The organism is Xanthomonas sp. 3075 (genome assembly GCF_014197275.1).
Classification (GTDB): domain Bacteria; phylum Pseudomonadota; class Gammaproteobacteria; order Xanthomonadales; family Xanthomonadaceae; genus Xanthomonas; species Xanthomonas campestris_B.
Map to the genome: position 1 here is coordinate 1 of NZ_JACIFI010000017.1, position 57671 is coordinate 57671.

The 57671-nt window shown below is 64.6% G+C and carries 50 protein-coding genes, 1 other RNA gene and 1 pseudogene (1 of these 52 running past the window's edge); 29 read left to right on the forward strand and 23 right to left on the reverse strand.

Going from position 1 to position 57671, the window contains the following annotated elements; all coding sequences use genetic code 11:
• The 4 genes from GGR62_RS15585 to xerD all read right to left on the reverse strand — a co-directional run.
• The coding region (locus GGR62_RS15585; RefSeq protein WP_184408769.1) for a transposase at positions 1-106 on the reverse strand (106 nt) is incomplete at its 3' end.
• A gap of 203 nt (positions 107-309) precedes the next feature.
• Positions 310-4356: a phosphoribosylformylglycinamidine synthase gene (gene purL / locus GGR62_RS15590; RefSeq protein ID WP_184408770.1), complete on the reverse strand. Its 4047-nt coding sequence runs from the start codon at positions 4354-4356 to the stop codon at positions 310-312.
• Positions 4357-4764: 408 nt separating this feature from the next.
• A complete protein-coding gene (locus GGR62_RS15595; RefSeq protein WP_184408771.1) occupies positions 4765-5568 on the reverse strand; it encodes a DsbC family protein in 804 nt (267 codons plus the stop codon).
• A 363-nt stretch (positions 5569-5931) separates the two neighbouring features.
• Positions 5932-6903, reverse strand: coding sequence for a site-specific tyrosine recombinase XerD (xerD, locus tag GGR62_RS15600; RefSeq protein WP_184408772.1), 972 nt, complete (start codon positions 6901-6903; stop codon positions 5932-5934).
• Between the two features lie 173 nt (positions 6904-7076).
• On the opposite strand from xerD, the gene GGR62_RS15605 reads away from it, so the two are divergent.
• Entirely contained in the window at positions 7077-7544 is a 468-nt protein-coding gene (locus GGR62_RS15605) for an RDD family protein (RefSeq protein WP_184408773.1), read from the forward strand.
• Between the two features lie 99 nt (positions 7545-7643).
• Here the strand turns inward: GGR62_RS15605 and GGR62_RS15610 are convergent, their stop codons facing one another.
• The 3 genes from GGR62_RS15610 to lptF are packed head-to-tail and all read right to left on the reverse strand — an operon-like array spanning position 7644 to position 10182.
• Complete coding sequence (locus GGR62_RS15610; RefSeq protein WP_184408774.1) at positions 7644-7991, reverse strand: hypothetical protein; 348 nt, start codon at positions 7989-7991, stop codon at positions 7644-7646.
• 5 nt (positions 7992-7996) lie between these two features.
• Entirely contained in the window at positions 7997-9103 is a 1107-nt protein-coding gene (gene lptG / locus GGR62_RS15615) for an LPS export ABC transporter permease LptG (RefSeq protein WP_184408775.1), read from the reverse strand.
• Positions 9100-10182, reverse strand: coding sequence for an LPS export ABC transporter permease LptF (gene lptF / locus GGR62_RS15620; RefSeq protein WP_184408776.1), 1083 nt, complete (start codon positions 10180-10182; stop codon positions 9100-9102). The genes lptG and lptF overlap by 4 nt, the downstream gene beginning before the upstream one ends.
• Positions 10183-10289: 107 nt before the next feature.
• Here lptF and GGR62_RS15625 point away from each other — a divergent pair, with 107 nt between their 5' ends.
• The 4 genes from GGR62_RS15625 to GGR62_RS15640 all read left to right on the forward strand — a co-directional run bounded on the left by GGR62_RS15625 (position 10290) and on the right by GGR62_RS15640 (position 15623).
• Complete coding sequence (locus GGR62_RS15625) at positions 10290-11762, forward strand: leucyl aminopeptidase (protein ID WP_184408777.1); 1473 nt, start codon at positions 10290-10292, stop codon at positions 11760-11762.
• Positions 11762-12133, forward strand: a complete 372-nt coding sequence (locus GGR62_RS15630) for a hypothetical protein (RefSeq protein WP_184408778.1) — start codon at positions 11762-11764, stop codon at positions 12131-12133. Before GGR62_RS15625 ends, GGR62_RS15630 begins: the two co-directional genes overlap by 1 nt.
• Positions 12133-12558, forward strand: coding sequence for a DNA polymerase III subunit chi (locus GGR62_RS15635; RefSeq protein ID WP_184408779.1), 426 nt, complete (start codon positions 12133-12135; stop codon positions 12556-12558). Before GGR62_RS15630 ends, GGR62_RS15635 begins: the two co-directional genes overlap by 1 nt.
• A gap of 101 nt (positions 12559-12659) precedes the next feature.
• A complete protein-coding gene (locus GGR62_RS15640) occupies positions 12660-15623 on the forward strand; it encodes a valine--tRNA ligase (RefSeq protein ID WP_184408780.1) in 2964 nt (987 codons plus the stop codon).
• A gap of 94 nt (positions 15624-15717) precedes the next feature.
• Here GGR62_RS15640 and GGR62_RS15645 read toward each other — a convergent pair whose 3' ends face one another.
• Complete coding sequence (locus GGR62_RS15645; RefSeq protein ID WP_184408781.1) at positions 15718-16851, reverse strand: pectate lyase; 1134 nt, start codon at positions 16849-16851, stop codon at positions 15718-15720.
• A gap of 230 nt (positions 16852-17081) precedes the next feature.
• Here GGR62_RS15645 and GGR62_RS15650 point away from each other — a divergent pair, with 230 nt between their 5' ends.
• On the forward strand, positions 17082-17516 hold the full coding sequence (locus tag GGR62_RS15650) for a hypothetical protein (protein WP_184408782.1): 435 nt from the start codon (positions 17082-17084) through the stop codon (positions 17514-17516).
• Between the two features lie 230 nt (positions 17517-17746).
• Here GGR62_RS15650 and GGR62_RS15655 read toward each other — a convergent pair.
• The 4 genes and pseudogenes from GGR62_RS15655 to pssA form a co-directional block, all read right to left on the reverse strand.
• A pseudogene (locus tag GGR62_RS15655) lies at positions 17747-17899 on the reverse strand (ribosomal-protein-alanine N-acetyltransferase); the annotation flags it as partial.
• A gap of 24 nt (positions 17900-17923) precedes the next feature.
• A complete protein-coding gene (gene rimI / locus GGR62_RS15660) occupies positions 17924-18406 on the reverse strand; it encodes a ribosomal protein S18-alanine N-acetyltransferase (RefSeq protein WP_184408783.1) in 483 nt (160 codons plus the stop codon).
• The gene (locus tag GGR62_RS15665; RefSeq protein ID WP_184408784.1) at positions 18403-18873 is read right to left on the reverse strand and encodes an alanine acetyltransferase; all 471 of its coding nucleotides are present in this window, start codon (positions 18871-18873) and stop codon (positions 18403-18405) included. The genes rimI and GGR62_RS15665 overlap by 4 nt, the downstream gene beginning before the upstream one ends.
• Positions 18870-19643, reverse strand: coding sequence for a CDP-diacylglycerol--serine O-phosphatidyltransferase (gene pssA, locus GGR62_RS15670; protein WP_184408785.1), 774 nt, complete (start codon positions 19641-19643; stop codon positions 18870-18872). The genes GGR62_RS15665 and pssA overlap by 4 nt, the downstream gene beginning before the upstream one ends.
• Before the next feature lie 126 nt (positions 19644-19769).
• On the opposite strand from pssA, the gene GGR62_RS15675 reads away from it, so the two are divergent.
• The 3 genes from GGR62_RS15675 (at position 19770) to GGR62_RS15685 (ending at position 22619) form a co-directional block, all read left to right on the forward strand.
• Positions 19770-20171, forward strand: coding sequence for a DUF4124 domain-containing protein (locus tag GGR62_RS15675; protein WP_184408786.1), 402 nt, complete (start codon positions 19770-19772; stop codon positions 20169-20171).
• Positions 20172-20320: 149 nt separating this feature from the next.
• The gene (locus GGR62_RS15680; protein WP_184408787.1) at positions 20321-22015 is read left to right on the forward strand and encodes a proline--tRNA ligase; all 1695 of its coding nucleotides are present in this window, start codon (positions 20321-20323) and stop codon (positions 22013-22015) included.
• Between the two features lie 145 nt (positions 22016-22160).
• Positions 22161-22619 (forward strand): H-NS histone family protein, encoded by a 459-nt coding sequence (locus GGR62_RS15685; RefSeq protein ID WP_184408788.1) that lies wholly within the window; start codon positions 22161-22163, stop codon positions 22617-22619.
• 59 nt (positions 22620-22678) lie between these two features.
• Here GGR62_RS15685 and GGR62_RS15690 read toward each other — a convergent pair whose 3' ends face one another.
• Entirely contained in the window at positions 22679-23938 is a 1260-nt protein-coding gene (locus GGR62_RS15690) for a threonine/serine exporter family protein (RefSeq protein WP_184408789.1), read from the reverse strand.
• Between the two features lie 166 nt (positions 23939-24104).
• On the opposite strand from GGR62_RS15690, the gene GGR62_RS15695 reads away from it, so the two are divergent.
• The 4 genes from GGR62_RS15695 (at position 24105) to GGR62_RS15710 (ending at position 27709) form a co-directional block, all read left to right on the forward strand.
• A complete protein-coding gene (locus GGR62_RS15695) occupies positions 24105-25217 on the forward strand; it encodes an ABC transporter permease (protein ID WP_184408790.1) in 1113 nt (370 codons plus the stop codon).
• 85 nt (positions 25218-25302) lie between these two features.
• A complete protein-coding gene (locus GGR62_RS15700; RefSeq protein WP_184408791.1) occupies positions 25303-26139 on the forward strand; it encodes an ABC transporter ATP-binding protein in 837 nt (278 codons plus the stop codon).
• 2 nt (positions 26140-26141) lie between these two features.
• Complete coding sequence (locus tag GGR62_RS15705) at positions 26142-27068, forward strand: MlaD family protein (protein ID WP_184408792.1); 927 nt, start codon at positions 26142-26144, stop codon at positions 27066-27068.
• Positions 27065-27709 (forward strand): ABC-type transport auxiliary lipoprotein family protein, encoded by a 645-nt coding sequence (locus GGR62_RS15710; protein WP_184408793.1) that lies wholly within the window; start codon positions 27065-27067, stop codon positions 27707-27709. Before GGR62_RS15705 ends, GGR62_RS15710 begins: the two co-directional genes overlap by 4 nt.
• A gap of 22 nt (positions 27710-27731) precedes the next feature.
• Here GGR62_RS15710 and GGR62_RS15715 read toward each other — a convergent pair.
• A non-coding RNA gene (locus tag GGR62_RS15715) (sX9 sRNA) lies at positions 27732-27808 on the reverse strand.
• Between the two features lie 452 nt (positions 27809-28260).
• Complete coding sequence (locus tag GGR62_RS15720) at positions 28261-28860, reverse strand: alpha-ketoglutarate-dependent dioxygenase AlkB (protein WP_184408794.1); 600 nt, start codon at positions 28858-28860, stop codon at positions 28261-28263.
• Between the two features lie 125 nt (positions 28861-28985).
• On the opposite strand from GGR62_RS15720, the gene GGR62_RS15725 reads away from it, so the two are divergent.
• Both GGR62_RS15725 and GGR62_RS15730 read left to right on the forward strand, forming a co-directional pair.
• Positions 28986-30635, forward strand: a complete 1650-nt coding sequence (locus GGR62_RS15725; protein ID WP_184408795.1) for an electron transfer flavoprotein-ubiquinone oxidoreductase — start codon at positions 28986-28988, stop codon at positions 30633-30635.
• Between the two features lie 64 nt (positions 30636-30699).
• The gene (locus GGR62_RS15730; RefSeq protein WP_326520268.1) at positions 30700-33480 is read left to right on the forward strand and encodes a rhamnan synthesis F family protein; all 2781 of its coding nucleotides are present in this window, start codon (positions 30700-30702) and stop codon (positions 33478-33480) included.
• Positions 33481-33503: 23 nt separating this feature from the next.
• On the opposite strand, the gene GGR62_RS15735 is transcribed toward GGR62_RS15730, so the two are convergent.
• Together GGR62_RS15735 and GGR62_RS15740 are read right to left on the reverse strand one after the other, a co-directional pair.
• Positions 33504-34142, reverse strand: coding sequence for a CoA transferase subunit B (locus GGR62_RS15735; protein ID WP_184408797.1), 639 nt, complete (start codon positions 34140-34142; stop codon positions 33504-33506).
• On the reverse strand, positions 34142-34873 hold the full coding sequence (locus GGR62_RS15740; RefSeq protein ID WP_184408798.1) for a CoA transferase subunit A: 732 nt from the start codon (positions 34871-34873) through the stop codon (positions 34142-34144). Before GGR62_RS15740 ends, GGR62_RS15735 begins: the two co-directional genes overlap by 1 nt.
• A gap of 135 nt (positions 34874-35008) precedes the next feature.
• Between GGR62_RS15740 and GGR62_RS15745 the strand changes: the two genes are divergently transcribed.
• Positions 35009-36355: a phosphomannomutase gene (locus GGR62_RS15745; protein ID WP_184408799.1), complete on the forward strand. Its 1347-nt coding sequence runs from the start codon at positions 35009-35011 to the stop codon at positions 36353-36355.
• 48 nt (positions 36356-36403) lie between these two features.
• Positions 36404-37807 (forward strand): mannose-1-phosphate guanylyltransferase/mannose-6-phosphate isomerase, encoded by a 1404-nt coding sequence (locus GGR62_RS15750; protein ID WP_184408800.1) that lies wholly within the window; start codon positions 36404-36406, stop codon positions 37805-37807.
• Between the two features lie 117 nt (positions 37808-37924).
• Here the strand turns inward: GGR62_RS15750 and rfbD are convergent, their stop codons facing one another.
• Genes rfbD through rfbB form a run of 4 tightly spaced genes read right to left on the reverse strand, consistent with a single transcriptional unit; the run spans position 37925 to position 41383 of the window.
• Positions 37925-38833 (reverse strand): dTDP-4-dehydrorhamnose reductase, encoded by a 909-nt coding sequence (rfbD, locus tag GGR62_RS15755; protein WP_184408801.1) that lies wholly within the window; start codon positions 38831-38833, stop codon positions 37925-37927.
• Positions 38830-39387 carry a dTDP-4-dehydrorhamnose 3,5-epimerase gene (gene rfbC / locus GGR62_RS15760; protein WP_184408802.1) on the reverse strand — a complete coding sequence of 186 codons (558 nt, stop codon included), beginning with the start codon at positions 39385-39387 and terminating at the stop codon, positions 38830-38832. The genes rfbD and rfbC overlap by 4 nt, the downstream gene beginning before the upstream one ends.
• Positions 39384-40271, reverse strand: a complete 888-nt coding sequence (gene rfbA, locus GGR62_RS15765; RefSeq protein ID WP_184408803.1) for a glucose-1-phosphate thymidylyltransferase RfbA — start codon at positions 40269-40271, stop codon at positions 39384-39386. Before rfbA ends, rfbC begins: the two co-directional genes overlap by 4 nt.
• A 56-nt stretch (positions 40272-40327) precedes the next feature.
• Positions 40328-41383 carry a dTDP-glucose 4,6-dehydratase gene (gene rfbB, locus GGR62_RS15770; RefSeq protein ID WP_184408804.1) on the reverse strand — a complete coding sequence of 352 codons (1056 nt, stop codon included), beginning with the start codon at positions 41381-41383 and terminating at the stop codon, positions 40328-40330.
• 230 nt (positions 41384-41613) lie between these two features.
• On the opposite strand from rfbB, the gene GGR62_RS15775 reads away from it, so the two are divergent.
• The 12 genes from GGR62_RS15775 (at position 41614) to GGR62_RS15840 (ending at position 56009) form a co-directional block, all read left to right on the forward strand.
• Positions 41614-42360 (forward strand): electron transfer flavoprotein subunit beta/FixA family protein, encoded by a 747-nt coding sequence (locus GGR62_RS15775; protein ID WP_184408805.1) that lies wholly within the window; start codon positions 41614-41616, stop codon positions 42358-42360.
• Between the two features lie 94 nt (positions 42361-42454).
• On the forward strand, positions 42455-43399 hold the full coding sequence (locus GGR62_RS15780; protein ID WP_184408806.1) for an electron transfer flavoprotein subunit alpha/FixB family protein: 945 nt from the start codon (positions 42455-42457) through the stop codon (positions 43397-43399).
• 15 nt (positions 43400-43414) lie between these two features.
• Positions 43415-44410, forward strand: a complete 996-nt coding sequence (locus GGR62_RS15785) for a lysylphosphatidylglycerol synthase transmembrane domain-containing protein (RefSeq protein WP_184408807.1) — start codon at positions 43415-43417, stop codon at positions 44408-44410.
• Between the two features lie 95 nt (positions 44411-44505).
• The gene (locus GGR62_RS15790) at positions 44506-45894 is read left to right on the forward strand and encodes a UbiA family prenyltransferase (protein WP_184408843.1); all 1389 of its coding nucleotides are present in this window, start codon (positions 44506-44508) and stop codon (positions 45892-45894) included.
• Entirely contained in the window at positions 45894-47195 is a 1302-nt protein-coding gene (locus GGR62_RS20960) for an FAD-binding oxidoreductase (RefSeq protein ID WP_221229270.1), read from the forward strand. Before GGR62_RS15790 ends, GGR62_RS20960 begins: the two co-directional genes overlap by 1 nt.
• A 2-nt stretch (positions 47196-47197) precedes the next feature.
• On the forward strand, positions 47198-47926 hold the full coding sequence (locus GGR62_RS15805) for an SDR family oxidoreductase (protein ID WP_184408808.1): 729 nt from the start codon (positions 47198-47200) through the stop codon (positions 47924-47926).
• 1 nt (position 47927) lies between these two features.
• The gene (locus tag GGR62_RS15810; RefSeq protein ID WP_184408809.1) at positions 47928-48872 is read left to right on the forward strand and encodes an NAD-dependent epimerase/dehydratase family protein; all 945 of its coding nucleotides are present in this window, start codon (positions 47928-47930) and stop codon (positions 48870-48872) included.
• 14 nt (positions 48873-48886) lie between these two features.
• On the forward strand, positions 48887-50137 hold the full coding sequence (locus GGR62_RS15815) for a hypothetical protein (RefSeq protein ID WP_184408810.1): 1251 nt from the start codon (positions 48887-48889) through the stop codon (positions 50135-50137).
• Positions 50138-50368: 231 nt separating this feature from the next.
• Positions 50369-52588: a hypothetical protein gene (locus GGR62_RS21305; RefSeq protein ID WP_260306166.1), complete on the forward strand. Its 2220-nt coding sequence runs from the start codon at positions 50369-50371 to the stop codon at positions 52586-52588.
• 309 nt (positions 52589-52897) lie between these two features.
• A complete protein-coding gene (locus tag GGR62_RS15830) occupies positions 52898-54202 on the forward strand; it encodes an NAD(P)/FAD-dependent oxidoreductase (RefSeq protein WP_184408811.1) in 1305 nt (434 codons plus the stop codon).
• Positions 54199-54600, forward strand: a complete 402-nt coding sequence (locus GGR62_RS15835; RefSeq protein ID WP_184408812.1) for a GtrA family protein — start codon at positions 54199-54201, stop codon at positions 54598-54600. Before GGR62_RS15830 ends, GGR62_RS15835 begins: the two co-directional genes overlap by 4 nt.
• Complete coding sequence (locus GGR62_RS15840) at positions 54597-56009, forward strand: hypothetical protein (protein WP_260306167.1); 1413 nt, start codon at positions 54597-54599, stop codon at positions 56007-56009. The genes GGR62_RS15835 and GGR62_RS15840 overlap by 4 nt, the downstream gene beginning before the upstream one ends.
• Positions 56010-56053: 44 nt before the next feature.
• Here the strand turns inward: GGR62_RS15840 and GGR62_RS15845 are convergent, their stop codons facing one another.
• Together GGR62_RS15845 and GGR62_RS15850 are read right to left on the reverse strand one after the other, a co-directional pair.
• The gene (locus tag GGR62_RS15845; RefSeq protein WP_184408813.1) at positions 56054-56596 is read right to left on the reverse strand and encodes a hypothetical protein; all 543 of its coding nucleotides are present in this window, start codon (positions 56594-56596) and stop codon (positions 56054-56056) included.
• Positions 56593-57671: the final stretch of a glycosyltransferase family 2 protein gene (locus GGR62_RS15850; RefSeq protein WP_184408814.1), read on the reverse strand. 1246 nt of this gene lie beyond the right edge of the window; 1079 of the gene's 2325 nt are visible here — the last part of the coding sequence; its start codon lies beyond the right edge, outside the window; its stop codon occupies positions 56593-56595. The genes GGR62_RS15845 and GGR62_RS15850 overlap by 4 nt, the downstream gene beginning before the upstream one ends.

The following is a 57671-nucleotide window of genomic DNA, read 5'->3' on the forward strand; positions in this document are numbered from 1 at the left end:
CCGGGCTGAAGCCATGCCGACGGCACAACTCCGCCACGGCCATGCCCGCGTCGGCCTGCTTGATAAACCCGATGATCTGCTCGGTGCTGAATCTGCTCTTCTTCATGTCCGTCCTCTTGGGGGCACGGACTTTATAGCTTCAGCTGGTACGGCTCAGTGGGGGCAGGTCAGTGCAGCGCTCGAACAAGCGCGCACTGGCGTAGACACAAAAAACGACAACAGCGAAAACGACAGTGGCCGTGTGCATCGCTGCACACGGCCACCGGGTTTTTCACTGCCGCCAGACGGGATCAGGCGCGCACTACTGCATCAACCGCACCACACGCGCGCATTGCGGAACATGCGCAACCACGGCGAGTCCTCACCCCAGTCGGCCGGGTGCCAACTCAGGTTCGCCGTGCGCGGGGTGCGCTCGGGATGCGGCATCAGGATGGTGGCGCGTCCATCGGTGCTGGTCAGCCCGGTGATGCCGTCCGGCGAGCCGTTCGGATTGAGCGGGTAGTGCGATGCAACCGCACCATCGCCATCGATGAAGCGCAAGGCCACCCGCACAGCGGCCTGGTCCACCACGGAGTCGAACTCGGCACGGCCTTCGCCGTGCGCCACCGCCACCGGAATACGCGAGCCAGCCATGCCACGCAGGAAGATCGACGGCGACTCCACCACTTCCAGCAACGCAGTGCGCGCTTCGAACTGCTCGCTGCGATTGCGCAAAAAGCGCGGCCAATGCTCGGCGCCGGGAATGATGTCCTTGAGCTGGCTGAGCATCTGGCAGCCGTTGCACACGCCCAGCGCGAACGTATCGCTACGGGCGAAGAACGCGGCGAACGCATCGCGCAAGGCCGACCGCTCCAGGATCGAGGTGGCCCAACCACGGCCGGCACCCAGCACGTCGCCGTAGCTGAAACCGCCGCAGGCCGCGAAGCCGGAGAACTGCGCCAGATCCACACGTCCTTCGATCAGGTCACTCATGTGCACGTCGAACGCACGGAAACCGGCGCGCTCGAAGTTGTAGGCCATCTCGATCTGCCCGTTGACGCCCTGCTCGCGCAGGATCGCCACCTTGGGCCGCGCACCGGTCGCCACGAACGGCGCGGCCACGTCTTCGGACGGATCGAACACCAGCTTCGGACGCAGTCCCGGCGCCTGGAAGTCGCGCGCCAGCGCGCGCTCTTCGTCGGCGCTATCCGGGTTGTCGCGCAGTTTCTGCATGGCGTGGCTCACCGACCACCAGGCATCGAACAATTCTTCCCAACGCCACTCGGCCAGCACCCGGCCCTGCTCGCTCACGCGGATGCGCGGCGCGCCGGTGGGGCGTGCGATGCGCTGCGCGCATTCGGTCAAGGCATGCCGCTCGACCAGATCGGCGAACGCAGCGCGATCCTCGCTGGCGATCTGCACCACCGCGCCCAGTTCTTCGTTGAACAGACTACGGAACGCGTCGTCGCCCCACGCATCCAGCGTGATATCCAGCCCCTGCCGCGAGGCGAACGCCATCTCGCACAGCGCCGCGAACGCACCGCCATCGCTGCGATCGTGATACGCCAGCAACAAACCGCTCTCGCGCGCAGCACGGATCAACTCGAAGAAACTACGCAGCCGCTGCGCATCGTCCAGATCCGGCACTTCGCCGCCGAACGCCGGCAACGCCGCATCGTCGGCATACACCTGCGCCAGCACCGAGCCACCCAGACGCTGCTTGCCGCCCCCCAGGCCGATCAACCACAGCTCGCTTTCTTCATCGCTGCGCAGCAACGGCGTCAACTGCGTCCGCACATCGCCGACAGGCGCGAACGCACTGATGATCAGCGAGACAGGTGAAACGCTTTTCAGCGTTTCACCGGGAATGGGGAGTCGGGAATCGGGAATGGTAAAAGCGGAGGGCTGTGGCGTTTCACCATTCCCGATTCGCGATTCCCGATTCCCGGCAGGCCACTGCGCCTGCATCGACAGCGAGTCCTTGCCCACCGGCACGCTCAGTTCGAGTGCCGGGCACAGTTCCATGCCGATCGCACGCACGGCGTCGTACAGCAAGGCGTCTTCGCCGGCGTGACCGGCGGCGGCCATCCAGTTGGCCGACAGCTTGATGCTGTCCAGCGTCTGCACCGGGGCCGCGCACAGGTTGGTGATCGCCTCGCCCACTGCCATCCGGGACGACGCGGCTGCGTTCAACAACGCCAGCGGGGTGCGCTCGCCGATCGACATCGCTTCGCCGGCAAAGGTATCGAAACCGGCCAGGGTGATCGCGCAATCGGCCAGCGGCAGCTGCCACGGCCCGATCATCTGCTCGCGCGCGGTCAAACCGCCCACGCTGCGGTCGCCGATGGTGACCAGAAAGCTCTTCGATGCAACCGTGGGATGCGCCAGCACGCGCAACCCGGCCTGCTGCAACTCCAGCGTGGCGGTCTGCAACACCGGCCACTGCGGCGCCGGCGGATGCACTGCATCGCGATGCATCTTCGGCGCCTTGCCGAAGAGGACATCCATCGGCAGATCGATCGGGAGCGGGGAATCGGGAGTGGGGAATAGGGAATGGGCAGAAGCGGCATCGGCAGCCGGCAACGCGCCGTTGCGAATCCCGAATCCCGAATCTCCAATCCCGGAGTCGAAGACTCCATACCCAACCACCAGCCGCTCCTCGGCCGTGGCCACGCCCACTGCCGCAAACGGGCAGCGCTCGCGCGCGCAAATCGCGGCGAATTCGTCCAGGCGTGCCTGCGGCACGCCCAGCACATAACGTTCCTGCGATTCGTTGCACCACAGTTCCAGCGGCGACAGCGACGGGTCGTCGCTGAGCACCCGGCCCAGGTCGATGATGCCGCCCACGCCGGAGTCGTGCAGCAATTCGGGAATGGCGTTGGACAGCCCGCCCGCACCCACGTCGTGGAACCAGCGGATTGGGTTGTCGATGCCCAGTGCCACGCAGCGGTCGATGACCTCCTGGCAGCGGCGCTCCATCTCCGGGTTTTCGCGCTGCACGCTGGCGAAATCCAGCGCCTCGGCGCTGTCGCCGGCCGCCACCGAACTGGCCGCACCACCGCCCAGGCCGATCAGCATCGCCGGGCCGCCCAGCACGATCACCGCATCGCCCGGCTGCAGGCGCAGCTTTTCGACCTGATTGCGATCGATTGCGCCCAGGCCGCCGGCCAGCATGATCGGCTTGTCGTAGGCGCGGGTCAGACCCGGGCCTTCGGCCAGTTCGAAACTGCGGAAATAACCGAGCAGGTTCGGCCGGCCGAATTCGTTGTTGAATGCGGCGCCGCCCAGCGGGCCGTCGAGCATGATGTCCAGCGCCGGGGCCATGCGCGGGTTCAGCGCGCGCGGCGCTTCCCACGGCTGTGGCAGGGTCGGGATGCGCAGGTGCGACACCGTGAAACCGGTCAGTCCGGCCTTGGGCTTGCCGCCGCGCCCGGTGGCGCCTTCGTCGCGGATCTCGCCGCCGGCACCGGTGGCCGCGCCGGGAAATGGCGCGATCGCAGTGGGGTGGTTATGCGTTTCCACCTTGATCGCAAACGCCGACGGCAACACTGCCTCGCTGCGGTATTCGCCGCTGGCCGGATCCGGGCGATAGCGCGCGGCCGGCACGCCTTCCACCACTGCCGCGTTGTCGCTGTAGGCCGACAAGGTGTGCTGCGGGGTCTGCTGGTGGGTGTGCTTGATCATGCGGAACAGCGAGCGTTCCTGCTCCTTGCCGTCGATGGTCCAGCTGGCGTTGAAGATCTTGTGCCGGCAGTGCTCGGAGTTGGCCTGGGCAAACATCATCAGTTCGACGTCGGCCGGGTCGCGGCCCAGCTCGGCGAAGCGCTCGCGCAGATAGTCGATCTCGTCCTGCGCCAGGGCCAGGCCCAGGTCGCGGTTGGCCTGTTCCAGCGCCGCCAGCGGCACGCGCTGCAGCTGGCCGGGATCGGGCACATTGAACAGCGCCTCGGCGGCGGCGGCCGAACCGAGCAGCGACTGCGTCATCGGGTCGTGCAGCAGCTTGGCCACGGCCGCCTGCTCGGCGGCATCCTGTGGCCAGCCGGCCAGGTCGATACGGGTGCCACGCTCCACGCGCTGGATCGGCTGCCCGGCCCCGCGCACCAGCTCGGTGGCCTTGCTCGACCACGGCGACAGCGTGCCCAGACGCGGCACCACATAGCGCGAGGAGGCGTCTTCGGCGCGCGGCGCGGGCGCCGCTTCGGCCTGCAGGATCCGCTGCAAGGTAGCCTGGTCGGGCGCTTGCCCGGCCTCGGCGCGTATGAAGTACACGTGCCAGGCGCCAGTGATGCGCAGCGCGGGAACGAGGGTTTGCAGGCGGGTTTCGAGCCGAGCGCGGCGGAACGGCGAAAGGGCGGAAGCGCCCTCGAGGACCATCATGTCCGGGGAACCGTGTCAGAAACGGGGCTGCAGATTGTAACGGAGCGGATGCATCGGCGCCGGACCCGGCGTGGGTCGGCTGCCGATCTGTCGGGTGATGCGTCGCACCGCCTTGCCTGGATGCGGCGCGTTCCGGCCCGATGCGGCAACGGCCAAGGGCGGATGGCGATGCCATCGGGGATTCTCGCGCGCAGCTGCCGCCGGCCCGGATACCAACGCGGTAGCGACCCACGCAGCGCCGACCAACGCCGGTCCGCCGCCGCTCTCACAGCACACAACCGACACCGTCAGCCCACCCCTGAAACGCAAGAGGCCGGAATGCATGCGCATCCCGGCCTCTTGATCGATCACGCCGACCGTCGCAGCGGCCGGCGTCAAAGCAGCATCACAGCGCCGCTGCCGGAGACCTCAGCGGCTACCGCCGGCCGTGGTGACGGCGCGCTTTTCCAGCGCCTCGCGCAGCTGCGCCGGCGGCAGGTAGCCACCGAGCTGGGTGCCGTCCGGCGCAAAGATCGCCGGGGTGCCGTTGACGCCCAGACGCTGGCCCAGGGTGTATTCCATCGACACCGGGTTCTTGCAGTCCTTGGCGTTCACCGGCTGCCCGGATTTGGCCGCCGTCAGGGCCTGCTTGCGGTCGGCGGCGCACCACACCGCGACCATCTCCTTGTGGTCCTGGCTGCCCAGGCCCATGCGCGGAAACGCCAGGTATTCCACCGCGATTCCCTGCTTGTTGAGTTCGCCGATCTCGCTGTGCAGCTTGCGGCAGTAACCGCATTCCACGTCGGTGAAGACCGTCACGGTGTACTTGGGATTTGCCGGCGCGAACACGATGCGGTCGGCCTTGGGAACGGTCTCCAGCTGCTTGCGGCGATAGGCCAGCAAGCCCGGGCTGGCGGCGAACTGCTTGTTCTGGATATCGAACGGCTGCGCCTGAATCAGGTAACGGCCGTCGTCGCTGACGTACAGCACCTGCCCGCCCACCACGACCTCGCGGAAGCCGGGAAACGGCGCGGCGCCGATGTAATCGGGCTTGAAGTCCGGGTCCAACGCCTTGAGTGCAGTACTCACGCGCTGATCCACATTGCCGGCGGCAGCGGGGGCAGCGGCGCCGGCTGGCTTGGCGCCGGCGGTGCTTGCCGCAGGCTGCGAGGATTGTGCGCAGGCGGTAAGGCTGATCGCGCCCAGCAGCGCGGCGATGGCAAGACGATACATTCACGCATCCAGTGGAATGGGGTGCATGGATTCTCGCACAGCGCGCATGAAGCCTGGCCGCCGCTTGCTGCTCGGCGGGAATGCAGGCCGGTTGCATGCGTGCCGCAGGGGTGACGGGGGTCCGCAGGCTGGCCGGCGCGCACGCGCAACCCACGCTGCAGGCGGCTCGACACCCACCCATCGCCTGATCGGCACCGCTGCGGTCACGTTCCCGATCCAGTAAGACCGGATGCGCCACTGCGCGCCGTGCATCGCCGTCCCACCCATGGCAGGCCCCGTCGGCGGCCCGATGCAGGGCCGCAACAGACATCCCCGCGCTCCGCTGCGCCACACGCGCATGCCGTCCCGCTGTCCCGCAGCCGCCTACCCGCGCGGATGATGGGCGGCGTGCAGCTTCTGCAGATGCTGGCGCGCGACCAACGTGTAGATCTGCGTGGTCGACAGCGAGCTGTGACCCAGCAGCATCTGCAGCGCGCGCAGGTCCGCGCCGTGGTTGAGCAGATGCGTGGCGAAGCTGTGGCGCAACCCGTGCGGGCTGACCGTGGCCGGATCGATCCCGGCCAGTGCTGCGTAGCGTTTGACCAGCGCCCAGAACTGCTGGCGACTGGGCGGCTGCCGCGCCGCATCGATGAACAACGGCACCTGCCCATCCACTGCGGCCACCGGCTTGTGATCGGCCAGCAGCGGGCGCGCATCGCGCAGATAGCATTCCAGCCAATGCTGGGATTCCTCGCCCAACGGCACCAGCCGATCCTTGCTGCCCTTGCCGGTCACCCGCAACACGCCCTGACGCAGATTGACCCCCACCGCCGGCAGATTCACCAGCTCGCTGACCCGCAGGCCGGCGGCATACATCAACTCCAGCATGGCGCGGTCGCGCAGGCCCAATGGCGTGGCGATGTCGGGCGCGGCCAGCAGCGCCTCGATCTGGCTCTCGGTCAGCGCCTTGGGCAGCGAACGTGGCAGATGGGGCGGATCGATCAGCGCCGTCGGGTCGTCGCTGCGCACTCCATCGCGCAGGCACACCCCGTAGAACGCGCGCAGCGTCGACAGCAGCCGGGCGGTACTGCGCGGCGAGTAGCGCGCGTTGGCGCGCCATTCCAGATAATCGAACAGCGCCGCACGATCGACCCCCAGCAAGCCGCCACCGGCCCCATCGCGCCAGCGTGCCAGGCCTTCGAGATCGCGCCGATAACTGTCCAGCGTCTGTCGTGTCACCCCCTGCTCGGCCCAGAAACGGTCCAGAAACCGCTCGATGGCAGCGGCATCGGCGGCCTGCAGCGGCGGGAGCTGCTGGGCGAGTTGACGGCGTTCGGCGGGATTGCTGGCAGACATCGCCACAGCATAGAACGTGCTGCGTGCGTTGCGATGCCGCCGCCGCAGCGCTGCGCGCACGCCTCGACGCTCCACGCGTCGCCAACCCTGCCGGATATCCACAGGCGCCAACCGCGCAGGCCGCTGACGCAGCGCGGCGTTGCGTTGCAAGGCACGCCCGCTATGCTCGCGGCATGACCTCGATCTCCGCGCCCCGTCCCCCGCGCGCGCCTGCCCTGGTGGGCTGGCGGCTGCTGGCGATGTGCTACGACCTCTGGCCGGTCGTGGCGCTCTGGATGCTGATCTCCACCGCGTTCACGCTGGGATTCACGCTTGCCGGGCACCCGGCGCGCGAAAACATCGCCCCCTTCAGTGGCTGGCAATGGCTGTTGTGGCTGTGTTGCTGGATCGCCGCCGGGGTGTACGCCACCGTCAGCTGGCGTCGCGGTGGTCAGACCCTGGGCATGCGCCCGTGGCGACTGCGCCTGATCGGCCCGCAGGCCTCATGGCGTGCGCTGTGGATCCGCTACGCCGTCGGCACCTTGTCGCTGGCGCTGGGCGGGCTGGGATTCTGGTGGGCGTGGCTGGATCGCGACCGGCTGGCGTGGCACGACCGCGCAAGCGGGACCAGGCTGCAACGCAGCTCTAAACCGGCGCCCTGACTGGCGATGACGCCGCGACACGCCAGGGCACGCGGTGTGCCGGCACGACGCCGCAACCGTCCCGTCCACTTGATCTGTTCGACCCAACGCACTCAGCGCTCAGCGCCGATCCTCGTCCCGGGTCGCCGCATCCTGCCCGGCCGATGCACCCTGCCCTGACCGGCCACGGGCTCTGAAAAATTCATCCAGCGCCCAACCGAACAGATACAGCATCACGAACGCTTGTGTCGCAAGCCACGCATACGCCACCCCGTAGGGCAACCAGTCGAACAGAGGCCCAAGACCTGACGACGCGGCTAACACCATCTGCGGCAAAACCGGCAATTGCTCCCACACGAGCCGGCTTTTGTCATTGACATGCGGAGCATGCGCCAACCGCTGGCACTGCACGATCAGCACCGCGTAGGGCACGCACATTGCCAGCCCGACCCAGCTAAACCGTCGCATGGCGCTTAGCTGCTGCGCCGCCGGAACAGCCACGCCGATACCCCAAGCATCACCATCGGCGGCAGCGCATAGGCGATGCGGTAATCCAGCTTGAGCGCGCCGGCCATCCGGCCGAAGAACAGCTGCAACAGCCAGAAGCCCAACGCGAACAGGATGCCCAGAAACAGGCGCTTGCCCAACCCGCCGCTACGCAACGAACCGAACGAAAACGGAATCGCCGCCATGCACAGCGCCAGCACGTTGACCGGATAGAACCAGCGGCTCCAGTACTGATCTTCGTAATCGCGCGCATCCAGGCCGTTGCGGCGCCGGTACTCGATGCTCTGTTCCAGATCGCGTGCGGACAGATTGCGCGGTTTGGCCAAGCCGGCGGCCAGCGCCGCCGGACTGAGCTGCGATTGCCACGGCAACTCGGGGAAGGTTTCGCGCTGCACCGCGCGTTCCTGGAACGTGTCGCGACGCACCTGGCGCAGCGTCCAGACGCCATCGCGATTCTCGGCCAGGGATGCATAGGTCAGCTGCTGCAGGCGGCCATCGGCAGCGAGCTGATACAGCCGCACGTCATGCAGATCCAGCGCAGTGCCGCCGCCATCGAGCAGCTTCTCTTCGCCGCTCAGCGCATTGAGGAAGGTGTTGCCTTCACGCGCCCACAGGCCCGAGTAGCGCGCCGCCGCCATGTTGCTGTTGAAGCGGGCGCTGGCCTTGAGCGAGTCGGCCTGGTTCTGCGCCCAGGGGCCCACGGTCTCGCCGCTGATCACCATGCCGGCGGTCAGCAGCGCCATTGCCGCGACCACCGAGGCCGACATACGCTTGCGCGACACGCCCAGCGCGCGCAACGCGGTCAATTCGGAGGTGGCGGCCAACTGGCCCAGGCCCATCAGCGCGCCGATCACCGCGGCGGTGGGAAACATGGTGTACGCCCGGCGCGGCACGGTGTAGGCCACATAGGCCACCGCATGGCCGAAGCTGTAGCTGCCCTGGCCGATGCTCTTGGCCTCGCTGGCAAACGCGTTGATCAGGTCCAGACCCAGCAACACCGCCCAGGTCAGCAGCACGGTGAACAACACCACGCGACCGACATACAGGTCGTGCACCCGCGGCAGCAGCCTCATGCGCCCGCCCTCGGTCGACGCACGCGGCCATCGCGCGCATACGCCCAGATCGCCACCGCCAGCAGCGGCAGCGTCAGCCACCACAGCCCGAGCGCGGCCGGGGTCTTGCCGTTGGCGATCCACTGGGTGCCGACGATCATCAGATTGGTGCCCACCATGTAGGCCAGGAAGGCCAGCATGATCCGGCCGTAGCGCTGCTGGCGTGGCGCACTGCGTGACAGCGGCAGGGTCAGCAGCGCAAACGCCAGGGCCAGCAACGGCGGCGCCAGGCGTTCATGCAGCTGCGCCCGCGCAGCGGGGCGCTCATCGGACAGCAGTTGGGTGGTCCACATCACTTCCGGATCGTTGGCATCGTGCACCTGGCTGCGGTCGGGCAAGGCCACATCGTTGCTGGCGAACTTCATCAAGCGGTAATCCAGGGTGTCGCCGGCAGCCGGCCCCTCGATGCGGTAACCGTCCTCCAGGCGCAGGTAGCGGTCGGCCTTGCCTTCGAAGAACATCGCGCCGCGGTCGGCGGTGACCACATCGATGCGGTCGTCCTTCTGGCGCTGCATGAACACCTTGCCCAGGCCCTTGCCATTGGCCGAGATCGTGGTCAGGTAGACCACGCCGCCACCGGACAGCGGGGTGAACTTGCCCGATTCCAGGCCGGCCATCAGCACGCTGCGGTTGGCGTCTTCCAGCATGGTCTCGGCGGTGCGGCTGGCCCACGGACCCAGCCACAGCGAGCACAGCCCGATGACGATCACCACCGGCACCACCAGTATCAGCATCGGCCGCAACATGCGCTTGGGACCCACGCCAATGGCGGTAATGACCGCCATTTCTGAATCCCGGTACAGCCGCGCCAGCGCCAGCAGCAGGCCGAGCATCAACGCCAGCGGCAGGATGATCGGCAGGTAGGCCACAAATTGCAGACCCACCTGAGACAGCAGCAAGCGAGCTGGGATGCGGCCGTCGGCGATATTGCCGAGGATATCCACCAGCACACCGCCCACGCTGACGACCAGCAGCACGATCAAGGTGGCCAGGAAGCTCTGGGTGAAATCGCTAAGCAGGTATCGATCGAGCTTCGGCATGGGGTGGGCTTGTTTTAAACTCTCGGATTCGTTCGCGGCGTCGCCAGCCTAGTCAGGTTGGCGTAAACAGTCCGCGATTGTACGGATTTGCCTACGGAATCTGATCAATGGCCCTGCAATTCACCCTGAACCAAGACGCGCCGGCAAGCGCCCACGTCGACTGCATCGTGGTTGGCGTATTCGCCGACAAGACCCTGTCGCCCGCCGCACAGGCGCTGGACAGCGCCAGCCAGGGCCGCCTGACGGCCCTGGTGGCACGCGGCGACGTGGCTGCCAAGACCGGCAGCACCACCCTGGTCCACGACCTGCCCGGCGTGACCGCCCCGCGCGTGCTGGTGGTCGGCCTGGGCGAGCCCGGCAAGTTCGGCGTGGCGCCCTACCTCAAGGCGATCGGCGATGCGACCCGCGCGCTGAAGACCGGCGCGGTCGGCACCGCCCTGCTCACCCTGACAGAACTCACCGTCAAGGCCCGCGACGCGGCCTGGAATATCCGCCAGGCAGTCATCGTCAGCGACCATGCGGCCTATCGCTACACCGCCACCCTGGGCAAGAAGAAGGTGGACGAGACCGGCCTGACCACCCTGGCGATCGCCGGCGACGACGCCCGCGCGCTGGCCGTGGGCGTGGCCACCGCCGAGGGCGTGGAGTTCGCCCGCGAGCTGGGCAACCTGCCGCCGAACTACTGCACCCCGGCCTACCTGGCCGACACTGCGGCCGCATTCGCCGGCAAGTACGCCGGTGCCGAAGCCGAGATCCTGGATGAGGCGCAGATGGAGTCGCTGGGCATGGGCTCGCTGCTGTCGGTGGCGCGCGGCTCGGCCAACCGCCCGCGGCTGATCGTGCTGAAGTGGAACGGCGGCGGCGATGCGCGCCCGTATGTGCTGGTGGGCAAGGGCATCACCTTCGATACCGGCGGCGTCAATCTCAAGACGCAGGGCGGCATCGAGGAAATGAAGTACGACATGTGCGGTGGCGCCAACGTCATCGGCACCTTCGTGGCCACGGTCAAGGCCGAACTGCCGATCAACCTGGTGGTGGTGGTGCCGGCGGTGGAAAACGCCATCGACGGCAATGCCTATCGTCCCTCGGACGTCATCACCAGCATGTCCGGCAAGACCATCGAGGTCGGCAATACCGACGCCGAAGGCCGCCTGATCCTGTGCGATGCGCTGACCTACGCCGAGCGCTTCAACCCCGAAGCACTGGTGGACGTGGCCACGCTGACCGGCGCCTGCATGGTGGCGCTGGGCCACCAGACCGCCGGCCTGATGAGCAAGCACGACGACCTGGCCAACGAGCTGCTGGCCGCTGGCGAACACGTGTTCGACCGCGCCTGGCGTCTGCCGCTGTGGGACGAATACCAAGGCCTGCTCGATTCCACCTTCGCCGACGTCTACAACATCGGCGGCCGCTGGGGTGGCGCGATCACCGCCGGCTGCTTCCTGTCGCGCTTCACCGAAAACCAGCGCTGGGCGCATCTGGACATCGCCGGCGTGGCCAGCGACGAAGGCAAGCGCGGCATGGCCACCGGTCGCCCGGTGGGGTTGTTGACGCAGTGGCTGCTGGATCGCGCCGCCTGATGTCGCCACGCGCTGCACTGGCCCTGATCGCTGGCTTTTCCGTCGCGAACGGAGCAGCCAGCGCGGTGCCGGGCTGGACCAGCCCCGGCATCGACCTGCTATGGGTCGTTGTGCAGCTTGCGCTGTTGTTCGTTTGGCTGGCGGCCGACAGCCGCCGGCTCGGCTACCGCCGGCCGGCCTGGATGAATATCGGCATCGTGGCGTTAGCCGTGTTGTTCCTGCCGGTATACCTGTACCGTTCGCGCCCGCCCGGGCGCCGCCTGCGCGCGTTTGGTGGCCTGCTGCTGGCCGTGCTCGGCTTTGCCGCCCTGTTTATAGCCGCCGGCCTGACCACCGAATTCGTGCTCTCCTCCCGCTTTGTGACCGCCTGATGCCCCGCGCCGACTTCTATCTGATCGCCAAACCGCGCTTCCTCAACGAACCGCTGCGGCTGGTCTGCGAGCTGGCGCGCAAGGCCAACGACGCCAACCTGTCTACGCTGATCCTGGCGCGCGATGCTGCGCAGGCCGAAGCGCTGGACGACCTGCTGTGGGCGTTCGACGACGAGGCCTACATCCCGCACCAGATCGCCGGCACCGACGAGGAAGACGAGCTGGCGCCGGTGCTGATCGCCTCGCCCGAGTTCGACGCCCCCTCGCGCCCGCTGGTGATCAACCTGCGCGACGACCCCTACCTGGGCGCCTGCGACCGCGTGCTGGAAGTCGTACCCGCCGACCCCGCCGCCCGCGAACCGCTGCGCGAACGCTGGAAGCAGTACAAGGCCCTGGGCCTGGAACTGGCCAAGTACGACATGTGAATCGGGAATGGGGAATCGAGAATCGACTGCCCCGTAGACCTTCACCTTTCAATGCACCCGCTTTCCCCATTCCCTATTCCCGACTCCCCATTCCGCGCCTTATGACCACCCTCGCCTCCAGCTACGACCCCTCTTCCTTCGAATCGCGTCTGTACGCGCAGTGGGAGGCGGCCGGTTACTTCGTGCCGTCCGGCAAGGGCGAGCCCTACACCGTGCTGCTGCCGCCGCCGAACGTGACCGGCACGCTGCACATGGGCCATGCGTTCCAGCAGACGCTGATGGATGCGCTGGTGCGCTATCACCGCATGCGCGGTTTCGACACGCTGTGGCAGGTGGGCACCGACCACGCCGGCATCGCCACCGAGATGGTGGTGTCGCGCAATCTGGCGCTGGAAGGCAACGGTGAAACGCGCGACTCGCTCGGGCGCGAGGGGTTCATCGCCAAGGTGTGGGACTGGAAGGCCGACTCCGGCGACACCATCGAGCGCCAGATGCGCCGCCTGGGCACCTCCAGCGACTGGTCGCGCAGCACCTTCACCATGGACCCGCAGCCGTCGGCCGCGGTCAACGAAGCGTTCGTGCGTTGGTACGAGCAAGGGCTGATCTATCGCGGACAGCGGCTGGTCAACTGGGACCCGGTGCTGAAGACCGCCATCTCCGATCTGGAAGTGGAAAGCATCGAGGAAGACGGCTTTTTGTGGTCGATCCGCTACCCGCTGGCCGATGGCGTGACCTACGAGCACGTCGAGCACGATGCCGACGGCGTCGAGACGCTGCGCGAGATCCGCGATTATCTGGTGGTGGCCACCACGCGTCCGGAAACCATGCTGGGCGACACCGCCGTGATGGTGCACCCGGACGATGCGCGCTACGCCACGCTGCACAACGAACGCATCGTGCTGCCGCTGACCGGCCGGCAAGTGCCGGTGATCACCGACGATTACGTCGATCGCGCCTTCGGCACCGGCGTGGTCAAGGTCACGCCTGCGCATGATTTCAACGATTACGCGGTAGGTGTGCGGCATGGTTTGCAGTTGATCAACATTCTCACCCCTGATGCCAAGATAAGTTCCAGCCCCATAGCATCGCGTATGGCAGATTTCTATGCAGCAGGTAATGGGCCTACCGATTCAAGCGGTAACTACAGCCAGCTATTTGGGAAGGAAGCCAACTATCGGCACTATCCGAATCCCGGCAATGTTGAAATTCCTGCTAAATATCACGGCCTAGATCGCTACGAGGCCCGCAAGCTGGTGCTCTCGGACCTCGAAGACCTGGGCGTACTAGTGGAAACCAAGCCGCACAAACTGCAGGTCCCACGCGGCGACCGCACCGGCCAGGTGATCGAGCCCTATCTCACCGACCAGTGGTTCGTCAAAATGGACGCGCTGGCCAAGCGTGGCCTGGAGCTGGTGGAAAGCGGCCAGATCAAGTTCGTGCCGCCGAACTGGATCAACACCTATCGCCACTGGATGGAGAACATCCAGGATTGGTGCATCAGCCGTCAGCTGTGGTGGGGGCATCGCATCCCGGCGTGGTTCGACGAGGCAGGCAAGTGCTATGTCGGCCATGACGAAGTCGAGGTGCGTGCGAAGCACGGCCTGGGTGCAGAGATCGCATTGCACCAGGACAGCGACGTACTGGAAACCTGGTTTTCCTCGCAACTATGGCCGTTCTCCACGCTCGGCTGGCCGGATGCGGATACGATGGCAGAGCGCGGTTTCGAGCGCTATCTGCCGTCGTCGGTGCTGGTCACCGGCTTCGACATCATCTTCTTCTGGGTGGCGCGCATGATCATGGCCACCGACAGCTTCACCGGCCAGGTGCCGTTCCGCGATGTCTACATCACCGGCCTGATCCGCGATGCGCAGGGCCAGAAGATGTCCAAGTCCAAGGGCAATGTGCTCGACCCGCTGGACATCATCGACGGCATCAGCATCGAGAACCTGGTCGCCAAGCGCACCAACGGGCTGATGCAGCCGCGCATGGCCGAGAAGATCGAAAAAGCCACGCGCAAGGAATTCCCGGACGGCATCATCGCCCACGGTGCCGACGCGCTGCGCTTCACCATCGCCGCACTCGCCACGCATGGCCGCGACATCAAGTTCGACCTGGGCCGCGCCGAGGGCTACAAGAACTTCTGCAACAAGCTGTGGAACGCCACGCGCTTTGTGCTGATGAACACCGAAGGCGCGCGCTTTGCCGGCGTGCCGCAACCGCGCACCGAAGCGGAGAAGTGGATCCTGGCGCGGCTGGACAAGGTCACCGCAGAAACCCACGCGCACTACGCCAACTACCGCTTCGACCTGCTCGCGCAATCGCTGTACGAATTCGCCTGGAATGCATTCTGCGATTGGTTCGTGGAGCTGGCCAAGCCCGCACTCAATGGTCAGGACAGCGAGGCGGCGGCCAGCACCCGCCACACCCTGCTCTATGTGCTGGAGGCCCTGCTGCGTCTGCTGCATCCGCTGACCCCGTTCATCACCGAAGAACTGTGGCAGCAGGTCGCACCACGCCTGGGCATCACCGCCTCCACGATTTCCTTGCAGGCGTTCCCGCAGGCCGGCGATGTCGCTACCGCAGGTTACGCCAGCGCAGAAACCGACGTCGAATGGCTGAAGTCGATGGTGTCGGCATTGCGCCGTGTGCGCAGCGAGCTGAACGTGCCGCCGTCCAAGCAGGTGCGTCTGCTGTTGCAGGCCGGCACTGCCGACGATCGCACCCGCGTGGCGCGTTTCGCCTCGCAACTGGCGTTCCTGCTCAAGCTCGAAGCGATCGATTGGCTCGATGCCGGCCAGGACACACCGCCGTCGGCGGCCGCCATCGTCGGCGAGCTCACCTTGCTGGTGCCGCTGGAAGGCCTGGTGGACATGGATGCCGAACGCACGCGCCTGGACAAGGAAATCAAACGCGTGGAAGGCGAAATCGGCAAGTGCAACGGTAAGCTCGGCAACGCCACCTTCGTGCAGAACGCACCGGCCGTGGTGGTCGAACAGGAACGCGCGCGCTTGAACGACTGGACCATCCAGCTGAGCGGCCTGCGCGAGCAACGCGCCAAGCTCTAGCCCTGGTCGGCAACACGCGGCGCGCCCCACTCACGCACCAACGCACAACGCCCGCATCACTGCGGGCGTTGTGCGTCACTCCCCATCATCCAGCTTAGAGCTTGCCTGCGCCGGCCTTTGCCTTGACGTCTGCAGCCACCTTGTCGGCCGACAGCAGGTTGTAGGTGTAGGGCGGCGTCCAACCGATGTTGGAATTCCAGGAGCACGACAGTGCCTTGCCATTGAGCAACGAGCCCTGGTCGCGATACACGCTGCCGCCGTAGTCGGCCGCGATCTTGTCGCAACTGCTCACGCCGCTGATGTCGAACACGTTGCGCTCGGAGAAGATCTTCGACTCCTTGCCCACACCATGCGCATGCGAGAACGGGTACACCTTATTGCTGGTGCTGCCGACGTGGTAGTTGTTGTACAGATGCACCTGGCCGAAACGCACACGCGGTGCACGCGCGGAAATATTTTCGAACAAGGTGTTGTGGATGGTCACCCTGAGCTTGCCGCTGTCGGTGCTGGATGCGCTGTCGCTGGAGCCGATCAGATTATTCTTCTCGTGCGATTTGAACACCGAGTACGAAATGGTCACGAAGTCGGCGCCCTTCTTGACGTCCATTGCGCCATCGTGATGCTGCTTGGGCCGGCCGTTGGCGGTGCCGTTCTGGTCGTCGGTGCGGCGGCCATCGGTAAAGGTGACATGATCCACCCAGACGTTGGACGCACCTTCCACGGTCAGCCCGTCGTACTCGGAATTCCAGTTGCCGGCGTTGCCGTCATTCGGATCCCAGACAGGCTCCGGATCCCAGGGATTTTCGATGGTCAGGTTGCGGATGATGACGTCATTGGCCTTGACGTAGAAATAGCCCTCGCGAATCTCTGCGTTGTTGGTAATGCCGATCAGCGTGGTCTTGGTGGGAATGTCCAGGCGCGCACGCGACTTCATGTCCGCCGTCTTGGTATAGGGCGTGCCTTCACTGATATCGATGATGCCACTGATCTTGATGATGCGCCCGTTGCTGCCCACGCTAGCCTTCAGCGCGCTCTTCAGCTCGGCGGCATTCTTGACGGTGTAGATATTGGCAGCCGCCGCATTCGACCCACCCTTGGTCCCACCGTTCTGTGTTGCCCAACCAGTTGTCGCAACTTCCATTGCGGAATCGGCGCAGGCAGCGCCAATTACCAGCAACGACCCGACAAACAGCGACGCGGCGGCCGCCGTTGAAAATTTCGGCTTCATCTTGATGTCTCCCTCGAATGGATGCGATGCACCGCGTGGCGGCGCTACCTCGTCTAGCAGATGCGGAACCTGTTTTTTCGTTTATGGAATATCCGGTCCTGCGAGGCGGATACTAGGAGCATCGCAATCGCCTGTATTGAGCCGATGTATCGATGTGCACGCCTAGTCACGCAAACGATTGCAGGACATTCAAGAGAAGACAAAATGCGGTGACGGGGACACGCAGGGACATGACCAAGGACACTGCATCGCAGCATTATCTAAGCCGCAATAAAACCCTATGTATATCGAGAAAATCGGGGGTTTCGCGCGCACCCGCCGGCATTATTCGCGGCGATTTCGCTGCAATGCAGCGCATTTATCCAAAACCCCATTTACGTGACGATTTTTGCTCGTGCGCAAGCGAGATAGAAAAAAACGCGATGGAGATGGCGGAACTATCACCCCTATTGCGGAATCATCATCCCGCACATCCAGGCGGCCGGAATATCCGCAAGCGCAGCGCCAGACCGCAAGCGGACCCGCATTCCGGCATCGATTGCAATGGTGCGGACGCCCTGAGGGCAAAACCACAGACACCCGATTGCGTCGCCAGCGCGGCCAGCTGCAGCACCTGGCCCAATCAAACGGTGCAGACACCGCAATGGTCCGGTCGTCGCCGTTAGCGACACCCAATGGACCGAAAATAGCGCGCGCGGTCGCCACGCCCAGACTCCAACCGCATTGGCCACGAGAGACCCTCTCCATCATCGACACGCCATCGTGGCCTGCACCGCACCATCAATCACACATCACTGCGCCAACTCGCCTTGCCCGGCGGGCGTTGTTGGTGCAGCGGTTCGATGGCGCGCGGCTTCGACGGTGATCGGTGCGGCTGGCGACGTCGCCGCGACGCTCAGGAAAACCCTTCGAAAGACAACTCGATCGCCATCACCAACGCATCCTCGCGCCCGGTGTTGGAGGGGTAGTAGCGCGGGCGCCGACCGATTTCGTTGAACCCTTCGGAGTGATACAGCGCAATTGCCGACGGATTGGACGGGCGCACTTGCGGCTGGCGACGTCGCCGCGACGCTCAGGAAAACCCTTCGAAAGACAACTCGATCGCCATCACCAACGCATCCTCGCGCCCGGTGTTGGAGGGGTAGTAGCGCGGGCGCCGACCGATTTCGTTGAACCCTTCGGAGTGATACAGCGCAATTGCCGACGGATTGGACGGGCGCACTTCCAGAAACGCGCGCCGCGCGCCGCGATCGCAGGCGCCCTTGATCAGGGCGCGCAACAGCAGGCGGCCATGGCCTTGCGATTGCGCTTCCGGGGCGATGCAGACGTTGAGCACATGTGCTTCGTCGGCGGCGATGCTGATCACGCCATAGCCGATCACCTGCCCGCCCTGCTCCATCACCCAACCGGGGTAGCCGGCCTGCAGGCAGTCGCGAAAGATGCTGCGCGTCCATGGAAACGGATAGGCGCGATGTTCGATGTCCATCACCACGTCCAGATCGCTCTCGCGCATGGTGCGCAGCGAGGTGCGCAACGGGGCGTTCAAGGCGCTCACGCCTTGTCGCGGCGGCGCCGGAGCGCGCGCAGTTGCGGCCACAGCGCGCGCTTGGCTGCCGGATTGCCGCGCAGCTCGGCCAATGGCCAGGACGCCATCAAGGCTTGTGTCTCCGGGTCGCCCGGGTTACATCCGGAGGCGCGCAGCAACGCAATCTGCAGGCGATCGGGCATGCCGACCCGGTTACTGCGCCGTTGCGGGGCGGCGGCCTGGGCCGTGTTGACCGTCCGCGGCGGCTCGGCCGGCGCCGCCGGAGCCGTGCGGCGCATCGCCGGCGGCGCGGCTTGAACCGCCGCAGGCTGAGACGCGCGCTCGGCACGTGCCGGCGCCACCGGCGCGTCCTCCATAACGTCGACAGGCGGCAATGCATCGGCGGTGTCGCGGTCCAGATAGACGGTGTGCCCCAATGCCTGCAGATACGACACCTGCAGATCGGACCACATCGGCTCGGACGCCAACGCGCTCATGGCAATTCGGGCACCCGCCGCCCGCGTCGCCACAGCCAGATCACCGGGCCGGACAGCGCGTACAACACAGCGATCACCAGCAGCGAACGGGCCAGGTCGATCACCAGCAAGGCGATCACCACCGTGGCGACCGCCAGTGCCAGGAACGGCACGCGGTCGGCACGCGGGCCACGCGCGGCTCCCTTGAAACTCCAGAAACGGATCCGGCTGACCATCAGCAGGGCCGACACCACGGTGACCGCCAGCGCCAGATAGCGCAGTTGTTGGCCATCGAAGCCCAGGCTGTCGTCCGCAAACGCCCAGACGAAGGACATCATCAAGCCGGCTGCGGCCGGACTGGCCAGGCCGATGAACCAGCGCTTGTCGACCACGCCGACCTGGGTATTGAAGCGCGCCAGCCGCAGCGCCGCGCAGGCGGCATACAAAAAGGCCGCCGACCAGCCGACCCGGCCCATCACGCTGCTGTCGTACTTCAGCGCCGACAGCGACCAGTGATACATCACCAGTGCCGGGGCCATGCCGAAGCTGACCAGATCGGCCAGCGAGTCGTACTGCACGCCGAATTCGCTGCTGGTATTGGTCAGGCGCGCGATCCGGCCATCCAGCCCGTCCATCACCGCAGCGACAAACACCGCCATGGCCGCCTGGACGAATTGCCCGTTGGCGGCGGCGATGATGGCGTAGAAACCGGAAAACAGCCCGGCGGTGGTGAACAGGTTCGGCAGCAGGTAGATCGTGCGCGAGCGCGGGGGCGGTCTCATTTCATCCATGGGACAAGTGTAGGGCCTGAGGTCCGTCCGGCGGTAGCGCGTCCTTAGCCGTGCGGCGCGCGGATCACTTGCCAGCGCGGGCCGTGGATGCTGCAATCGCGGCGGGAATCATCCAGGGGAAGCCACATGCACCTGTCGTCCGGGCTCTGCGCCCTGTTGCTGCTGGTCAGCGCCGCCGCCGGCGCCACCGAACTGTATAAGTGGAAGGACGCCAAGGGTGTGACCCATTACACCGAAACTCCGCCACCCAGCGGCCAGCGCTACGAAGCGCGCCGCATCGATGCACGCAGCGGCACTGCCGCCATCGCTGCAGCCGACACGGCCACGCCCGAATCGGCCGAGTGCACCAACGCCCGCCGTAACCTGGAATTGCTCAGCGGCAAGGGCGAGGTCAGCCTGGGCGCTGGCGCCGATGGCAAGCCCGGCACCGCACTGGACCCGGAGGCCCGTGCCGCCCAGCGCAATCTTGCAGAGGCCGCCGCCAAGGCCTATTGCAAACCGGCCCCCAGCAGCGGCCCGGCGAGCTGAGCCAACCCGGACCGCCCGCGCGCCGCTCTTCGTATCGCGCCGTGTCATGGTCGTGGCAGTCGCCGTGACACGGCCGCGCGACAGCGTTGCCGATGACCTGCGGGGCGCGACACTGGCAAACTAGCGGCTTTCCGCCCAAGCGAAGCCCGATGCGTCTTTCCCAGTTCCACCTGCACACCACCAAGGAAACCCCGGCCGACGCCGAGCTGGTCAGCCACCGTCTGATGCTGCGCGCGGGCATGATCCGAAAGCTCGCCTCCGGGCTGTACACCTGGTCGCCGTTGGGCCTGCGCGTGCTGCGCAAGGTCGAGGCCATCGTGCGCGAGGAGATGAACCGCGCCGGGGCGGTGGAAGTGCTGTTCCCCACCATCCAGCCGCGCGAGCTGTGGGACGCGACCGGCCGTTGGGAAAAGTTCGGCGGGCAACTGCTCAAGATCAAGGACCGCAAGGAACAGGAGTTCTGCTACAGCCCGACCGCCGAGGAAGCCGCGGCCGAGTTCGCGCGCCAGGAAATCAACAGTTACAAGCAGTTGCCGCTGAATTTCTATCAAATCCAGACCAAGTTCCGCGATGAGATCCGGCCGCGCTTCGGGGTGATGCGTGCGCGCGAATTCCTGATGAAGGACGCCTACTCCTTCCATCTCACCGATGCGGACATGGCGCGCGAGTACGACAACATGCGCGCGGCCTATACCCGCATCTTCACCCGCCTGGGCCTGGAATTCCGTGCCGTGCAGGCCGATTCGGGCGCGATCGGCGGCGACGCCTCGCAGGAATTCCATGTCATCGCCGCCTCCGGCGAAGACTCGCTGGCATTCTCCACCGGCTCGGATTACGCCGCCAACGTGGAAACCGCCAGCGCTGCCCTGCCCGCACCGCGCGCCGCCGCCAGCGAGGCGATGCGCCAGGTCGACACGCCCACCCAGAAGACCTGCGAGGACGTCGCGCAGCTGCTGGGCATCGCGCTGCAGCGCACGGTCAAGTCGGTGGCGGTGATGACCCAGGCCGGCTTCGTGCTGGTGCTGGTGCGTGGCGACCACGCGGTCAACGAGATCAAGCTGGGCAAGGTCGCCGGCCTGGCCGATCACCGCCTGGCCAATGAAACCGAGATCCGCGAGCATCTCGGCTGCGAACCCGGCTTCCTGGGGCCGGTCAACACCGCCCGGCGGGTGCGCGTGGTGGCCGATCGCGATGTGGCGGCGATGGCCGACTTCGTGGTCGGCGCCAATGTGCCCGGCGCGCATCTGGTCGGCGTCAACTGGGGCCGCGACCTGCCAGAGCCTGACACCGTGGCGGATCTGCGCAACGTCATCGACGGCGAGCGCGCGGCCGATGGCGGCGAGCTGCGGCTGGCCCGCGGCATCGAAGTGGGCCACGTGTTCCAGCTCGGCAGCCAGTACGCGCAGGCGCTGCAGGCCACCGTGATCGACGAAAACGGCAAGGTCGCGGTGATGAAGATGGGCTGTTACGGCATCGGCATTTCGCGCATCGTGGCCGCGGCAATCGAACAGAACCACGACGAGGCCGGTATTGTCTGGCCCGCACCGATGGCGCCGTGGCAGGTGACGGTCTGCGTGATCAACCCCAAGCAGGACGCGCAGGTGATGGCCGCCGCCCAGGCCTTGCTGGACGAATTGATCGCCGCCGGGATCGACGCCGCATTGGACGATCGCGGCCTGCGCCCGGGCGCCATGTTTGCCGATATGGAGCTTTTAGGCATTCCGCATCGGGTGGTGGTCTCGGAACGCGGATTGGCAGCCGGCACATTTGAATATCGCGCACGCACTGCCGAGGCGGCAGAGAATCTGGATAAGGCAGGGTTATTCTCTCGCCTGGACCGCTGATCGAATCACCCGGAACTCCTTCAATAAAGATGAACACAATGCGCCGAATTATTTCGGCGCATTTGTCATGCAGGTTTTCTGAGATTATGATGACAGCGCTGCCACGGACCGGCTTTCTTTTTTTCTCTCATCTTCCGGAGTAACGATGTCGATCGATCTTAGCGGCCTGTCGGCCAAGCAGTTGGGTGCCCTGATCAAAAATGCGAAGAAGCAGCAGACCGTTGTTGCCAAGCGCGCCCCGATCGCCAAGGTTCGCACTCAGCTGACCCGCGCTGCAAAAGCCCAGGGTTATTCCATCGAAGAATTGTTTGGCGCTTCCGCTAGCGCTCGCCCAGGTCGTCCCGCCGCCGCTGCCAAGCCGGGCCCGCGTGCCGGCCGCAAGCTGGGCAAGGTGCCGCCGAAGTATCGCAACCCCGCCAACCCCCAGGACACCTGGACCGGCCGTGGCAAGCAGCCGCGCTGGATGGCCGAACTGACCGCCGCCGGCAAGAAAGTCGAAGACTTCCTGATCAGCAAGGCAGCCGCAAAGAAGACCCCGGCCAAGAAGACCTCCACGCGCAAGGGCACCACCAAGCGCGCGACCAAGAAGTCCAAGGCGGCTTGATTCAAACCAATAAAAACGCCGGCACTGCCGGCGTTTTTATTGCGCGCTTTTTCTGCCCGTCATAAATTCTTGCGGGCCGGTATCAACAGATTGCCGAACAGCAATCCAGCCATCAATGCCATCACAATATTGGTGACCGCCAATAGCGCTGCCTGTCCGACGCTGACATCCTGTTGCTGTACCAATGTCAGAAAGCCGCGCAGGCTGACGCTACCGGGAACCAGCATGATGATGCCGGGCAAGCGGATCAGCGCACCGGGTTTTTGCACCACCCGCCCGAACAGATTACCGGCGGCAGTCAATGCCATGGCCGAAGCGAACACGCCGGCTGGACCACCCCAGGCATGCCCGGCATAACGCGCAATGACATACCCGGACATGGCCGCTGCCATGATCCATAAATAATCGCGCCGACTCGCTTTGAACAACACCGCAAAGGCATAGGCAGCCACCAGCAGCGAGGCCCATTCGACCCAGGCGGCCTGCGGGCGCAGCGCGGCCACCTGCGGTTGCAGCCCGATCAGCTGGGTCAAGGTCACCGCGATCACCGCACCGACGGTGAGCTTGAGCACCGTGGTCACCGCACCGGCCAGGCGCGCAGTGCCCGACACCCAATGCTGGCTGGCCAACTCGTTGAAGGCATTGGTCAGCGACATCCCCGGCAGCAGCACCACCAGCGAGGCGATGATCACCGTATTGAGATTCAGCGGCCCGATCAGCGAAGCGACCACCGCCGCCACCACACCGGCCAGCAGGCCGGCCAGTGCTTCACCTGCCTCCTTGGTGGCAGGCCGCTTGTCGGTGTACTGGGTCAGCAGGCCGATCGACATGCCGATCGCCCCGGCGGTGGCGATATCCAGCCAGGGCAGCTTCCACAGTCCGGCCACGCCGGCCGCCGCCAGCCCGAAGGCCAGCACCTGCATGGTCTTGCCGCGCCGGTCCACCTCGCGGTCCAGCCGCCGCAGCGCGGTGTGGCCCTGCGCGATGCTCATGCGCCCGTTGGCCACACTGTCGGCCACGTAATCGGCCACGCTGAGTTTGTACAGATCGTTTTCGCCCGGCGCCAGCCGGATCACGCGCGTGATATCGCTGGAACCGATCGCCTTGGTCGGGTCGCTGAAGCTCAGGATGATGCCGGTGGGATTGGACCAGGGCTCGCAGTCCAGACCCAGTTTCTGCGACAGCCCGACCACGGCGGCCTCCAGGCGCTGCGCGGTGGTGCCATACGAATGCAGGCGTCCGGCGATTTCCGAAACGAAGGCGACGCGCTGGGCGTAGGTGGCGCTGGCGGACGGTAAGACAACAGTGGCAGCGGACATGCGTGGCGAGTCGGATCGGAGAAACGCCGTCTGGCGAGGCCGCCAGTGTATGCCGCAGCGCGCGCAACCGGCGTCCGGATTGGCAACGGCCGCGCCCGTCCGGAGCAGATATCCCCACATTCACTGACGCCAGCCGCTGTATGCTGGCGCCACGGACAGGCCACCCATGATCAAACCGCAACCTCCACGCATCGAACAAGACTCGCAGGATCAGGCACAGGTCCGCCTCGCTGGCAGTTGGGTCCTGGCGACCGCCCTGCCGCAGGCAGAACTGCTGCAGACCGTGCCCGATGGCATTCGTCGCATCGACGCGCGCGGCATCGCGCAACTGGATTCGGCCGGCGTACTGCAGTTGCTGCGCTTCGCCAGCCGCATCGGCCTGAAGGAAGACGCGATCGATTTCCGCGATGAGCATCAGGCGCTGGTGTGCACCATCGAGGAACTCAACGACGAGCGCCCCAAGCCCAAGCGCGATTTCGGCTTCGTCGCTGCGCTGGATCGCCTGGGCCGCACCACCCACGGGGTCGGCCAGGGCATCCTGGAGCTCAACAGCTTCCTGGGCGAGAACCTGGTCAAGATCGCGCGGCTGATCCACGAGCCGCGCCGCTTCCGCCTGACCTCCACCGTGCATCACATGGAACAGGTCGGCCTGGATGCGGTGCCGCTGGTGGTGCTGCTGTCCTATCTGGTCGGTGCGGTGATCGCGTTCCTGGGTTCGACCATCCTGCGCGACTTCGGCGCGGAGATTTATGTGGTGGAACTGGTATCCATCGCCTTCCTGCGCGAGTTCGCGGTGCTGTTGACCGCCATCGTGCTGGCCGGTCGCACCGCCAGCGCCTTCACCGCGCAGATCGGTGCGATGAAATCACGCGAAGAGGTCGATGCCATCCGCACCCTGGGGCTGGACCCGATCGACCTGCTGGTGATCCCGCGCCTGCTGGCGCTGATCTTCACCCTGCCGCTGCTGACCTTCATCGCGATGATCGCCGGCCTGGCCGGTGGCGTGACCGTGGGCGCGTTCGATCTGGATATCCCGCCGCAGATGTATCTGGCGCGCATGCACGACACCATCCAGCTGCGGCATTTCCTGGTCGGCCTGTCGAAGGCGCCGCTGTTTGCGCTGGTGATCGGCCTGATCGGCTGCCTGGAGGGCTTGAAGGTCAGCGGCACCGCGCAGTCGGTGGGCGAACGCACCACCTCCTCGGTGGTGCAGACGATTTCCTTGGTCATCATCCTCGACGCGATTGCGGCGTTGTGGTTCATGAAGATGGGGTGGTGATGAAGCCGGGATTCGACATTCGGGATTTGGGATTCGTGCAAAGCAAACGCGCCGCTAGCGCCCCGACATTCGGGAGCGCGGTGCTGTGACCAATCCCCAATCCCTAATCTCCAATCCCGGCCCAGAGGCCGACGACGACCAGCTGGCGATTTCCGTGCGCGGGCTGACCAATCGCTTCGGTAGCCAGGTCGTCCACGAGGAACTGGATCTGGACGTGCGCCGCGGCGAGATCCTGGGCGTGGTCGGCGGCTCGGGCACCGGCAAGTCGGTGCTGATGCGCAGCATCCTGGGCCTGCGCGAGCCGGACGCCGGCAGCATCCAGGTGCTGGGCGCAGATGCGCGCTCGGGCCGTTATGCCGACCGCCAGCACATCACCCGCAACACCGGCGTGCTGTTCCAGGACGGCGCGCTGTTTTCGTCGATGACCGTCGGCGAAAACGTGCAGGTGCCGCTGAAGGAACATCACGGCGAGTTCCCGGAGCGCTGGTATTTCGAGCTGGCGCTGCTGAAGATCAAGCTGGCCGGCTTGCCGGCCGATGCGCTGGACAAGCTGCCCTCGCAATTGTCCGGCGGCATGCGCAAGCGTGCCGGCCTGGCGCGGGCGCTGGCGCTGGATCCGCCGCTGTTGTTCCTGGACGAGCCCACCGCCGGGCTGGACCCGATCGGCGCGGCCGCCTTCGACCGCCTGATCCGCACCTTGCAGCAGGCGCTGGGCCTGACCGTGTTCCTGATCACCCACGATCTGGATACGCTGTACGCCATCTGCGACCGCATTGCGGTGCTGGCCGATCGCAAGGTGATCGCCAACGCGCCGCTGGCCGAGATCGAACAGGTCGACCACCCCTGGATCCAGGAATATTTTCACGGACCGCGCGCACGCGCCGCGCGCGCGGCCAAGACCGACTCCACCGAGACCGCCTGAGCATGGAAACCAAAGCCAATTACGTCCTGATCGGCGCCTTCACCATCGTGGCAGGCATCGCCCTGCTGCTGTTCGGCCTGTGGGCGGCCAAATACTCTTCCGACCGCACCTGGCAGCAATACCGGGTGGTGTTCCGCGAAGCGGTCACCGGCCTGACGGTCGGCAGCCCGGTGCAATACAACGGCATCGCGGTGGGCTCGATCACCGAGCTGACGCTGGCGCCGAACGACCCGCGCCAGGTCGTCGCACACGTGCGCGTCAATTCCACCACGCCGATCAAGAGCGATACGCGCGCCAAGCTGGGCATCACCAGCCTGACCGGCCCGTCGATCATCCAGCTCTCCGGCGGCACGCCCGAGGCGCCGTCGCTGACCACCATCGACAAGAGCGATGCGCCGATCATCCAGACCACGCCCTCGGCGCTGCAGAACATCACCGACACCGCCAACCGCATCGTCGAGCGCATGGACCAGATGCTGTCGGACAAGAACGTGGCCAGCATTTCGGCAACGCTGCAGAACCTGGAAAAGATCAGCGGCGGCATTGCCGACCGCGACGACGGCATGCAGGCGCTGATCGTCAGCGCGCGCGATGCCGCGCGCAATCTCGACACCACGCTGACCACCACCAACGGCACCATCAAGCGGCTGGATCAGAACCTGGTGCAACAGCTACCCGGCATCCTGGAAAAGCTCGACGCCACGTTGGTCAAGCTGGACTCGGCTGCCGGCAACGCCGACAACATCCTTGGCGAGAACCGCGCGGCCATCAATAGTTTCGCCAATGACGGCCTGGGCCAGCTCGGTCCAACGCTGACCGAATTGCGTGGCCTGATCCGCGACCTGCGCCGGGTCAGCGACAAACTGGACAACAACCCTGCGCGCTACCTGCTCGGCCGCGACGCACCCAAGGAGTTCGAACCGAAATGACTGCCATGCGCCTGTTGCGTCCCCTGCTGTGCGTCTCGTTGCTGGCGCTGGGCGGCTGCTCGGTCCTGACCGGTGGCGATAAGAAGCCGGCCACGATCTATGCCCCCACCGTGCGCGTCACGCCCAATCCCACCTGGCCGCAGGTGACCTGGCAGCTGTCGGTCGCCAAGCCGAGCGCAGCCCGCATCATCGACAGCCCGCGCATCAGCGTGCGCCCGACACCGGGCGAGTTGCAGGTCTATCAAGGCGCAAGCTGGGCGCAATCGGCGACCGACATGCTGGAAGACAGCGTGGTGCGTGCGTTTGAGGACTCCGGCAAGATCGCTGCGGTCGCCCGCATCGGCACCGGCATCCGCTCGGAGTACAAGCTGGCGATCGACCTGCGCCGCTTCGAGTCGGACTACGCTGGCCAGTCGCTGCCGTCGGCCACCATCGAACTCAACGCCAAGTTGCTGCATTCGTCGGATCAACGCGTGGCCGCCTCGCGCACCTTCCTGGTCGCACGCCCGTCCAGCAGCACCGACATCGCAGCGGTCGCGGCGGCATTCGAGCAAGCGATGACCCAGGTCACCACCGAGCTGGTGGGATGGACCTTGGTCAGCGGTCAGCAGGATAGCCAGAACCTGCCGCGTTCGTTGTAAGCGCAAGCGACAGACTTAGAGCGGCTAGAAAAACGTAGCAAGCAGTCGCCAGGTGGGCGCGGACGGCGCGCAGGAACCGGGAGTGCACGAGTGGTACATGCCGATTCCGAGCACCGGCCGCGCCCGCCTGAAGGATGCCGCAGAGCGGCTGATCTGTGGCCTGGCTGCAGGGCCCTTGCCCGCCCACCCTCGCGGGACACGCTGCAAGTACGTCCTTGTAAGCTCTTACGCGGCATCCATGCCGCGTAAGGTCCCGCGAGGGTGGGCGGGCAAGGACCAATCAAGATGGTCGGTATGCAGGTTTTCAACAAAGCACCGACTCACTCGCTGGTGCGGTGTCCTCACCGATTGCGGGACCGTGTGGCGGCATGGATGCCGCCACCGAGCCCCCAGGGACGGGTCCACGGCGTGTCCCGCGAGCGGTGAGGGCACCGCGCCCTCGACCCCCTCAGCGTTTGACCTGGGCTTCTGACCGCACCCAGCAAGATGCGGCTGACAAAACCACTGCGCTCACCGCCAGCAGAGCGCTCGCTACGTTTCGTTAGCCGCTCTTATGGCTGGGACACGCGCATCGCAATCTGACGAAAGGTCAGATTGATGCGCTCGCCGACTGGCTTTACGGTGCGCGGCAAGGCGTGCTTGTAGTGGCGCTGGGTATCCCCGCCCATCAGCAGCAGATCGCCGTGGCCCAGCTCCAGCGTCTGCTTCAACGCCGCATCGTCGCGATGCTTGAACGCAAACCGCCGCGTCGCGCCCAGGCTCAATGAGGCGATCAGCGGCTGCGCGCCCAGCTCCGGCTCGTCGTCGCTATGCCAGCCCATCGCATCGTTGCCGCTACGGTAGCGGTTGACCAACACGCTGTTGAACGGATGCCCGGTTTCGTCCTGCAGACGCGTGCGCACTGGCTGCAGCGCCTCCAGCCACGGCTGCGGCGCAAATTGCGTACCCGAATAGCGATAGCTGGCATCCGCATCGCCGATCCAGCTGCTCAGCCGCGGCGAATCCACCACCCGTCCAAACATGCGGATGCGGTGCACCTCCCACTGCACCTGCGCCAGCAACGCCTGCATCAACGCATCGGCCTGCGTGGCCTGCAACCAACCTCGGCACCAACTGATCTGCGCCTGCGGCAATGCAACCGGAATCTTCATCCTGCAGACGCTAGCACGCACCTGCCGAGCCGGGCGTGCGGTGAGGATGAATCGATTCCATTTGCCGCCGTCACATCGAATCCCGGAAAATGCGTACCAGCCATCGAGCCAACGGGAGTGGAGCAATGTCGGAAGCGGGAGTCGGCGCACCTGCGCCAGAGGCGGTCGAGCGCGACGTGATGGAGTACGACGTCGTCACCGTCGGCGCCGGTCCGGCCGGGCTGGCCTTTGCGATCCGGCTCAAGCAGCTCGATCCGAACATCAGCGTGTGCGTGATCGAAAAATCCAGCACCATCGGTGCGCACATCCTGTCCGGCGCAGTGATCGAACCCGGCCCGCTGGATGCGCTGCTGCCGGGCTGGCGCGACAATCCACCGCCGATCTGCGTGGCCGCCACCGACGACGAATTCTGGTTTCTCGGCAAGGACAGCGCGCGCAAGTTTCCGGTCGTGCCGCCGGGCATGCGCAACCATGGCAACTTTATCGTCAGCCTGGGGGCGATGTGCGCCTGGTTGGCGCCGCAGGCCGAAGCGTTGGGCGTGGAAATCTACCCTGGCTTTGCCGCCGCCGAAACCCTGCACGACCACAACGACCAGGTCGTCGGCGTGCGCATCGGCGACATGGGCGTGGCCAAGGATGGATCGCACAAGCCTGGTTATACCGCCGGCATCGACATCCGCGCCAAGGTCACGGTGCTGGCCGAAGGCGCCCGCGGGCATCTGACCAAGCGCCTGCTCAAGCGCTTCGACCTCACCGCCGACGCCGACCCGCAGGGCTACTCGATCGGCATCAAGGAGCTGTGGCAGGTACCGGAGGGGCGCGTCAGCCCCGGCAAGATCGTGCACACGCTCGGCTGGCCGGCCGACAACCGCACCTACGGCGGCAGCTTCCTGTATCACCTGGACAACAACCAGATCGCGCTCGGCTATGTGAGCGGACTGGACTACAGCGACCCGAAGTACCAACCGTGGGAGGCCTTCCAGCAATGGAAGAACCACGCGCTGATCAAGCCGCTGCTGGAAGGCGGCAGCATCCTGTCGGCCGGCGCGCGCGCCATCGTCACCGGCGGCTGGCAGTCGCTGCCAAAGGTGGAGATGCCCGGCGCCCTGTTGATCGGCGACACCGCCGGCCTGCTCAACGTGCCCAAGATCAAGGGCACCCACCAGGCGATCCGCAGCGGCATGCTGGCCGCCGAGCACCTGGTGCAAGCGCAGCTGGCGCCGCAAGGCTTCGACGCCAAGTTACGCGCCTCCGATGCGATGGCCGAGCTGAAGCAGGTGCGCAATATCAAGCCAGGCTTCAAGAAGGGCCTGTGGTTCGGCCTGCTGAATGCCGCCTGGGAAACCGCGCTCAAGGGCGCCTCGCCGTGGACGCTGAAGAACAAGCCCGACTGGTCGGCGCTGCACAAGATCGGCGAGTACGAACAACCCAAGCGCGACTACGGCACGCGCGAGCTCGCACCGCGCGACCGCCTGCAGGCGGTCTACTTTGCCGCCACCGAACACGACGAAGACCAGCCCGTGCACCTGAAAGTGCTCGACACCGACGTGTGCGCCACCCGCTGCGTGGAGGAATACGACAACCCCTGCACCCGCTTTTGCCCGGCCAACGTCTATGAAATGGTCGCAGACACCAACAGCCCTTCCGGCAAACGCCTGCAGATCAACGCCGCCAACTGCGTGCACTGCAAGACCTGCGACATCAAGGACCCGTACGAGATCATCACCTGGGTCACACCGGAGGGTGGTTCGGGCCCGAACTACCAGAATCTGTGAGCAGCGACCGGCGTAGCGCGTGATTAGCAGTCTCTCCAAACTCCTGGCTGCAGCGCGTCGCTCGGTGCAGCTCCATGGTGGCGGCTTCTCAGGCACCACTGCAGTGGCGCTACGGACGTTCAAGGTAATCCGCGCCCTCGGGATACGTGGTTTCGTGGAGCGCGTACGACTGGCAGGACGCAAGCAGCCGGCAGCGCCCCGTCTGTCGGACCAAGAGCCATTCGTCGCGCCCGTGCCCTTGTCGCAGCTGCAGTTAAACGTTGGCGTGATGGTGCACGTCTTTTATCCCGACCTCATCGACGAATTCGCACAGTCACTCCAACACATGCCGGTCGGCTATGACCTGCTGGTCTCTGTGATGGATGAAGCAGCCGCAGATCGCGCGCGCGCGCGTTTTTCCAAGCTGCCGCAGATCGAGAAACTCGATATACGCATCGTGCCCAACCGCGGCCGTGACATCGCGCCTTTGGTGGTGACGTTCCGCGAACAGATTCTTGCATTGGATGTGGTCGGCCATCTGCACACGAAAAAATCGCTGTATACAGGCAGCGAGCAAGGCCAGTGGCGCCGCTACCTGGTGTCGTCCCTGATGGGGAGCACCGAGCGCATCGCCTGGCAACTCGGCATGTTTCAGGCCGAACCACGCCTTGGCATGCTTTACCCTGAGAGCTACGGGCAGGTGCCGCTATGGGCACATACCTGGCTGAGTAACTTCGAGGTCTGTCGCACGCTGGCACAACGACTCGGTTTCGACATCAACGCTTCGGAGTACATCGATTTTCCCGCAGGATCGATGTTCTGGGCAAAGGTGGATGCATTACGGCCGTTGTACGCACTTGACCTTGAGCTCAAGGATTTTCCCGAAGAGCACGGCCAGATCGATGGCACCCTGCACCACGCGATGGAGCGCATGTTCGCGGCCATCGTGCGGCAGCAGCAGTATCGAATCGGCATATTGCCGCAAGACGGCACGCTGGCACTCAGCGGCGAAGGTGGGCGCAACTGGCAGGCCTCTTTCGAGACACCGATCGCCACGCGATTGACACTGTCTTCTCTTCAAGCTCGACTGGTGTCGTTGGACATCTTCGATACCTTGGTCGTAAGACCGTTCCTGTTCCCAGCAGGTGCCCGTGCCTATCTTGCCCACCTGGTGGCGCGCCAGTTCGGGGTCGAAAATTTTCTCCAACTCCGCGAACTTGCCGAGTCAAAAGCACGCCATCAACGTGGCACCGATGTCGATCTAGCGAGCATCTACACCACGCTATCGGGCCTAGCGGATGCGAGGGGACTTCCAATCGGCGCCCTTCAGGCATTTGAAGTGGCACTGGAAGCTAGATTGCTACGACCACGCAGCGGAGTGATTGCAGCAGCCACGCAGTTGCGGCAGCGTGGCATCCGCCTGGTTGCGCTTTCGGACATGTATCTGGATAGCACGTTGCTGCAACAGATCCTGCCACCCGAAGCGAGCGTACTGCCAGCTGCCTGGTATGTGTCCTGCGAGACGGGTTGGCGCAAGGATACTGATAGCGCCTGGCAGAAGCTGCCAGACATCGAAAACATCGAGACATCGCAGTGGCTGCATGTTGGCGACAACGAACACGGCGATATTCAGCGCCCACAGATGCACAACTTGTTGACACCGGTGCATGTGCTTCGCCCATCCGCGCTGCTGGAGGTAATTCCTGCATTGCGCCCGCTCAGGCCGTCATCAGGTGCGGCAACGCGGTGGCAGGATCAGTTGTGGCTTGGCCTACTGGCCAATCGGTTCGCCGATCTTGCCGACCGGCACCCGGACACGTTGATGCCGCTGCCGGTTCTTTCACCGGCATGTCTTGGCTACGTGGTCATCGGCCCGCTGATCTTCGATTATCTCGCATGGCTGATCCGCATGGCGAAGCACGCCACTATCGAAACAATCTTGTTTTTGAGCCGAGAAGGTCACCTGCTGGAACAGGGTTTTCAGCTAATAAGGCAAACCTCCCCTTCACTACAGCAGCTTCATGGCAAGTATCTGCTCGCATCGCGGCGGGGAACCGGAACACCCTCACTGCATGCACCAGATGATCTTGCATTGCTGCTGGACAGTACCTACACCGGCACGCTGAGCGACCTGATACAAGCGCGGCTGGGAGATGCTGCAGCACATATTCTGGAAGGTCGCCTGGGGCGCTCGGTCATGCAACGCGATGTCTACCTGCCGGAGATGCACGCCGAGCTTCTGGAACTCATGGCCCCAGCAATCAATGAACTGCTGGCGCTTGCCGAAACTGAAAGGACGGCTTACCTGCATTACTGGAAAGCGACCGCAGGTGACGGTGCTGCCATGGTGGCCGACATAGGTTACTCCGGCACCATCCAGGCCAATCTCACAAGATTGACTGGGCAGCCGCTGGGTGGCGCTTATTTTGCAGTGAATGGGCGCGCTACAAAGATCACTGCCCACAGCTGGGCCGCAGCGCGCTATTTTGATGGCCGCACCGAGGGGGATCCGGAGCAATCGACGATCCTGCGCCATGATCTGCTTCTGGAAACACTTCTCACGGCTCCCTCGCCGCAGTTCTCCTGTTTCACAGGCACCACCGAAGGTCCGACTGCGGTCTACGCCAGTCCTGAGCTATCGCCAGCGCAATGGGCGACCATCGCGCAGGTGCATGAAGGAGCGCTGGCCTTTATTGCAGATGTTTGTGCGGTTGCGCAGGACGAAAGCTACCTGCTGGACTTCGACCGGACTTCCGTCCAGATCCCACTGCAGTGCATCGGCTCCGGACGCTGGCAGGCGCCGTGGCTTGCGGACCTGCAACTCGACGACCGATTCACTGGGCGCGGACTGGTTAGCGCCGGATGACCTGGCGGCCATCCGGCCTCGCCTCACGGTTCAGGCGTCAGAATCGCCACACCAGTCTTCTGTTGCAGCTCCTTTAACTCCACCCCATCCGCCGCCTCCACCAACACCAACCCGGTATCGGTGACATCGAATATCGCCAGGTCGGTGATGATGCGATCGACCACGCCGACGCCGGTCAGCGGCAGGTCGCACGCGGGCAGGATCTTGTGGCTGCCGTCCTTGGCGAGGTGTTCCATCAGCACCACCACGCGCTTGACGCCGGCCACCAGGTCCATCGCCCCGCCCATGCCCTTGACCATCTTGCCGGGCACCATCCAGTTGGCCAGGTCGCCGCGCGCGCTGACCTGCATCGCGCCCAGGATGGCCAGGTCGATATGCCCGCCGCGGATCATCGCGAACGAATCGTGGCTGCCGAAATAGCTGGCACCGGCACGTGCGGTCACGGTCTGCTTGCCGGCATTGATCAGGTCCGCATCGACGTCTTCCTCGGTGGGAAACGGACCGATGCCGAGCAGGCCATTCTCCGATTGCAGCCACACGTCCACACCCTCGGGGATGTGGTTGGCCACCAGCGTCGGCAGGCCGATGCCCAGGTTGACGTAGGCGCCATCGGTCAATTCGCGTGCCGCACGTGCGGCCATCTGGTCTCTGGTCCAGGCCATCAGGGCTGTCCTTCGCGCACGGTGCGCTGTTCGATGCGTTTTTCCGGGGTGGCGTTGAGCACCAGCCGGTCGACATAGATGCCGGGCAGGTGCACCTGATCGGGATCGATCGCTCCTACTTCCACGATCTCTTCGACCTCGGCAATGCACACCTTGCCGGCCATGGCACAGGCCGGGTTGAAATTGCGCGCGGTCTTGCGAAACACCAGATTGCCGGCGGCATCCGCACGCCACGCCTTGACCAGCGCGACATCGGCCTGCAACGCGGTTTCCAGCACGTAGTGCTTGCCGTCGAACTCGCGGGTTTCCTTGCCCTGGGCCACGATGGTGCCGTAACCGGTGGCGGTATAGAACGCCGGAATCCCCGCACCGCCAGCGCGCAGGCGTTCGGCCAGCGTGCCTTGCGGGTTGAACTCCAGTTCGAGTTCGCCGGCCAGGTATTGCCGCTCGAATTCCTTGTTTTCGCCCACGTAGGACGAAATCATCTTGCGGATCTGCCGGGTGGCCAGCAGCTGACCGAGGCCAAAGCCATCGACGCCGGCATTGTTGGAGATCACGGTCAAGCCGCCGATCCCGCTGTCGCGCACCGCCGCGATCAGCGCCTCCGGGATGCCACACAGACCAAAGCCGCCGACCGCCAGCGTCTGGCCCTGGGCCAGCACCCCATCCAGCGCCGCCTTGGCATCGGCATAGCGTTTGCCGCTTGCCGCACCACGTCCACCATTGTTCATCACCGCCCTCGCCTTCGCTGATGGGAAACGGCCATTCTAGCCGCTGACTGTTGCCTGTCCCCGGAGACGGTTCCGCCACACCCAAGACACAACGCAGCCGCTAAACTCGGGTGTCCCCCACCCCAGGAATTGCCAATGACGCTACCAGCCTTCAAGGCCTACGATATTCGCGGCCGCGTGCCGGATGAACTCAACGAGGACTTGGCGCGCCGCATCGGCGTGGCGCTGGCGGCTCAGCTGGATCAAGGGCCTGTGGTTCTGGGCCATGACGTGCGCCTGGCCAGCCCCGGGCTGCAGGAAGCGCTCTCGGCCGGCCTGCGCGCCAGCGGCCGTGAGGTGATCGATATCGGCCTGTGCGGCACCGAGGAGGTCTATTTCCAGACCGATTACCTCAAGGCCGCCGGCGGCGTGATGGTCACCGCCAGCCACAATCCGATGGACTACAACGGCATGAAGCTGGTGCGCGAGCAGGCGCGGCCGATCAGCTCCGACACCGGCCTGTTCGCCATTCGCGACACGGTCGCGGCAGATACCGCAGCACCCGGCGAGCCCACTGCCAGCGAGCAAAGCCGCACCGACAAGACGGCCTACCTCGAGCACCTGCTCAGCTACGTGGATCGCAGCACGCTCAAGCCGCTCAAGTTGGTGGTCAACGCCGGCAACGGCGGCGCCGGCCTGATCGTCGACCTGCTCGCACCGCATCTGCCGTTCGAATTCGTGCGCGTCTTCCACGAACCCGATGGCAACTTCCCCAACGGCATCCCCAACCCGCTGCTGCCGGAAAACCGTGCTGCCACCGCCAAGGCGGTCCAGGACCACGGCGCCGACTTCGGTATCGCCTGGGATGGCGACTTCGATCGCTGCTTCTTCTTCGATCACACCGGCCGCTTCATCGAAGGCTATTACCTGGTCGGCCTGCTGGCACAGGCAATCCTGGCCAAGCAGCCGGGCGGCAAGGTCGTGCACGACCCGCGTCTGACCTGGAACACGGTCGAGATGGTGGAAGATTCCGGCGGCATTCCGGTGTTGTGCAAGAGCGGGCATGCCTTCATCAAGGAGAAGATGCGCAGCGAGAACGCGGTGTATGGCGGCGAGATGAGCGCGCACCACTATTTCCGCGAATTCGCCTATGCCGACTCCGGCATGATTCCGTGGCTGCTGATCGCCGAGCTGGTGTCGCAATCCGGCCGTTCGCTGGCAGACCTGGTCGAAGCGCGCATGCAGAAATTCCCCTGCAGCGGCGAAATCAACTTCAAGGTGGACGATGCCAAGGCCGCCGTTGCCCGCGTGATGGAGCATTACGCGTCGCTGTCGCCCGAGCTGGATTACACCGATGGCATCAGCGCCGACTTCGGCCAATGGCGTTTCAACCTGCGCAGCTCCAACACCGAGCCGCTGTTGCGTCTGAACGTGGAAACGCGCGGCGATGCCGCACTGCTGGAAACGCGGACGCAGGAAATTTCCACCCTGCTGCGCGGTTGATTCATCCCCTCCCCCACCCTTAGACGCACTTTGGAGTTTCCCCCGCCCATGAGCGACGTCCTTCCCATTATCCTGTCCGGCGGTTCCGGCACGCGCCTGTGGCCGTTATCGCGCGAATCCTATCCCAAGCAGTTTCTGCCGCTGGTCGGCGAACACAGCATGTTGCAGGCGACATGGCTGCGCTGCGCTCCGGTGGCTGCGCACGCGCCCATCGTGGTGGCCAACGAAGAACACCGCTTCATGGCCGCCGAGCAGTTGCAGCAGTTGGGCGTGAAGCCGTCGGCGATCCTGCTGGAGCCCAAGGGCCGCAACACCGCACCGGCCATTGCCGTTGCCGCGCTGGAAGCCACCCGCGACGGCGCCGACCCGCTGCTGCTGGTGCTGCCGTCCGATCACGTGATCCAGAACGAAGCTGCATTCCAGGCTGCGGTCACCCTGGCGGCCACTGCGGCCGAACAAGGCAAGCTGGTCACCTTCGGCATCAAGCCGACCGCGCCCGAAACCGGCTACGGCTACATCAAGGCGAGCGCAGGCACCGGCGTCAGCGCGGTGGAGCGCTTCGTCGAGAAGCCCGACCTGGCCACGGCACAGACTTATCTGGCCAGCGGCGAGTACTACTGGAACAGCGGCATGTTCCTGTTCCGCGCCTCGCGTTACCTGGAAGAGCTGCGCAAGTTCCACCCCGCCATCGCCGATGCCTGCCTCAAGGCCTGGCAAGGTGGCAAGCGCGATGCCGACTTCACCCGTCTGGACAAGGACGCCTTCGCGGCCAGTCCGTCGGATTCGATCGACTACGCGGTGATGGAAAAGACCGCCGATGCGGTGGTGGTGCCGTTGGACGCCGGCTGGAACGATGTCGGCTCGTGGTCGTCGCTGCTGGACGTGTCCGAGCAGGATGCCCAAGGCAACGCGCACCACGGCGACGTGATCCAGCTGGATTGCCAGAACACCTATGCCTACGGCTCGCGCCTGATCGCCATGGTCGGCCTGGAGAATGTGGTGGTGGTGGAAACCGACGACGCGGTCCTGGTCGGACACCGCGACCGCATCCAGGAGGTCAAGGACGTGGTCAGCCAGATCAAGGCTGCCGGCCGCTCCGAGGCGACCTGGCACCGCAAGGTCTATCGTCCGTGGGGTGCCTACGATTCGATCGACATGGGCCAGCGGTTCCAGGTCAAGCGCATCACCGTCAAGCCGGGTGCCACGCTCAGTCTGCAGATGCACCACCACCGCGCCGAACACTGGATCGTGGTGAGCGGCACCGCCGAAGTCACCCGTGGCGAGGAAGTGCTGCTGCTGACCGAAAACCAGAGTACCTACATCCCGCTGGGCGTGACCCATCGCCTGAAGAACCCGGGCAAACTGCCGCTGGAACTGATCGAAGTGCAGTCCGGCAGCTATCTGGGCGAAGACGACATCGTGCGCTTTGAGGACACCTACGGGCGGACCTGATCGTTCGCACGCAGGATGCGGCAATGTCCAAGCAAACAGCCGGGGATTCCCGGCTGTTTGCGTTTGCGGCGTTGATTGATCGGCGGCGCTACTGTCGCCATCGATCTTGTTGCGACGTTACTGCCTGGCAGCGACCAGTTCGGCAATCACGCGCTGCAGGCCAACCTGCCATTGCGGCAACACGATGTCGAAATCGCGCTGCAGTTTGTCGATCGACAACCCCGAATAAGCCGGCCGCTTTGCCGGCGTCGGATAGTCTGCCGTGGTGATCGGCAGCACCCGTGGCGCGCGCGACAACAGGCCCGCACCGACCGCTTGCGCGAAGATCGCTTCGGCAAAACCATGCCAGCTGGTCTGTCCAGCGGCAGTGAGGTGCCAGGTGCCCGATGTGTCGGGTGTGCGCTGCTGCAGCAATTGCGCGGTGACATCGGCAATCAAGGCTGCTGGCGTGGGTGTTCCGACCTGATCGGCAACGACGCGCAACTCGTCACGCTCGGCGCCGACACGCAGCATGGTGCGCAGGAAATTCGCACCGTGCGAGGCATATACCCAGGCCGTGCGCAGAATCAGATGCTGCGCGCCCGAGGCACGGATGGCGTCCTCGCCAGCGAGCTTGGTTTCGCCATACGCGCCCAACGGCGAGGTTGGCGCATCCTCCGGATACGGTGTGCTGCCCTGACCGTCGAACACGTAGTCGGTCGAGTAGTGCACCAACGGCACGTTGTTGGACGCGCACCATGCCGCGATGACGCCCGGCGAGGTCGCGTTGGCACGCATTGCGCTGTCGCGATCCTGTTCGGCGCGATCCACGGCGGTATAGGCGGCCGCGTTGACGATGCGCGAAGGGGCGATGCGGTCCAGCAACGCAGTCAGCGTCTCCGGGGCGTCGAAGTCGGCCGTCTCGCACTTGCTGCCGTCGGGCAGCATGCCGCTGCGCGTCGTCGCCGTTACCGCACCATCGACAGCCAGCGCGCGCAGCAGTTCGGTGCCGACCTGCCCATTGGCACCAAATACCAAGGTGGTCACGGTGAATACACCGGCAAGCGATCCACCGGCACATCGCCCAGGAACGGCGCATCGGCATCCTTGGCCGACAGCAATGGATCGCTGATCGGCCAATCGATCCCGATGGCGGCATCGTCCCAGCGCACGCCGGCATCGGCTTCCTTGACGTACACGTCGGTGCACAGATAACTGAACACGGCACGTTCGGACAACACCGCAAAGCCGTGCGCAAAGCCTTCCGGGATCCAGAACTGCTTCTTGTTTTCCGCACTCAGCACAACGGCCGCCCATTGACCGAAGTTGGGCGAACCGTGGCGCACGTCGACAGCGACGTCGTACACCTCGCCTTCAAGCACGCTGACCAACTTGCCCTGTGGGCGCGGCCACTGGTAATGCAAACCACGCAGCACGCCTTTGGCGGAGGTGGAGACATTGCTCTGCACGAACTGGGTCGGCAAGCCATGCTGACCGAAGCGTTCGGCATTCCACGTTTCGAAGAAATAACCGCGCGCATCGCCGAACACTGCCGGCTCGATGACGACGCAGCCCGGTAGACGCGTTTCGATCACTTTCAAGGCACAACTCCTCGTACGGCCAACTCGTGCAGATACTTGCCATAGCCATTTTTCAACAGCGGTGCGGCCAGGCGCTCCAGCTGCGCTGCATCGATCCAGCCCTGACCGAATGCGATTTCCTCCGGGCAGCAGACCTGCAGGCCCTGACGCATCTGGATGGTTTCGATGAAATTGGCCGCCTCGTGCAACGACTGATGGGTGCCGGTATCCAGCCACGCGTATCCGCGCCCCAATGGCTCAAGGTGCAGCTCGCCAGCGTCCAGATAGCAGCGATTGAGATCGGTGATTTCCAGCTCGCCGCGCGGCGAGGGCTTCAACGCAGCCGCATAATCGCTGGCCTTGCCATCGTAGAAATACAGCCCGGTGACCGCGTAGTTGGAACGGGGCTTTTCCGGCTTTTCGGCGATGTCGATGACCTTGCCTTGCTGATCGAATTCGGCAACGCCGTAACGCTCCGGGTCATTGACCCAGTAGCCGAACACGGTCGCGCCCTGCTCGCGCGCATCGGCGCGGCGCAAGGTCTCGGTCAAGCCGTGACCGTGGAAGATGTTGTCGCCCAACACCAGGCAGCTCGGTTTGCCATCGACAAAATCGCGGCCGATCAGATAGGCCTGCGCCAACCCGTCCGGGCTGGGCTGCACGGCGTACTGGATGTTGACGCCCCACTGCGAGCCGTCGCCCAGCAATGACTGGAACAACGCCTGCTCATGCGGTGTATTGATGATCAAAATGTCCCGGATACCGGCGAGCATCAGCACGCTCAGCGGGTAATAGATCATCGGCTTGTCGTACACCGGCAGCAGCTGCTTGCTGACGCCCTTGGTGATCGGGTACAGGCGCGTGCCGGAGCCGCCCGCCAGAATGATGCCTTTACGTTGTGTCATCAGGTATGTCCTGTTGAGGCCCGCGCACGCATGCACGGGCACTGGCTAGGGTTGCGTTAGGCGGCAGCGCCGATCCGTTCCAGCCGATAGCTGCCATCCAGCACGCCCTGCACCCACGCCTGGTTGGTCAGGTACCACTGCACCGTCTGCGCGATGCCTTGCTCGAAGGTATACGCCGGCTCCCAGCCCAGGTCGTTCTTCAACTTGGAGGCATCGATCGCATAGCGACGATCGTGCCCGGGGCGGTCGGTGACGTAGGTGATCTGGCTGGCGCGCGGCTTGCCGTCTTCGCGCGGGCGATGCTGATCCAGCAGCGCGCAGATCGCCTGCACGACCTCGATGTTCTGCCGCTCGGAATTGCCGCCCACGTTATAGGTCTCGCCCACCTTGCCCTTGGCCAGCACGGTGCGGATCGCCTCGCAGTGGTCGCTGACGAACAACCAGTCGCGCACCTGCTTGCCATCGCCGTACACCGGCAGCGGCTCGCCGGCCAATGCCTTGGCGATGACCAGCGGAATGAGTTTTTCCGGGAAGTGGTACGGGCCGTAGTTGTTGGAGCAGTTGGTGGTCAGCACCGGCAGCCCGTAGGTGTGGTGGAACGCACGCACCAGATGATCCGACGCGGCCTTGGAGGCCGAATACGGCGAGTTGGGCGCATACGGGGTGGTTTCGGTGAACTTGCCGGTCTCTCCGAGCGTGCCATAGACCTCGTCGGTGGACACGTGCAGGAAACGGAAGTCATCGCGGCGCGTGCCCGGCAGCGCCTTCCAATAGTCGCGCACCGCCTCGAGCAGGGCCAGGGTGCCGACCACATTGGTCTGGATGAACGCGCCGGGGCCTTCGATGGAGCGATCCACATGGCTTTCGGCCGCGAAATTCAGCACCGCATCCGGCTGATGCTCCTGCAACAGGCGGGTCACCAGGGCGCCATCGCCGATGTCGCCCTTGGCGAAGACGTGGTTGGCATTGCCTTCCAACGACGCCAACGTGTTCAGGTTTCCCGCATAGGTGAGCGCGTCCAGATTGATCACGCGGATCCCGCGGGAGACTGCCTCAAGAACAAAATTGCCGCCGATGAAGCCGGCACCGCCGGTTACTAGCCAAGTCGCCACTGTCTACCCCTCCTGGTCGCGCGCGCACCGCGCGGCGTTTTCAAACCACACAGGATATACGGTCTGTGCGATATCGGACTTAAGCGGAGCCAGACGGATGCATGCAGCTGTTGCATCGCAGCATCCATACGCCATCGCATGGTGCGCCCTGCCCGGTTAGAATGACGCCACTACCCGGGCCTGCCGCCGCGGCCGGGCCTTCCCGCAATAGCTGAAGGATCACGTACACGATGAAAATCCTCGTCGCCTACAAGCGCGTGGTGGACTACAACGTCCGCATTCAGGTCAAGCCGGATGGCTCCGGCGTGGTCACCGAGGGCGTCAAGCTCTCGCCCAACCCGTTCGACGAAATCGCGCTGGAAGAGGCGCTGCGCCTGCGCGACGCCGGCATTGCCACCGAAGTGGTGGTCGCCACCCTGGCGCCGGCCGATGCTGCCCCGCACCTGCGCAACGGCCTGGCCATGGGTGCCAACCGCGCCATCCATGTGGTCACCGACGCCGCCATCCAGCCGCTGACCGCCGCGCGCACCCTGCTCAAGCTGGTCGAAAAGGAGCAGCCGGACCTGGTCATCCTGGGCAAGCAGGCCATCGATGACGACGCCAATCAGACCGGCCAGATGCTGGCCACGCTGTGGGGCCGCCCGCAGGCGACCTTCGCCGGCAAGCTGGTCGTCGCCGACGGCAAGGCCACGGTGACACGCGAGGTCGATGCCGGCCTGGAAACCCTGGAAGTGGACCTGCCGGCGGTGATCACCACCGACCTGCGCCTGAACGAACCACGCTTCATCAAGCTGCCGGACATCATGAAGGCCAAGAGCAAGCCATTGGAAACACTGGCATTTGCCGACCTCGCCGTCGATGCACACGACAGTCTCAGCACCACGCACTACGCCGCCCCGGCCAAGCGCAGCCGTGGCGTGATGGTCAAGGACGCCGCCGAACTGGTGGCCGCACTCAAGCAGAAGGGGCTTTTGTGAGCGTCCCTGACCGAGAGCCCGTCCGCCCCTGGCCGGACCTCTCAATGCCGAAGCCAGCGTCCCCCAAGCGTCCCATGATTGAAAGGACACTCTGATGTCTAAGATTCTCGTCGTCGCCGAACATCTCAATGGCCAGCTCAATGCGGCCACCGCCAAGACCCTCAGCGCTGCGCTGGCGGTAGCGGCCGACTCCATCGATATCGTCGTGCTGGCGGCAGATCCTGCGGCCGTTGCCGGCCAAGCCGCCCAGTTGGCGGGCGTCGCACGCGTGCTGACGGTGGCAAACGCCGCCAACGAACATGCCATCGCGCAGGTGCTGGGGCCACAGATCGCCCAGCTTGCCGGGCAGGGCTACAGCCATGTCTTCGGCCCCTCCACCACCTTCGGCAAGGATCTGATGCCGGTGGTGGCTGCGCTGCTGGGCGTAAACCAGATCTCCGACCTGATGTCGGTCGAAGATGCCCGCACCTTCAAGCGCCCGATCTACGCCGGCAACGCGATCATCACGGTGAAGGCGCCGGACGACCAGATCGTGGTGGCCACCGTGCGCAGCGCCTCGTGGCCGGAAGCGGCAACCGGCGGCAGTGCGGCAATCGAATCCGTTGCGATCGACGCCTCGCTGCCAACCCACACCCGCTTCGTCGGCCTGGCCGCCGGCAACTCCGATCGCCCCGACCTGCAAAGCGCCAAGCGCGTGGTCTCCGGCGGCCGCGGCGTTGGTTCTGCCGAGAACTTCCAGCACATCTACAGTCTGGCCGACAAGCTCGGCGCCGCCGTCGGTGCCTCGCGCGCGGCGGTGGACGCAGGCTATGTGCCCAACGAGTTGCAGGTCGGCCAGACCGGCAAGATCATCGCCCCCGAGCTGTACGTGGCCATCGGTATCAGCGGCGCGATCCAGCATCTGACCGGCATCAAGGACGCCGGCACCATCGTGGCGATCAACAAGGACCCGGAGTCGCCGATCTTCGAGATTGCCGATATCGGGCTGGTCGGCGATCTTTTCACGCTGTTGCCGGAGCTGGAGACTGCGCTGGGCTGAGGCCCGCCGGCTGCAATGGCTTTTTCTTCGCCTCCCAGCGTCAACGGTGCCGCCAAGATGCGGCACCGCCTGGATTATCTGGCCGCCTTCGTGCTGGTGTTGTGCGCCGGGTACGTCGCCACCCTGCTGTGGGTGGATCATGGAAACGGCACCTTTTCGCGGCTCGGCGATGTCTGGGAGTTGATGTCGCTCGCGGTCGTCCCGGTGTCCATCACCTATCTGTTCCGCTACTGGCGTTGGCGCTGGCTGCTGCGTCGCAAGGGGCATCGCGTACCGGTCGTGCGCGGCCTGACCGGCTACCTGGCCGGCTTCGCCCTGACCGCAACGCCCGGAAAAGCCGGCGAACTGTTGCGGATTCGCTATTTTGCGCGCATGGGTATTCCGGCCGAGCGCACGCTGGGCGTCTTCGTGTTCGAGCGTGCGTCCGACCTGCTGGTCATCCTGTCGCTGTCCCTGCTGGCCGCACCGGTGTTCCCCACCCTGGGCGCCCTGGTTGCCGTGGTGCTGGGATTTGTCTGCGTGTTGTTCGGCGCAGCAGCCTGGCCCGCACTGCTCGATCGCTGTGCACGCCTGACCGGGCATGTGCCTGGTCGTTGGTTGCGGCGCCTGCTCCGTTTCGGTCTGGCGGCAGCGCTGGAACTGCGGAGCTGCCTGGATCTGCGCGCCTTCGGGCAAAGCATGCTGGCAGGATCGATCGCCTGGGGGCTGACATCGGCGGTCTTCGTCGGATTGTGCGCAGGGATGGGCTTGCCGCTGGATCCACTGGTCGCGTTCGGCATCTATCCGTTGGCGATGCTGATCGGCGCGCTGTCGTTCGTTCCCGGCGGCGTCGGCACCACCGAACTGGCCATCGTGCTGATGCTCGATCGGCTCGGGATCCCCACCGCAGATGCCATTGCCGTCGCGGTCGCTGCACGCCTGGTCACGCTCTGGTACGCGATCCTTGTCGGCGCATTGGCCATGTCGATTGCCGAATTCGCCTCACGAGAGCAAGCAGGGCTGATCGACTAGGTATAATCGCGGCCCCGCAATGGATCGCCAGGTCTTCGATGTCCGTCCCTCCCAACAGTTCCACTCGTCCGGTTGTTTCGGGACGCGCCTTGTGCGTGGATCTGGATGGCACGCTTCTGAATTCGGACATCCTCTATGAGTCGGTGCTCGCGTTGCTGGCGCGTAACCCGCTGTATGTGTTCCTGCTGCCGCTGTGGCTGTTGCGCGGCAAGGCGGCGCTGAAGCGCGAATTGGCGTCGCGCGTGTCGTTGCCCGCCGAGACGCTGCCCTACAACCCGCAGGTGCTGGAGCTACTGCGTACCACCACACAACGCCCACGGGTGCTGTGCACCGCGTCCGACGCGCTGTTGGTCCAGCCCATCGCCGAGCACCTCGGCCTGTTCGAACAGGTGATCGCCAGCGACGGCAAACGCAATCTGTCCGGCCGCAACAAGGCAGACGTGCTGGTTGAGACGTTTGGCCAGGGCAATTTCGATTACGCCGGCAACGGCAGCGTGGACCTGCACGTGTGGGACAAAGCCGGCGGCGCCTGGGTCGTCAACAACGGCAGCGCGCTGGCCAAGGCTGCCGCACAACGCACGACCGTGCATGCGCACTGGCCTGCTCCGTCGCGCGGCGGTGCCTGGCTCAAGGCCCTGCGGCTGCATCAATGGTTGAAGAATCTGTTGGTGTTCGTCCCGCTGCTCACCGCGCACCGCTTCCTGGATCTGGAATCAGTGGTGCAATCCACGATTGCACTGGTGGCCTTCGGGCTGTGCGCCTCCGGCGTGTATGTTCTCAACGATCTGCTCGACCTGACCCCCGACCGCCAGCATCCGCGCAAGCGCAAGCGGCCGTTCGCCGCTGGCCGACTTCCCTTGTTGCAAGGCCTGCTTGTCGCTCCCGCGCTCACCATCGCCGGATTACTGCTTTCATTGGCCTGCAGCGTCGAATTCACGTTCGTGCTGCTGGCCTATTACGTGATGACCCTGGCGTATTCGCTGCGTTTGAAGCGCATCGTGATGATCGATGTGGTGTTGCTTGCAGCGCTGTATACCGTGCGCATCATCGGCGGCGCGGTGGCCATCGGCGTCGAACTGTCGTTCTGGCTGCTGGCATTTTCGATCTTCATCTTTTTGTCGCTGGCGCTGCTCAAGCGCTACACCGAATTGCATGCCATGTTGAGCAGCGGCAAGACCAAGGCCAGTGGGCGCGCGTACTCGGTCGAGGATCTTTCGATGCTGCAGTCGATGGGCGCGGCTGCCGGCTACATCGCGGTGATGGTGATGGCGCTGTACATCAACAGTCCCGAGAGCGTGGAGCTCTATCGCAATCCCAAGCTCCTGTGGCTGGTGTGCCCGGTGCTGCTGTACTGGGTCAGCCGGGTCTGGATCGTCGCCCATCGTGGAGAGATGCACGATGACCCGATCGTGTTCGCCGCCACCGACCGGGTGAGCCAGATCGTTGTCGTGCTGTGCGGGTTGTTCGCCCTGAGCGCCATCTGATGGCCGCGGGGCAGTCCTGGGGGCGCTATCCCAGAGCACACCAGACACTGCTACCGGTCTACGATCGCGCCGCACCTCTACCGGCATTCGATGGCCAGGCCCTGCCTCGCGGCAATGGACGCAGTTATGGCGACAGTTGCCTGAACCCGGATGGCGCACTGTTGTGCGCGCGCGAGCTTGATCGCTTCATCGCCTTCGATCCGGCCACTGGCGTGCTGCGTTGCGAAGCCGGTGTCACCCTGGCCGACATCATCGAGCTGGTGCTGCCACAGGGCTGGTTTCTGCCGGTCACGCCGGGCACACGCTATGTGACCGTCGCCGGTGCGATCGCCAATGACGTGCACGGCAAGAATCATCACCGTACCGGCAGCTTCGGCCACCACCTGCGCGCATTCGAATTGCTGCGCAGCGATGGCGAGCGCCGCCTCTGCACGCCGGACGATGCCGATGGCTGGTTCGCAGCCACGGTGGGAGGGCTGGGACTGACCGGCCTGATCACCTGGGCCGAAATTCAACTACGCCGCGTCGCCAGCCCGGCGCTGGAAACGGAAACCATCCGCTTCGGCTCGCTCGATGAGTTCTTTGCGTTGTCGGCGGCATCGGCCGACAGCCATGAATACAGCGTCGCCTGGATCGATTGCCTGGCCAGCGGCAAGGCGCGCGGCCGCGGGCATTTCACCCGCGCCGATCATTGCACCGGGCTTGCCCAGGAGCGGCCGACATCCCCGGGCAAGGGCCTGTCCATGCCGATCACGCCGCCGATGTCGTTGGTGAACAAGCTCTCGCTGCGGCCCTTCAACACGCTCTACTACTGGCGCCAGCCCGCACCGCGCAAGCGCGCTGTCAGTCATCTGCTGCCGTTCTTCTATCCGCTGGACGGCATCCGCGACTGGAACCGCATGTACGGACCCGCCGGCTTCCTGCAATACCAGTGTGTGCTGCCGCCGAACGCCTCCCGTGATGGCGTCGACGCGTTACTGGGTGAAATCGCACGCAGTGGTAGCGGCTCGTTCCTGGCAGTGCTGAAGGAGTTCGGCAACGCACCGTCGCTGGGCATGCTGTCGTTTCCCAGGCCGGGCACCACGCTGGCACTGGATTTCCCCAATACCGGTCCCGAGGTGTTCAGCCTGCTTGAACGCCTTGACCGCGTCGTCGACGAGGCCGGCGGTGCTCTGTACCCTGCCAAGGACGCCCGTATGGCTGCGCATTCGTTTCAGCGCGCCTATGGCCGCTGGCGCGAATTCAGGCGTTATCTCGATCCACGTTTTTCTTCCGGCTTCTGGCGCCGGGTCACGGAGTAGACATGCAACGCGTCCTCATCATCGGGGCCACCTCGGCCATCGCCGAAGCAACCGCCCGACGCTATGCCGCACGCGGGGCGGCCATCCACCTGCTTGGCCGACAGGCAGCCCGCCTGGAGACCATCGCGGCGGACCTGACCACACGCGGCGCCAAGAGCAGCATCGGCGTCCTCGACGTCAACGACAGCGCACGTCATGGCGAAATACTGGACGCCGCCTGGGCAGCACTTGGTGGCGTTGATGTCGTGCTGATCGCACATGGCACGTTGCCCGATCAGGCAGCCTGCAACGCATCGGTCGAACTGTCGCTACGCGAGTTTGCGACCAATGGCACGTCCACGATCGCGTTGTGCGCGGCAATCGTGCCGCGCTTGACCTCGGGCGCCACGCTTGCGGTGATTTCATCGGTCGCCGGAGACCGCGGCCGCGCCAGCAACTATCTTTATGGCAGTGCGAAAGCTGCGGTGAGTACTTATCTGAGCGGACTCGGCCAGCACCTGCGCCCGGCCGGGATCAATGTACTCACGATCAAACCCGGTTTCGTTGATACGCCGATGACCGCCGCCTTCAAGAAGGGCGCGTTGTGGGCCAAGCCAGACCAGATCGCCAAGGGCATTGTGCGCGCCGTCGATGGCCGCCGCGCCGTGGCCTACCTGCCGGGCTTTTGGTGGGCCATCATGTTCGTCATCAAATCCATTCCCGAATTCATTTTCCGCAAGATCAAGCTCTGACATGACCGACAAACACGCCAAGATCGTCATCACCGGTGCCGCGGGACTGGTTGGACAGAACCTGATCGTCGAGCTTGAACAGCAGGGTTACACCCAGCTGGTGGCAATCGACAAACACGCCCATAACCTGCAGATACTGCGCGAGCTGCACCCGGCGGTGCGCGTGGTGCACGCGGATCTGGCCGAGCCCGGCGACTGGGCGCGCGAGTTCGAGGGCGCCGCCTGCGTCGCCCAGCTGCACGCGCAGATCACCGGCAAGACCACCGAGCTGTTTACCCGCAACAATCTGGTGGCCACTTCGCACGTGCTCGACGCCTGTCACGCGGCCAACATTCCGTACCTGGTCCACATCAGTTCCTCGGTGGTGAACTCGGTGGCCAAGGACGACTACACCAAGACCAAACGCGCGCAGGAGGAGATGGTGGTCGCCAGCGGACTGCGCCACTGCGTGCTACGCCCGACCCTGATGTTCGGCTGGTTCGACCCCAAGCACCTGGGCTGGCTGTCGCGTTTCATGGCCAAGACGCCAGTATTTCCGATTCCCGGCGACGGCAAGTTCATGCGCCAACCGCTGTACGAGCGCGACTTCTGCCGCTGCATCGCCAAGTGCATCGAACGCGAGCCCGACGGCGAGGTCTACGACATCGTCGGCGACACCCGGGTGGACTACGTCGACATCATCAAGACGATCAAGCGGGTCAAGAAGCTGCATACCCTGATCGTGCACATCCCGATCGGGTTCTTTGCCTTCCTGCTGCGGGTGTATTCGCTCTTCAGCTCCAAGCCGCCGTTCACCGCCGACCAGCTCAAGGCGCTCAGCGCGGGCGACGACTTCAAGGGTATCGACACCGAAGCGGTATTCGGCGTACGCCAGACGCCGTTCGAAGACGCGATCCGGGAGAGTTACACCGATCCTCGGTATAGCCGCATCGTGCTGCAGCGTTGAAGAGCCCAACGTCGATGAACGCGCGCAGCGACTACAGGATCGGGCTGAGGAGATACGACCTCGGCCTCTTCTTCCTGGCCTTTGCCCTGGTCTGCCTGAAAGCCAATGATGCCCTGGCGCATCCTCAGTTGTGGGCGGAAGACGCCGTTCTCTTCCTGAAAGACCAGATGGAGCAGCAGGGCCTGCTGCTGTTCAGGCCGTACGCAGGCTATCTGCACGCCGCGCCGCGGTTGGTGGCATGGGTGGCTTCTTTCGTCAGCGCGGCATACACACCACTTATCTACAACGGCGGCGCGATCGCGATTGCCGCCGGATCGATTTTCATCTGCGCAAAGAACCTGCGCCCGTTGATTCCGCCGTATCTGGTCCTGGGCGCGTTCTTGCTCACTCCCACGAATGGGGAAGTGTTCGGCACGATCACCAACATCCAATGGTTCCTGCAGTTTCCCCTGATCACTTACTGCTTCATCGCCCCGAAAGCCAGCCATCCGATTACCGGACACGCGCTCAGGGGAGTCCTTGCCGTCGCCGCGTTGACTGGCCCTTTTTCGATCATCTGCATTGCGCTGATGGCGCTGAGCTTCTTTGGCTTTCTCGTCCTGCGCGTCACCAAGCGCTCGAATCTGCTCGCCATTGCTACCGCATACTTCGAACAGCGCGACTTCACTGCATGGGCGATCGTGGCGGCGTGTGCGGTGATCCAATTGTCATTCGTGTACACATCGGCGCCCAGCCATCCCCAGACCACATCCCTCGCCCACCTGATCGTCGGCTCGCTCGGGCAAGCGGCGCCATTGCATATCCTGGGTTATAACCCGCTTCGCCCGGTGTACTGGCCGATCGGTTACACCGCAGTTGGCGCATACATCCTGTTTTTCAGCAAACTCTTCCCGGCGGCCCGTATTGGCGTGTTTCTCGCCCTGGCTTTCGCCATCCTCGAAGTCTTCGCCGCAGCCCACAAGTTCACCGTCGAGCCGATGCTGTCGCTGCTTCACGGCGACCGCTATTTCTTCGCGTTGAAGATCGTGTTCTGGTGGACCGTCTTCATCTGCCTGAAAGACCTGTTTGGCAGCGAACGGCAAGGCGCCAACTGCACGCTGCTATTGCTGCTGTTTATCTGCCTGTTGAACAAGGACCACATGTTGCGGCCACGCTTTATCGACTACGGACCCGCCGCAGAACTGCGCAAACTCGACCAACCGGGCTCGCATACCATCAAGTTCAATCCGGAGGGCTGGGAAGCCACCATCACCACGAAGGAATAACGCCTGTCCCACCGGGAAACCGGAATACGCGCATGCGCCATTTCCACGATGGTCGCTGCGCAGGCGGGGACAGTGGGCAGGAAGCGACACCGAGTTGAGTGGCGCTTGCATGGGAGCATGTGCCAATACACGCACGGGGGCGCGCTGCGTACAACGTTACTTTCATTGACTGTATATTTATTTTTGGCGGATGCATGCCGGCTCCGCCTCCAAATGCCGCCGGGAAAACCAATGCTTCGCACGCTGTGCGATGGCATCCGCGCGCCCCTTGCCAGAGCGCTTGCTCCCTTCTTTTTCGAAGAAAAGTCTATGTTCCGCCTATTTCGTAAGTGGCATGCCGTTGCCGTCCTGAGCATGTTGCTGCTCGCCTGCCAGCAATCGCCACGCCCGGGCCTCTTGCAGGAAGGTGGCTGCCCGCCGAAGCAGTCTCCCTATCTCAAGCAGGCGCCGAGCATCGACGGGCGTATCACCTACTGCGACCAGGGCGACGCTTCCACTGGCGAAATCAGGACAACGGCATACCCCGCCGGGACACGGCGCGTCACCGTGATGATGGCGGGATATCCCGATACCGAGGGCGTCCGCATCCTGGCGGTTGCCACCGACGGCAGTTTCACTTCGGCATTGAAGGCGGACAAGATCGGGGAGAGCTGGAAGCCGGTCACCTTCCAGTTGCCCGAGGCGGCCCAGGCGCACGCGTTCTACCTTCGGCTCGTCGACGACGCGACCGGCACATTCGGCTGGGCAGGCATGGGCTTCGATCGTGCCGGCCTGTCCACAACCCTGCCTGCCCACGCGCTGCCGATGGCATTGGCGATCCTGACCGCGCACCTGTGGCTGATCCTCGCCGGCTGGCTGCTGCCCCGAACATGGACGGTGCCGGCGCGCGTGCTGTGCGCGGTCCTGGCACTCGGTGCGGCATCCGGGTGCGTCATTGCGGGCTACATCGCATCTCCCCTCCTCGGCGGAATCATCGCCTACGGCGCTGCCGCGCTGCCGCTGCTTGCGTTGCCGCTGCGGCTGCGGCTGCGCCGGGTGCCGGCGCCGATGGCCGAGGTCGCCGCACTGCACCGCTTCTTCTTTCCCTCGTTCCTGCTGGCATTGCTGATTCTCTGGATCGGCCTCTATCCGTTTTCATGGGACGGGCAGGACTGGCAGATCGCCGCCAATCGTTGGCGGAATCTGCCGATGGATTCGTGGCTGCCCCTTGTCTTCGCCAATATGGTCCAAGGCGGCCGCCTGGACGTGCCGATGATCGGAGACTGGCTGAGCAGCGATCGGCCGCCGCTGCAATCGGGCCTGTACCTGCTTTTCTCTCACACCTGGCTACCGAAAGGCGGCTTGATCTATCAAGCCCTGTCGACCTGGGCACAGGCACTGGTCGTCGTGCCGCTGCTCGTCCTGGCTGGCACGCTGCCGCAGCGTTCGCAACGGGCCGCGATCGTGTTCGCGCTCGCACTTTCCCCGCTGGTGCTGCTCAACGGCCTGTTCGTATGGCCCAAGCTCTTCGCGGCGACGTTTTGCGCCATCTTCCATATCGCCCTGTTCGGACCGGCCAGCATCGCCAGGCCGGCGCGCTGGGCGATGGCCGGGCTTGCGGCAGCCTTGGCCATGCTGTCGCATGGCGGAGCGCTGTTCGCCCTGGTCGGATCCACGGCCGCCTTCCTGCTACTGAAGCGCGGACAAGCATTGCCAGTGCTGATCAAGACAGGCGCTCTTGCCGTGGCGGCCTACCTGCCGTGGGTCGCCTACCAGCGCCTCATCGACCCGCCAGGCGACAGACTTTTGAAATGGCATTTCGCCGGGCACATCCCGGTCACTCAGGATTCGTTCCTGCACGTTCTGCGTGCGGCCTATGCCGATCTTGGACTCGGACAATGGCTCGCTGGGCGCGCCTCCAATCTAAACAGCCTGATGCACGGTAGCTTCAGCTTTTTTGGCGACGCAGCGGCATTGTTCTGGAATCGCAGCCCGGCTACGATCGCCACCGTCGTCGAGAACAGCTTTTTCTACGGCGCGTATTCGATGTGGTTCGCGTCGCCGCTGTGGCTGCTGCCCTGTGTCGTCTATGCGTTCGCCAAACGCCGCAACCTGCGCCCGGTGCGGTTTCCCTCCGACCTGGCGCTCGCCGCCGCCCTGTCGTTCCTGTTCTGGATCCTGGTGATCTACGAGCCTGGGCAGACGGTCATCCATCAGGGCGCCTACTTCAGCTTCCTGATGAGCATGCTGGTGATCCTGCTCATGCTGGCTCAATGCTTTCCGCCAGCGCTATATACCGTCGTCGCGCTCAACGTCGCGGTCGCTGCACTTGCCTATGCATTCGACAGGCCCCTCGACGGAGTGTCCTCTGCAATCCATCTCGGCGCCACGCTGGCACTGACCGTTGGCTTGCTCGCCGCCTGCTGGCTGGCTTCACCGGAAACGATGGACGACGAGCGTCGTCGGTGTTGATGCCATCATTGGAGGGCCGCTGTTCGCGCTTGAGTCGACGTCGATAGCCCGTTTCAGGGTCTTGCCGACTCCAGGATTGCGTCCGGTGACCACGGCGTGGGACGGCTGGTTCCTGTTCGGACTGAGAGCAGCCACGCCGCTGATCCTGGCCTTTTACGCCGGGCGCGCTCCATCTGGCATCTCTAGCCCCGCGGACCCAACGCGCCCCGCCACCGCATCACCCACGGCGATGACACGCTAAACTTGTCTCCTGCCTGCCGCGCCACCCACTGACTCTGGCGCCGGCGACCCTCTACTGAAGCCAATGACATGACCTCTAAGAAGAACTACGCGATCGTCGGCGCCGGCCCCATGGGCCTCATGGCGGCCGTTCGGCTCCTCGATGCTGGCCACAGCGTGGATATCTACGAACGCGACGACCGCATCGGAGGCATGTCCGCCACCTTCGATTTCGATGGCCTTCCCATCGAGCGCTACTATCACTTCATCTGCAAGACCGACGATCCGCTGTTTGCCCTGCTGGACCGTTACGGCCTGTCCGAGAAGCTGCACTGGACCGATACCAAGATGGGCTATTTCTACAACGGAAAGCTCTACAAGTGGGGAACGCCGTTCGCATTGCTCGGCTTCCCGCATCTTGGACCGATCAGCAAGCTCCGCTACGCCTTGCACGTCATGTATACCAAAGGCATCAAGGACTGGACGGCGCTGGACAAGGTCAATGCGACCACGTGGATCCGCAAGTGGATCGGCGACAAAGCGTACGACGTGATGTGGAAGGATGCATTCCGGCTGAAATTCTTCGAATACAAGGACAATCTGTCCGCCAGCTGGATCGGTACGCGCATCAAGCGCATCGCATTGTCGCGGCGCAGCCTCATGCACGAAAGCCTGGGCTACCTGGATGGCGGCTCGATGACCCTGCTGGACAAGATGGCCGCAGACATCACCTCCCGCGGCGGTCGCATTGTGCTGTCGCAGGGCATCGATGAAGTCGTCAGTGAAAACGGCAACGTCAGCGGCGTCCGCGTCGGCGGCCAGTTCCTGGCCTACGACGGCGTGGTCTCGACGGCCCCCATCCAATACGTGCCGGCGATGGTGCCTGGCCTGCCGCCCGATTTCAGCGCCCAGATCCGCGCCATCGAAAATATTCCGGTCGCCTGCGTCATCCTGAAACTGAAGCAGGCGGTCAGCGAAAATTTCTGGATGAACATCAGCGACCCCAACATCGCAATTCCGGGCGTAATCGAATACAGCAACCTCAATCCCACCACGCCGCCGGGGCAGAAGATCCTGTACGCCCCGTTCTACATGCCAAAGACCCATCCGAAATGGAGCATGAGCAACGAAGCGCTGATCGAAGAGGTGCTTGGCTATCTGCCGAAGCTGAATCCGTCATTCCAGCGCGACTGGGTTCTGGCAACCCACTGCCATCGCTATGAATTCGCGCAGACCATTTGTCCGCCAGGATTCCAGGATCGCCTCCCGGCGATGCGGACTCCACTGAACGGGTTTTTCATGGCCGACACTGCCTATTACTATCCCGAGGACCGTTCGATCTCCGAGAGCCTGCAAGCAGCGGACCGCCTGGCAGAAGCCGTGCTTCGCGCATGACATCGCGCAAGTTCGTCAAGTTCCTGCTGGCAGGAGGAACCGCTGCCGCCGCCAACTTCGGCTCTCGCATCCTGCTTGGCCATGTCATGCCGTACACAGGGTCGATCGTGGTGGCCTACCTCATCGGCATGCTCACCGCGTTTGTGCTCAACCGCATGTTCGTCTTCGAGGCAGCCAGCACCGGACTGAGGCATCAGGCCATCTGGTTCACGCTGATCAATATCGCTGCTGTGCTGCAGACGCTCGCCTGCAGCTTGATCTTTGCACGCTGGATTTTCCCCGCGATGGGCATGCGCTTTCATCCTGAAACGCTGGCGCACGCGATCGGCGTCGCGGTACCCGTCTTCACCAGCTACTTCGGCCACAAGGCACTGACCTTCAAAGAGCGACCGGCATGAACGCTGTCGCCATGCACCATGCAGGCCACAGCCCTGCCCATAGCCGGCCCTATCCGGCCTGGTTGATCGCTGTGGCAGTGGGCCTGATCGCACTCGTCGCACGCCTGCTTTACATCCACTACTTTGCCGTCAGCATGCCGTTCTGGGATCAATGGGACGCGGAAGGCGACCATCTGCTCAAACCGCTGCTGTCGGGCTCGCTAGGTTGGGCTGAGCTGTTGCATGCGCACAACGAACATCGGATTCTGCCGACCAAGTTGGTGACGCTGGCGAGCTACCTCGCAACCGGGCAGTGGAACAACATCTACGAGGCCAGGATCAGCGCGGCGATCTACGCAATGATTCCAGCCATTCTGGTCTGGCACGGCATGCGCATCGGCCCCTCGCTGCGCTCACGCTTTTTGTTGATCGCGGTGGCGATCTGCGCGGCGGTTCTGCCCTACTCTTGGGAGAACTTCCTGGTCGGCTTCCAGAGTCAGTTCTACTTCCTGATCCTGTTTGCCGTCCTGGCTGTCTCGCTCGCCGCATCGATGCACGATAATATCATCGCCATCGGCGGCGTTGTCGTGCTCTCCGTGCTCAGCGTGCTCACGATGGCATCGGGCCTGCTGACGCCGGTCGCAGCGGCGCTCACCTATACGCTGGCCGCCTGGCTACTGCCCGGGCGCAGGTGGCCGTCCGTCCTGGCCATTTGCTTGCTGATGGCAATCGCCGTGCTGGCGTACAAAAGTATGCCGATCATTCCCGAGCATGCCGTGATGCGCGCGCAATCCGCGCTCGAGCTGCTCGGCGGACTGACCCGCGTGTTGAGCTGGCCGGTACGCGGCATGCACGTGCCTGCACTGCTAGTTTGGCTTCCAGGGGTGCTCGGCCTGGGATTGACGCTCTATGCGCGACCAGCCGGCAAGTCGGACATTACGATGGCCGGCTTGCTGGCCTGGGGCGGACTACAGGCCGCCGCCATCGCCTACGGCCGCGGACACGACCTGGTGGAGCTGTCCCCGCGCTATACGGAGATTCTCATTCCGGGGTTGTTTGCAAATGCCTGGTTCGCCATCCGCCTGGTGCAACTCCGTCATACCTTTCCTGCACTACTCCAGCGCGGCGCTTATGCGGTTGCAGCACTTTTTATGCTCACCTTGTTCGGTGGCTGGGCAGAGCGATTCCACGTCGATATGGAAGCGCTGCGCGCGCGCCACGAAGCCTCGCAGGCGCAGGCGCAAGGCGTGCTGTACTACGTCGCCTCCAAGGATGACGTCACCTTCGAAAGCGGGCAGTTGCCGCTGCCTTATCCCAATTCGCAGCGGCTACACCAGCTGCTGCAAGATCCGTATCTACTGCAGGCGCTTTCCGGCAGCGACCGGCCCAGGCCGCTGGACAGCTTCACCTCGCCGAACGACCTGCACTAGGGGCGGCTAGCGCCCGCCAGCAGGTACGCCGCTGAAAACCGCGCTCAAGGCGTGCCAGCGACGATCGTTCCCACTGCGCATGCCGACATGGCGTTGTCGCGTCCGTAGACCAGGAAGACGCGATAGCTCCCGGGATGGATGGCCGGCAACCATGCCCGCTGGTTGTAACCCGATCGCAGCAACGCCGGCTTGCTGAACGCCTGGGCGACGTCCGGCCGTTCTCCGCCAGCGACGATGGGAACCGCATACGACGCCGCAGCGGAGTTCAGCACGAGGGTCGCCCCGTCAGGCACCGTATCGGCCGCATCGGCCATCCAGCCGCCGAACGTAACCCAGCTGCGCGGCCTGACGCGGGCCTGCTGTGCCGGATTGCCGTCGACCGCATCCAGGCTGCAGCGCCCACCAGCAGGCAAGTCAGAAACCGGCACCGCATACGGCGCGAACGCCGGCTCGGTCGCCGCAGCGATGCCTTCGCCTGAAATCGGCGGCTGCCTAGAGCACCCGGCAAGCAGTGTGCCGAGCGCCAGCGCAACCCAATGCAGGCGGTTACTGATCCCGACGCTCACGGCGCAATGGCGCGTGCTCATGCAAGCGCTCGACCCGAGGATTGCGGCTCCCAAAGGCGCGGCGGATAGGCCAGCGTGAACGGCGTGGATTCCACCGTGAGATTGACGTTGTAGTAAGGATCCTGCTGCAACGCCTTGCCCCAACGCGCCTTCATGAAGCTCTCCTCGCGCTTGAAGCGGGTGATCTTCTCCGGGGTGGTCTCATAGCCACGCGACGCCGATTCGTGGTGATACAGCTCGGCGAACGGGGTCCACAGGTTGCGATAACCCGCCTCGCGCACGCGCAGGCAGAAGTCGACGTCGTTGAAGGCCACTTCCAGCTGCTCGTCCAGGCCGCCGACCTGCTCGAATACCGAACGGCGCACGATCGCACAGGCTGCGGTCACCGCGCTCAGACTCTGCGCCAAGCCACCGCGGTGTTTGTCGCCCGGCCAGCCACGCGCCATGCCGACATAGCAGTGCCCGGCCACGCCACCGATGCCGAGGATCACGCCGGCGTGCTGGATCGTGTTGTTCGGGTAGTACAACATGGCTCCGACCACGCCGATCTCAGGACGCAGCGCGTGCCCGACCATCTCGTCCAACCAGTCGCGACTGATGACTTCGATATCGTTGTTGAGCAGGCCCAGAACGGTCCCGCGCGCAACGCGCGCGCCGGCGTTGTTGATCGCCGAATAGTTGAACGGATGCGGATACGGCAACACGCGTACGCGCGGATCCTGCTGGACCTGTGCGAAATACTCCCTGGACGCCTCTTCTTGTGAGTCGTTGTCGATGACCACGATCTCGTAGTTGGGATAGTCGGTACGTTCCAGGATCGAATCGATACACTGCTTGAGCAGATCGATGCGATCGCGGGTGGGAATCAGCAGACTGACCAGCGGTGCTGGCTCGGGCAGCGGATACGAAATGCGGAAATAACCGCTATAGGTCGGCATCTCCAGTACTTTCGCGCCGTTGCCGGCGCGGTCCAGATGCGCCTGTACCGCGCGTAGCGCGGCAAGGTGTGCATACGACTTTTCACCCGGCGCCATTGCGGTGGAGCCGATGATCATGCGCCAGTGATACAGCACCAGCGGAAGATGGCCGATCGCAT

Excerpts from the sequence above, each read along its gene's own strand:
- GGR62_RS15685 (WP_184408788.1), top strand. The coding sequence starts at position 22,161 with ATGTCGATCGATCTTAGCGGCCTGTCGGCCAAGCAGTTGGGTGCCCTG.
- GGR62_RS15780 (WP_184408806.1), top strand. The coding sequence starts at position 42,455 with ATGTCTAAGATTCTCGTCGTCGCCGAACATCTCAATGGCCAGCTCAAT.
- GGR62_RS15710 (WP_184408793.1), top strand. The coding sequence starts at position 27,065 with ATGACTGCCATGCGCCTGTTGCGTCCCCTGCTGTGCGTCTCGTTGCTG.
- GGR62_RS15595 (WP_184408771.1), bottom strand. The coding sequence starts at position 5,568 with ATGTATCGTCTTGCCATCGCCGCGCTGCTGGGCGCGATCAGCCTTACC.
- xerD (WP_184408772.1), bottom strand. The coding sequence starts at position 6,903 with ATGTCTGCCAGCAATCCCGCCGAACGCCGTCAACTCGCCCAGCAGCTC.
- GGR62_RS15695 (WP_184408790.1), top strand. The coding sequence starts at position 24,105 with ATGATCAAACCGCAACCTCCACGCATCGAACAAGACTCGCAGGATCAG.
- GGR62_RS15725 (WP_184408795.1), top strand. The coding sequence starts at position 28,986 with ATGTCGGAAGCGGGAGTCGGCGCACCTGCGCCAGAGGCGGTCGAGCGC.
- GGR62_RS15720 (WP_184408794.1), bottom strand. The coding sequence starts at position 28,860 with ATGAAGATTCCGGTTGCATTGCCGCAGGCGCAGATCAGTTGGTGCCGA.
- pssA (WP_184408785.1), bottom strand. The coding sequence starts at position 19,643 with ATGGATGAAATGAGACCGCCCCCGCGCTCGCGCACGATCTACCTGCTG.
- GGR62_RS15830 (WP_184408811.1), top strand. The coding sequence starts at position 52,898 with ATGACCTCTAAGAAGAACTACGCGATCGTCGGCGCCGGCCCCATGGGC.
- GGR62_RS15775 (WP_184408805.1), top strand. The coding sequence starts at position 41,614 with ATGAAAATCCTCGTCGCCTACAAGCGCGTGGTGGACTACAACGTCCGC.
- GGR62_RS15635 (WP_184408779.1), top strand. The coding sequence starts at position 12,133 with ATGCCCCGCGCCGACTTCTATCTGATCGCCAAACCGCGCTTCCTCAAC.
- GGR62_RS15740 (WP_184408798.1), bottom strand. The coding sequence starts at position 34,873 with ATGAACAATGGTGGACGTGGTGCGGCAAGCGGCAAACGCTATGCCGAT.
- GGR62_RS20960 (WP_221229270.1), top strand. The coding sequence starts at position 45,894 with ATGGCCGCGGGGCAGTCCTGGGGGCGCTATCCCAGAGCACACCAGACA.
- lptF (WP_184408776.1), bottom strand. The coding sequence starts at position 10,182 with ATGCCGAAGCTCGATCGATACCTGCTTAGCGATTTCACCCAGAGCTTC.
- GGR62_RS15845 (WP_184408813.1), bottom strand. The coding sequence starts at position 56,596 with ATGAGCACGCGCCATTGCGCCGTGAGCGTCGGGATCAGTAACCGCCTG.
- GGR62_RS15835 (WP_184408812.1), top strand. The coding sequence starts at position 54,199 with ATGACATCGCGCAAGTTCGTCAAGTTCCTGCTGGCAGGAGGAACCGCT.
- GGR62_RS15735 (WP_184408797.1), bottom strand. The coding sequence starts at position 34,142 with ATGGCCTGGACCAGAGACCAGATGGCCGCACGTGCGGCACGCGAATTG.
- GGR62_RS15645 (WP_184408781.1), bottom strand. The coding sequence starts at position 16,851 with ATGAAGCCGAAATTTTCAACGGCGGCCGCCGCGTCGCTGTTTGTCGGG.
- GGR62_RS15605 (WP_184408773.1), top strand. The coding sequence starts at position 7,077 with ATGACCTCGATCTCCGCGCCCCGTCCCCCGCGCGCGCCTGCCCTGGTG.
- GGR62_RS15630 (WP_184408778.1), top strand. The coding sequence starts at position 11,762 with ATGTCGCCACGCGCTGCACTGGCCCTGATCGCTGGCTTTTCCGTCGCG.
- rfbA (WP_184408803.1), bottom strand. The coding sequence starts at position 40,271 with ATGACACAACGTAAAGGCATCATTCTGGCGGGCGGCTCCGGCACGCGC.
- GGR62_RS15680 (WP_184408787.1), top strand. The coding sequence starts at position 20,321 with ATGCGTCTTTCCCAGTTCCACCTGCACACCACCAAGGAAACCCCGGCC.
- GGR62_RS15840 (WP_260306167.1), top strand. The coding sequence starts at position 54,597 with ATGAACGCTGTCGCCATGCACCATGCAGGCCACAGCCCTGCCCATAGC.
- GGR62_RS15810 (WP_184408809.1), top strand. The coding sequence starts at position 47,928 with ATGACCGACAAACACGCCAAGATCGTCATCACCGGTGCCGCGGGACTG.
- GGR62_RS21305 (WP_260306166.1), top strand. The coding sequence starts at position 50,369 with ATGCTTCGCACGCTGTGCGATGGCATCCGCGCGCCCCTTGCCAGAGCG.
- lptG (WP_184408775.1), bottom strand. The coding sequence starts at position 9,103 with ATGAGGCTGCTGCCGCGGGTGCACGACCTGTATGTCGGTCGCGTGGTG.
- GGR62_RS15815 (WP_184408810.1), top strand. The coding sequence starts at position 48,887 with ATGAACGCGCGCAGCGACTACAGGATCGGGCTGAGGAGATACGACCTC.
- GGR62_RS15650 (WP_184408782.1), top strand. The coding sequence starts at position 17,082 with ATGACCAAGGACACTGCATCGCAGCATTATCTAAGCCGCAATAAAACC.
- GGR62_RS15690 (WP_184408789.1), bottom strand. The coding sequence starts at position 23,938 with ATGTCCGCTGCCACTGTTGTCTTACCGTCCGCCAGCGCCACCTACGCC.
- GGR62_RS15665 (WP_184408784.1), bottom strand. The coding sequence starts at position 18,873 with ATGAGCGCGTTGGCGTCCGAGCCGATGTGGTCCGATCTGCAGGTGTCG.
- GGR62_RS15625 (WP_184408777.1), top strand. The coding sequence starts at position 10,290 with ATGGCCCTGCAATTCACCCTGAACCAAGACGCGCCGGCAAGCGCCCAC.
- GGR62_RS15805 (WP_184408808.1), top strand. The coding sequence starts at position 47,198 with ATGCAACGCGTCCTCATCATCGGGGCCACCTCGGCCATCGCCGAAGCA.
- GGR62_RS15610 (WP_184408774.1), bottom strand. The coding sequence starts at position 7,991 with ATGCGACGGTTTAGCTGGGTCGGGCTGGCAATGTGCGTGCCCTACGCG.
- GGR62_RS15785 (WP_184408807.1), top strand. The coding sequence starts at position 43,415 with ATGGCTTTTTCTTCGCCTCCCAGCGTCAACGGTGCCGCCAAGATGCGG.
- GGR62_RS15705 (WP_184408792.1), top strand. The coding sequence starts at position 26,142 with ATGGAAACCAAAGCCAATTACGTCCTGATCGGCGCCTTCACCATCGTG.
- GGR62_RS15640 (WP_184408780.1), top strand. The coding sequence starts at position 12,660 with ATGACCACCCTCGCCTCCAGCTACGACCCCTCTTCCTTCGAATCGCGT.
- GGR62_RS15675 (WP_184408786.1), top strand. The coding sequence starts at position 19,770 with ATGCACCTGTCGTCCGGGCTCTGCGCCCTGTTGCTGCTGGTCAGCGCC.
- GGR62_RS15745 (WP_184408799.1), top strand. The coding sequence starts at position 35,009 with ATGACGCTACCAGCCTTCAAGGCCTACGATATTCGCGGCCGCGTGCCG.
- GGR62_RS15750 (WP_184408800.1), top strand. The coding sequence starts at position 36,404 with ATGAGCGACGTCCTTCCCATTATCCTGTCCGGCGGTTCCGGCACGCGC.
- purL (WP_184408770.1), bottom strand. The coding sequence starts at position 4,356 with ATGATGGTCCTCGAGGGCGCTTCCGCCCTTTCGCCGTTCCGCCGCGCT.